At 41.1% G+C, this 56,660-nt stretch carries 63 protein-coding genes, 2 pseudogenes and 2 other annotated features (1 of these 67 running past the window's edge); of the genes and pseudogenes, 8 read left to right on the top strand and 57 right to left on the bottom strand.

Annotated features, from left to right (window positions below; translation table 11 throughout):
• The 19 genes and pseudogenes from rsmB to K1I67_RS02660 all read right to left on the bottom strand — a co-directional run.
• Nucleotides 1-959, bottom strand: partial view of a 16S rRNA (cytosine(967)-C(5))-methyltransferase RsmB gene (gene rsmB / locus K1I67_RS02750; protein WP_223338658.1) — the 5' portion only. 355 nt of this gene lie to the left of the window's left edge; 959 of the gene's 1,314 nt are visible here — the first part of the coding sequence; the start codon lies at nt 957-959; the stop codon falls past the left edge of the window.
• Nucleotides 952-1,887, bottom strand: a complete 936-nt coding sequence (gene fmt / locus K1I67_RS02745) for a methionyl-tRNA formyltransferase (protein WP_223338657.1) — start codon at nt 1,885-1,887, stop codon at nt 952-954. The genes rsmB and fmt overlap by 8 nt, the downstream gene beginning before the upstream one ends.
• A 12-nt stretch (nt 1,888-1,899) precedes the next feature.
• Nucleotides 1,900-4,296: a primosomal protein N' gene (locus K1I67_RS02740; protein WP_223338656.1), complete on the bottom strand. Its 2,397-nt coding sequence runs from the start codon at nt 4,294-4,296 to the stop codon at nt 1,900-1,902.
• Nucleotides 4,297-4,380: 84 nt separating this feature from the next.
• Nucleotides 4,381-4,695 (bottom strand): DNA-directed RNA polymerase subunit omega, encoded by a 315-nt coding sequence (gene rpoZ, locus K1I67_RS02735; RefSeq protein ID WP_045763172.1) that lies wholly within the window; start codon nt 4,693-4,695, stop codon nt 4,381-4,383.
• Nucleotides 4,696-4,719: 24 nt separating this feature from the next.
• The gene (gmk, locus tag K1I67_RS02730) at nt 4,720-5,346 is read right to left on the bottom strand and encodes a guanylate kinase (RefSeq protein ID WP_223338655.1); all 627 of its coding nucleotides are present in this window, start codon (nt 5,344-5,346) and stop codon (nt 4,720-4,722) included.
• Nucleotides 5,347-5,482: 136 nt separating this feature from the next.
• Nucleotides 5,483-7,096: a ribonuclease Y gene (locus K1I67_RS02725; protein WP_223338654.1), complete on the bottom strand. Its 1,614-nt coding sequence runs from the start codon at nt 7,094-7,096 to the stop codon at nt 5,483-5,485.
• A gap of 215 nt (nt 7,097-7,311) precedes the next feature.
• Nucleotides 7,312-7,566, bottom strand: a complete 255-nt coding sequence (locus K1I67_RS02720; protein WP_223338653.1) for a Txe/YoeB family addiction module toxin — start codon at nt 7,564-7,566, stop codon at nt 7,312-7,314.
• A 3-nt stretch (nt 7,567-7,569) separates the two neighbouring features.
• Complete coding sequence (locus tag K1I67_RS02715) at nt 7,570-7,824, bottom strand: type II toxin-antitoxin system Phd/YefM family antitoxin (protein ID WP_186822552.1); 255 nt, start codon at nt 7,822-7,824, stop codon at nt 7,570-7,572.
• 132 nt (nt 7,825-7,956) lie between these two features.
• Entirely contained in the window at nt 7,957-9,054 is a 1,098-nt protein-coding gene (locus K1I67_RS02710) for a nucleotidyltransferase (RefSeq protein WP_223338652.1), read from the bottom strand.
• Nucleotides 9,055-9,063: 9 nt separating this feature from the next.
• Nucleotides 9,064-9,804, bottom strand: a complete 741-nt coding sequence (locus K1I67_RS02705) for a class I SAM-dependent DNA methyltransferase (RefSeq protein ID WP_317628365.1) — start codon at nt 9,802-9,804, stop codon at nt 9,064-9,066.
• Nucleotides 9,805-9,914: 110 nt separating this feature from the next.
• Complete coding sequence (rsfS, locus tag K1I67_RS02700) at nt 9,915-10,268, bottom strand: ribosome silencing factor (protein ID WP_223338650.1); 354 nt, start codon at nt 10,266-10,268, stop codon at nt 9,915-9,917.
• 12 nt (nt 10,269-10,280) lie between these two features.
• Nucleotides 10,281-10,781, bottom strand: a complete 501-nt coding sequence (locus K1I67_RS02695) for a cysteine hydrolase family protein (RefSeq protein WP_223338649.1) — start codon at nt 10,779-10,781, stop codon at nt 10,281-10,283.
• The gene (gene yqeK / locus K1I67_RS02690; protein WP_223338648.1) at nt 10,782-11,375 is read right to left on the bottom strand and encodes a bis(5'-nucleosyl)-tetraphosphatase (symmetrical) YqeK; all 594 of its coding nucleotides are present in this window, start codon (nt 11,373-11,375) and stop codon (nt 10,782-10,784) included.
• Nucleotides 11,375-12,004: a nicotinate-nucleotide adenylyltransferase gene (locus tag K1I67_RS02685; RefSeq protein ID WP_223338647.1), complete on the bottom strand. Its 630-nt coding sequence runs from the start codon at nt 12,002-12,004 to the stop codon at nt 11,375-11,377. The genes yqeK and K1I67_RS02685 overlap by 1 nt, the downstream gene beginning before the upstream one ends.
• A 51-nt stretch (nt 12,005-12,055) precedes the next feature.
• Nucleotides 12,056-12,367, bottom strand: a complete 312-nt coding sequence (yhbY, locus tag K1I67_RS02680; protein ID WP_223338646.1) for a ribosome assembly RNA-binding protein YhbY — start codon at nt 12,365-12,367, stop codon at nt 12,056-12,058.
• 211 nt (nt 12,368-12,578) lie between these two features.
• Nucleotides 12,579-13,685, bottom strand: a complete 1,107-nt coding sequence (gene yqeH, locus K1I67_RS02675; protein ID WP_223338645.1) for a ribosome biogenesis GTPase YqeH — start codon at nt 13,683-13,685, stop codon at nt 12,579-12,581.
• Nucleotides 13,686-13,687: 2 nt separating this feature from the next.
• Entirely contained in the window at nt 13,688-14,215 is a 528-nt protein-coding gene (locus tag K1I67_RS02670) for a YqeG family HAD IIIA-type phosphatase (protein ID WP_223338644.1), read from the bottom strand.
• Between the two features lie 14 nt (nt 14,216-14,229).
• A pseudogene (locus K1I67_RS02665) lies at nt 14,230-15,137 on the bottom strand (magnesium transporter CorA family protein).
• A 51-nt stretch (nt 15,138-15,188) separates the two neighbouring features.
• Nucleotides 15,189-15,755 carry a mechanosensitive ion channel family protein gene (locus K1I67_RS02660; protein WP_001154834.1) on the bottom strand — a complete coding sequence of 189 codons (567 nt, stop codon included), beginning with the start codon at nt 15,753-15,755 and terminating at the stop codon, nt 15,189-15,191.
• Nucleotides 15,756-15,904: 149 nt separating this feature from the next.
• Here K1I67_RS02660 and sstT point away from each other — a divergent pair, with 149 nt between their 5' ends.
• Both sstT and K1I67_RS02650 read left to right on the top strand, forming a co-directional pair.
• Nucleotides 15,905-17,110, top strand: coding sequence for a serine/threonine transporter SstT (gene sstT / locus K1I67_RS02655; RefSeq protein ID WP_223338643.1), 1,206 nt, complete (start codon nt 15,905-15,907; stop codon nt 17,108-17,110).
• Nucleotides 17,111-17,323: 213 nt separating this feature from the next.
• The gene (locus K1I67_RS02650) at nt 17,324-18,298 is read left to right on the top strand and encodes an aromatic acid exporter family protein (protein WP_223338642.1); all 975 of its coding nucleotides are present in this window, start codon (nt 17,324-17,326) and stop codon (nt 18,296-18,298) included.
• Between the two features lie 130 nt (nt 18,299-18,428).
• Here the strand turns inward: K1I67_RS02650 and K1I67_RS02645 are convergent, their stop codons facing one another.
• The 3 genes from K1I67_RS02645 to typA are packed head-to-tail and all read right to left on the bottom strand — an operon-like array spanning nt 18,429 to nt 20,891.
• Complete coding sequence (locus K1I67_RS02645) at nt 18,429-18,725, bottom strand: ZmpA/ZmpB/ZmpC family metallo-endopeptidase (RefSeq protein WP_223338641.1); 297 nt, start codon at nt 18,723-18,725, stop codon at nt 18,429-18,431.
• A 59-nt stretch (nt 18,726-18,784) separates the two neighbouring features.
• Nucleotides 18,785-19,030 carry a DUF3165 family protein gene (locus K1I67_RS02640; protein ID WP_223338640.1) on the bottom strand — a complete coding sequence of 82 codons (246 nt, stop codon included), beginning with the start codon at nt 19,028-19,030 and terminating at the stop codon, nt 18,785-18,787.
• Between the two features lie 19 nt (nt 19,031-19,049).
• Nucleotides 19,050-20,891, bottom strand: coding sequence for a translational GTPase TypA (gene typA, locus K1I67_RS02635; protein WP_223338639.1), 1,842 nt, complete (start codon nt 20,889-20,891; stop codon nt 19,050-19,052).
• Between the two features lie 161 nt (nt 20,892-21,052).
• On the opposite strand from typA, the gene K1I67_RS02630 reads away from it, so the two are divergent.
• Complete coding sequence (locus K1I67_RS02630) at nt 21,053-21,778, top strand: 16S rRNA pseudouridine(516) synthase (RefSeq protein WP_223338638.1); 726 nt, start codon at nt 21,053-21,055, stop codon at nt 21,776-21,778.
• Between the two features lie 34 nt (nt 21,779-21,812).
• Here K1I67_RS02630 and K1I67_RS02625 read toward each other — a convergent pair.
• The 8 genes and pseudogenes from K1I67_RS02625 to K1I67_RS02590 form a co-directional block, all read right to left on the bottom strand.
• A pseudogene (locus K1I67_RS02625) lies at nt 21,813-22,041 on the bottom strand (hypothetical protein).
• Nucleotides 22,042-22,154: 113 nt separating this feature from the next.
• Complete coding sequence (locus K1I67_RS02620) at nt 22,155-22,382, bottom strand: DUF4190 domain-containing protein (RefSeq protein ID WP_223338637.1); 228 nt, start codon at nt 22,380-22,382, stop codon at nt 22,155-22,157.
• Nucleotides 22,383-22,474: 92 nt separating this feature from the next.
• A complete protein-coding gene (locus tag K1I67_RS02615) occupies nt 22,475-22,855 on the bottom strand; it encodes a rhodanese-like domain-containing protein (RefSeq protein WP_223338636.1) in 381 nt (126 codons plus the stop codon).
• Nucleotides 22,856-22,860: 5 nt separating this feature from the next.
• Nucleotides 22,861-23,085: a YqgQ family protein gene (locus tag K1I67_RS02610; RefSeq protein ID WP_000646475.1), complete on the bottom strand. Its 225-nt coding sequence runs from the start codon at nt 23,083-23,085 to the stop codon at nt 22,861-22,863.
• A gap of 68 nt (nt 23,086-23,153) precedes the next feature.
• Nucleotides 23,154-23,615, bottom strand: coding sequence for an ECF transporter S component (locus K1I67_RS02605; RefSeq protein WP_223338635.1), 462 nt, complete (start codon nt 23,613-23,615; stop codon nt 23,154-23,156).
• Complete coding sequence (locus K1I67_RS02600; protein WP_223338634.1) at nt 23,593-24,366, bottom strand: bifunctional hydroxymethylpyrimidine kinase/phosphomethylpyrimidine kinase; 774 nt, start codon at nt 24,364-24,366, stop codon at nt 23,593-23,595. Before K1I67_RS02600 ends, K1I67_RS02605 begins: the two co-directional genes overlap by 23 nt.
• Nucleotides 24,356-25,105, bottom strand: a complete 750-nt coding sequence (gene truA, locus K1I67_RS02595) for a tRNA pseudouridine(38-40) synthase TruA (protein ID WP_223338633.1) — start codon at nt 25,103-25,105, stop codon at nt 24,356-24,358. Before truA ends, K1I67_RS02600 begins: the two co-directional genes overlap by 11 nt.
• An 85-nt stretch (nt 25,106-25,190) precedes the next feature.
• The gene (locus K1I67_RS02590; RefSeq protein ID WP_049528154.1) at nt 25,191-25,646 is read right to left on the bottom strand and encodes a GNAT family N-acetyltransferase; all 456 of its coding nucleotides are present in this window, start codon (nt 25,644-25,646) and stop codon (nt 25,191-25,193) included.
• A gap of 70 nt (nt 25,647-25,716) precedes the next feature.
• On the opposite strand from K1I67_RS02590, the gene K1I67_RS02585 reads away from it, so the two are divergent.
• Complete coding sequence (locus K1I67_RS02585) at nt 25,717-26,379, top strand: prepilin peptidase (protein ID WP_049528069.1); 663 nt, start codon at nt 25,717-25,719, stop codon at nt 26,377-26,379.
• Here K1I67_RS02585 and trpA read toward each other — a convergent pair.
• The 12 genes from trpA to K1I67_RS02525 all read right to left on the bottom strand — a co-directional run bounded on the left by trpA (nt 26,348) and on the right by K1I67_RS02525 (nt 39,981).
• Nucleotides 26,348-27,130 carry a tryptophan synthase subunit alpha gene (gene trpA, locus K1I67_RS02580; protein ID WP_049528072.1) on the bottom strand — a complete coding sequence of 261 codons (783 nt, stop codon included), beginning with the start codon at nt 27,128-27,130 and terminating at the stop codon, nt 26,348-26,350. The two genes, K1I67_RS02585 and trpA, sit on opposite strands and share 32 nt — an antisense overlap.
• Nucleotides 27,123-28,346: a tryptophan synthase subunit beta gene (gene trpB, locus K1I67_RS02575; protein WP_223338632.1), complete on the bottom strand. Its 1,224-nt coding sequence runs from the start codon at nt 28,344-28,346 to the stop codon at nt 27,123-27,125. The genes trpA and trpB (K1I67_RS02575) overlap by 8 nt, the downstream gene beginning before the upstream one ends.
• The gene (locus tag K1I67_RS02570; RefSeq protein ID WP_223338631.1) at nt 28,324-28,923 is read right to left on the bottom strand and encodes a phosphoribosylanthranilate isomerase; all 600 of its coding nucleotides are present in this window, start codon (nt 28,921-28,923) and stop codon (nt 28,324-28,326) included. Before K1I67_RS02570 ends, trpB (K1I67_RS02575) begins: the two co-directional genes overlap by 23 nt.
• Nucleotides 28,910-29,677, bottom strand: a complete 768-nt coding sequence (gene trpC / locus K1I67_RS02565) for an indole-3-glycerol phosphate synthase TrpC (RefSeq protein ID WP_223338630.1) — start codon at nt 29,675-29,677, stop codon at nt 28,910-28,912. The genes K1I67_RS02570 and trpC overlap by 14 nt, the downstream gene beginning before the upstream one ends.
• Nucleotides 29,674-30,678: an anthranilate phosphoribosyltransferase gene (gene trpD, locus K1I67_RS02560; RefSeq protein WP_223338629.1), complete on the bottom strand. Its 1,005-nt coding sequence runs from the start codon at nt 30,676-30,678 to the stop codon at nt 29,674-29,676. The genes trpC and trpD overlap by 4 nt, the downstream gene beginning before the upstream one ends.
• A gap of 10 nt (nt 30,679-30,688) precedes the next feature.
• Nucleotides 30,689-31,255: an aminodeoxychorismate/anthranilate synthase component II gene (locus tag K1I67_RS02555; protein ID WP_045615265.1), complete on the bottom strand. Its 567-nt coding sequence runs from the start codon at nt 31,253-31,255 to the stop codon at nt 30,689-30,691.
• Nucleotides 31,252-32,613, bottom strand: coding sequence for an anthranilate synthase component I (gene trpE, locus K1I67_RS02550; protein ID WP_223338628.1), 1,362 nt, complete (start codon nt 32,611-32,613; stop codon nt 31,252-31,254). Before trpE ends, K1I67_RS02555 begins: the two co-directional genes overlap by 4 nt.
• 71 nt (nt 32,614-32,684) lie before the next feature.
• Nucleotides 32,685-32,911, bottom strand: a binding site (T-box leader).
• Complete coding sequence (gene trpB, locus K1I67_RS02545) at nt 32,908-34,086, bottom strand: tryptophan synthase subunit beta (protein WP_223338627.1); 1,179 nt, start codon at nt 34,084-34,086, stop codon at nt 32,908-32,910. (Overlaps the previous feature by 4 nt.)
• Before the next feature lie 63 nt (nt 34,087-34,149).
• Nucleotides 34,150-34,374 (bottom strand) — a binding site (T-box leader).
• Between the two features lie 66 nt (nt 34,375-34,440).
• Nucleotides 34,441-35,667 (bottom strand): DegT/DnrJ/EryC1/StrS family aminotransferase, encoded by a 1,227-nt coding sequence (locus tag K1I67_RS02540; protein ID WP_223338626.1) that lies wholly within the window; start codon nt 35,665-35,667, stop codon nt 34,441-34,443.
• Between the two features lie 38 nt (nt 35,668-35,705).
• Nucleotides 35,706-36,398, bottom strand: a complete 693-nt coding sequence (locus K1I67_RS02535; protein ID WP_223338625.1) for a sugar transferase — start codon at nt 36,396-36,398, stop codon at nt 35,706-35,708.
• Between the two features lie 105 nt (nt 36,399-36,503).
• Nucleotides 36,504-38,246 carry an ABC transporter ATP-binding protein gene (locus tag K1I67_RS02530; protein WP_223338624.1) on the bottom strand — a complete coding sequence of 581 codons (1,743 nt, stop codon included), beginning with the start codon at nt 38,244-38,246 and terminating at the stop codon, nt 36,504-36,506.
• Entirely contained in the window at nt 38,236-39,981 is a 1,746-nt protein-coding gene (locus tag K1I67_RS02525) for an ABC transporter ATP-binding protein (RefSeq protein WP_223338623.1), read from the bottom strand. The genes K1I67_RS02530 and K1I67_RS02525 overlap by 11 nt, the downstream gene beginning before the upstream one ends.
• A 262-nt stretch (nt 39,982-40,243) precedes the next feature.
• Between K1I67_RS02525 and K1I67_RS02520 the strand changes: the two genes are divergently transcribed.
• A complete protein-coding gene (locus K1I67_RS02520; protein WP_223338622.1) occupies nt 40,244-41,071 on the top strand; it encodes an exodeoxyribonuclease III in 828 nt (275 codons plus the stop codon).
• 11 nt (nt 41,072-41,082) lie between these two features.
• Nucleotides 41,083-41,469: a bleomycin resistance protein gene (locus K1I67_RS02515; RefSeq protein WP_223338621.1), complete on the top strand. Its 387-nt coding sequence runs from the start codon at nt 41,083-41,085 to the stop codon at nt 41,467-41,469.
• A gap of 100 nt (nt 41,470-41,569) precedes the next feature.
• On the opposite strand, the gene K1I67_RS10145 is transcribed toward K1I67_RS02515, so the two are convergent.
• From K1I67_RS10145 to K1I67_RS02490, 6 genes are all read right to left on the bottom strand, one after another.
• Entirely contained in the window at nt 41,570-41,737 is a 168-nt protein-coding gene (locus K1I67_RS10145) for a DpnD/PcfM family protein (RefSeq protein ID WP_411575261.1), read from the bottom strand.
• Nucleotides 41,734-42,030, bottom strand: coding sequence for a hypothetical protein (locus K1I67_RS10140; protein ID WP_411575260.1), 297 nt, complete (start codon nt 42,028-42,030; stop codon nt 41,734-41,736). The genes K1I67_RS10145 and K1I67_RS10140 overlap by 4 nt, the downstream gene beginning before the upstream one ends.
• Nucleotides 42,027-42,791 (bottom strand): DpnI domain-containing protein, encoded by a 765-nt coding sequence (locus K1I67_RS02505; RefSeq protein ID WP_223338620.1) that lies wholly within the window; start codon nt 42,789-42,791, stop codon nt 42,027-42,029. The genes K1I67_RS10140 and K1I67_RS02505 overlap by 4 nt, the downstream gene beginning before the upstream one ends.
• A 178-nt stretch (nt 42,792-42,969) precedes the next feature.
• Nucleotides 42,970-43,374, bottom strand: coding sequence for a PaaI family thioesterase (locus K1I67_RS02500; protein ID WP_006152721.1), 405 nt, complete (start codon nt 43,372-43,374; stop codon nt 42,970-42,972).
• A gap of 69 nt (nt 43,375-43,443) precedes the next feature.
• Nucleotides 43,444-44,925 carry a UDP-glucose--hexose-1-phosphate uridylyltransferase gene (locus tag K1I67_RS02495; RefSeq protein WP_223338619.1) on the bottom strand — a complete coding sequence of 494 codons (1,482 nt, stop codon included), beginning with the start codon at nt 44,923-44,925 and terminating at the stop codon, nt 43,444-43,446.
• Between the two features lie 18 nt (nt 44,926-44,943).
• Nucleotides 44,944-46,122 (bottom strand): galactokinase, encoded by a 1,179-nt coding sequence (locus tag K1I67_RS02490; protein ID WP_223338618.1) that lies wholly within the window; start codon nt 46,120-46,122, stop codon nt 44,944-44,946.
• A 167-nt stretch (nt 46,123-46,289) separates the two neighbouring features.
• Between K1I67_RS02490 and K1I67_RS02485 the strand changes: the two genes are divergently transcribed.
• Nucleotides 46,290-47,291: a LacI family DNA-binding transcriptional regulator gene (locus K1I67_RS02485; RefSeq protein ID WP_223338617.1), complete on the top strand. Its 1,002-nt coding sequence runs from the start codon at nt 46,290-46,292 to the stop codon at nt 47,289-47,291.
• A 64-nt stretch (nt 47,292-47,355) separates the two neighbouring features.
• Here K1I67_RS02485 and K1I67_RS02480 read toward each other — a convergent pair whose 3' ends face one another.
• Nucleotides 47,356-48,393: a zinc-binding dehydrogenase gene (locus tag K1I67_RS02480; protein ID WP_223338616.1), complete on the bottom strand. Its 1,038-nt coding sequence runs from the start codon at nt 48,391-48,393 to the stop codon at nt 47,356-47,358.
• 79 nt (nt 48,394-48,472) lie between these two features.
• The gene (locus tag K1I67_RS02475; RefSeq protein WP_223338615.1) at nt 48,473-49,375 is read right to left on the bottom strand and encodes a cation diffusion facilitator family transporter; all 903 of its coding nucleotides are present in this window, start codon (nt 49,373-49,375) and stop codon (nt 48,473-48,475) included.
• 133 nt (nt 49,376-49,508) lie between these two features.
• Here K1I67_RS02475 and K1I67_RS02470 point away from each other — a divergent pair, with 133 nt between their 5' ends.
• Nucleotides 49,509-50,042 (top strand): TetR/AcrR family transcriptional regulator, encoded by a 534-nt coding sequence (locus tag K1I67_RS02470; RefSeq protein WP_223338614.1) that lies wholly within the window; start codon nt 49,509-49,511, stop codon nt 50,040-50,042.
• A gap of 185 nt (nt 50,043-50,227) precedes the next feature.
• On the opposite strand, the gene K1I67_RS02465 is transcribed toward K1I67_RS02470, so the two are convergent.
• The 7 genes from K1I67_RS02465 to K1I67_RS02435 form a co-directional block, all read right to left on the bottom strand.
• Complete coding sequence (locus K1I67_RS02465; protein ID WP_223338613.1) at nt 50,228-50,851, bottom strand: endonuclease III domain-containing protein; 624 nt, start codon at nt 50,849-50,851, stop codon at nt 50,228-50,230.
• On the bottom strand, nt 50,848-52,368 hold the full coding sequence (locus tag K1I67_RS02460; RefSeq protein ID WP_223338612.1) for an ABC transporter permease/substrate-binding protein: 1,521 nt from the start codon (nt 52,366-52,368) through the stop codon (nt 50,848-50,850). The genes K1I67_RS02465 and K1I67_RS02460 overlap by 4 nt, the downstream gene beginning before the upstream one ends.
• Nucleotides 52,361-53,089 carry an ATP-binding cassette domain-containing protein gene (locus K1I67_RS02455; RefSeq protein ID WP_223338611.1) on the bottom strand — a complete coding sequence of 243 codons (729 nt, stop codon included), beginning with the start codon at nt 53,087-53,089 and terminating at the stop codon, nt 52,361-52,363. Before K1I67_RS02455 ends, K1I67_RS02460 begins: the two co-directional genes overlap by 8 nt.
• 12 nt (nt 53,090-53,101) lie before the next feature.
• On the bottom strand, nt 53,102-53,866 hold the full coding sequence (locus tag K1I67_RS02450) for a nuclear transport factor 2 family protein (RefSeq protein WP_223338610.1): 765 nt from the start codon (nt 53,864-53,866) through the stop codon (nt 53,102-53,104).
• 3 nt (nt 53,867-53,869) lie between these two features.
• Complete coding sequence (locus tag K1I67_RS02445; protein ID WP_223338609.1) at nt 53,870-54,319, bottom strand: MarR family winged helix-turn-helix transcriptional regulator; 450 nt, start codon at nt 54,317-54,319, stop codon at nt 53,870-53,872.
• A 423-nt stretch (nt 54,320-54,742) separates the two neighbouring features.
• A complete protein-coding gene (locus tag K1I67_RS02440) occupies nt 54,743-55,156 on the bottom strand; it encodes a hypothetical protein (protein ID WP_223338608.1) in 414 nt (137 codons plus the stop codon).
• A gap of 148 nt (nt 55,157-55,304) precedes the next feature.
• Entirely contained in the window at nt 55,305-56,453 is a 1,149-nt protein-coding gene (locus K1I67_RS02435) for a DUF4767 domain-containing protein (RefSeq protein WP_223338607.1), read from the bottom strand.
• Nucleotides 56,454-56,660 lie beyond the last annotated feature (207 nt).

The raw sequence follows: 56,660 nt of genomic DNA, 5'->3' as shown, positions 1-56,660 counted from the left end.
ATCTTATCAAATTGATCCTTACCAAAAAATTCATGCACTTTTCGAGCATCCAGTTTTTGCGTTTGGATACGGTCCGCTACACCTAGTCGCTCTGCATTCTCTTGAATCAAAGTGAGTTTATGATCGTAGAGATCTAGAGCCGTTACCTGACCTGTCGTCAAATAGGATGCCATATGGGCGGTCTTTCCACCAGGGGCCGCACAAGCATCTAAAACCTGCTCATCTCCTTGTAACTCTAGTGTCGGTGCAACCAACTGACTAGACTCATCCTGGATAGTAATAGTCCCTTCAGCAAACAAATCATGGCCTGCAAAGTGCCCCTGTTCCTTAACCAGACCAGCAGGAGATAAAAGAGAATCACTTGCACCAAGCAAAGCTTTGATTTCCTCTTTTCGGCTCAAATCGGTCACACGGATACTGGCTTTATTCCGTTGCAATAGACTTTCAAAAATAGCTTGAGCTCGCTCTTCTCCATACTCTTCCTTGAGTTTCGAAATCAACCAAACTGGTAAAGAGTAGGCAATGGAATCACGCTTATTTTTACGTTTGATACTGGCAATAGCTGGCAAGCCCTCACGCAAAATACGACGAAGAACAGCATTGACCAGTTTTTCACTACCCTTCTTACGAGCTTTTGCAATTTCTACCGCTTCATTGACCACTGCATGATCAGGAAGCTTATCCAAGTATTGGAGTTGATAGACGCTCATGAGAAGCAGAACATAGAGCCAGCTATCTAGCTTATCTCTATCCTCAATAAAGTGAGAAATGTACCACTCCAATGTAAGTTTTCGAGCTACAGTACCATACACAAGCTCTGTCACCAAACCCTTATCTGCAGCTGATAGTTGACTTCCCTTGAGATGTTTATTTAAGGCGATATTGGAGTAAGCTTGTTGGATAAAGACATCCTCCAATACCTCTAGGGCTAAACTTCTAGCCGTTTCTACTTTAGTCACCAAATCGTTCTCCTACTGCCAAAGTTCGTCCCACACCGTTGAGGAAGGAAGCAATATCCATCTTAGGTTTTCCTGCTGGCTGAACCTGTTTAAGAGACAAAGCTCCTTCTGCTGTTGCGACGATCAATTCTTTCTTGCCGATGGAGAGTATCTCACCTGGAATCCCTTGACCATCTACTGGTAGAGCTTCATAGATTTTGAAGCGTTCGCCCTTGAGGAAGGTATGAGCAACTGGCCATGGATTCATCCCACGTATTTGGTTGAAGAGTTGACGATTGGTCTTGTTCCAGTCCAATTTTTCTTCCTCAGGTTTGATATTTGGCGAAAATGTAACCTGGCTTAGGTCCTGTGGTTCTGGTTGAATCTCGCCAGCAATGTATGCAGGCAACGTATCCAAAAGCAGATCACGACCAACAATTGCCAATTTTTCAAATAAGGTTCCAACATTGTCCTCATCTGTAATTGGAATGCTACGACGAGAAATCATGTCTCCTGCATCCATTTCCTTGACCATTTCCATAATGGTTACTCCTGCCTCCTCATCACCCTGAATCAAGGCATAATGAATGGGTGCACCACCACGGTGTTTAGGAAGGAGGGAAGCATGAACATTGACTGCAAAATCCATGCTATCAAGGAGTTTACTTGGGAGAAATTGCCCAAAGGCGGCTGTTACAATCCCATCAGCGCCCAAGTTCATGATAGCTTCCATTTCTGGACTACCTGATAATTTTTCAGGTTGATAGATAGGAAGTCCTGCCTCTTTGGCAGCTTGTTTCACTGGGGTTTCTTGGATAACTTTTTTACGTCCGACAGCACGGTCTGGCTGAGTTACAACTGCTAGAATCTCATAGCGATCGTCTGACAAAAGTCCCTTCAAAACGGTTGCTGAAAAGTCGGGTGTCCCCATAAAGATTAATTTTGTCATATCTTCTCCTTCTTATAAAAATTGCTGTGGCTCATGGTCAATGCTGAGACGGAGCTCACTATTTTCCCGTTCTTGAGTCAAGGCTAAGACCTGGTTGAGGGTTGGCCCTAGCTCATCTTCTAAACGGTATTTAATTAAAATCTGGTAATGATAGAGGTTGTGGGTACGAGCGATAGGTTTTGGCGTTGGGCCAAGGATGATACTAGCATCTGACAAACCTGACCGCAATATTTCCATGACTCCATAAGCTCTTCTAAGAACCTCTTCTTCTTTCTTATGAGACAAGGTAATTCCAATTGTGAAATAATAAGGTGGATAACCCAACTGACGTCTGATACCCATTTCATAGGCATAAAAACCTTCGTAATCCTGATCCTTGGCAAAGCGAATAGCATAGTGCTGAGGATTGTAAGACTGGATCAAGACCTGCCCAGCTTTTTCAGCTCTTCCTGCTCGTCCTGCCACCTGGGTCAAGAGTTGAAAGGTTCTCTCAGAAGAACGGAAATCAGGCAGGTTCAAGGCTGTGTCCGCATTGAGAACTCCGACAAGGGTCACATTTGGAAAATCCAAGCCCTTGGCAATCATCTGGGTTCCCAGAAGAATATCCGCTTCACCCTTGCCAAACTGCTCAAGTAAAGCTTGGTGACTGCCTTTTTTACGAGTTGTATCCACATCCATGCGTAGAATGCGTGCCTCTGGAAAGAGTTCCGCTAGCTCATCGTAGGCTTTCTGAGTTCCTGTTCCATAGTAACGAATACTGCGACTTTGACAGTTTGGACAGACATGAGGAATTTCCTTAGAAAAACCACAATAATGACAATTCATAGTCTTGGTATCCATGTGAAGCGTCAGGGAAATGTCACAGTTGGGACAAGTATCTACCGTCCCACATTCCCGACACATGACAAAGCTAGAATAACCACGACGATTGAGCATGAGAACCACTTGCTCTTTTTTATCCAGTCGATCTTGTATTGCCTCAATCAGAGGTGGTGTAAAGTTTGACGTTTCATTTTGCCCAATATAATCACGGAAGTCAATCAGTTGAACTTCAGGAATACTTGCTAAAGGATTGGCCCGTTGCATCAGACGTAGATGTTGATAAACACCCTTACCAGCACGCGCACGACTTTCTAAACTCGGTGTTGCAGAACCAAGGACTAGGGCAGCTTGATTGTACTGAGCTCGTAAAATGGCCACATCTCTAGCATGATAACGAGGATTACTGTCTTGCTTGTAGCTGGCCTCGTGCTCCTCATCGATAATGATTACCCCTAGATTTTTCAAAGGTGCAAAAATGGCAGACCTAGCACCAACAACTACCTGGGCTTCTCCTCGCTCCACCTTGCGCCATTCATCGTACTTCTCACCATTGGACAAGCCAGAGTGGAGAATGGCAACTTTCTCACCAAAACGAGCAATAAATCGCTCGGTCATTTGAGGTGTCAGAGAGATTTCTGGGACTAGAACAATCGCTGTTTTTCCCAAATCCAAAGCCCCTTGGATAATCTGCAAGTAAACCTCCGTTTTCCCACTTCCAGTGATTCCTTGTAAAAGAAAGGGAGGGTGTTTCTTCCCAATCGCTCCAACAACCGCCTCACAGGCTTCTTTTTGTTCTGGATTTAACTCTAAAGATTGGCTAGATTCAATACCTTCAAAATAAGCCGCTGAACGTTGCACTTCTTTTTGCACTATGGTGATAGCACCATGTTCCACAAAGAAATTAACTTGTTCACGTGAGTAATGTTCTAACAAATCAGCCAAAGGAACTGTTTCAGGATGTACTAATAAGTATTCTCGCAGTTCCAATTTCTTCTTGGCACGATTTGAAATTTCTAGCTTTTCTAACTGTTCAAGATGAACTTCAACCCAAGACTGCGTCTTAACCTTCTTCTGATCCACAGCCTGGTACTCTAGTTTTAAAAGCCCTTTTCGAGTCAATCGCATCATCTCAGCTTGCTTTTCTAGGTCGAGAGATGAAAATGCTAGAGACTCCTGTGAACCAAATAAGCGTTCTCTATCTTCTTGACTTAAGCCTTCCAGAGGATAGAGGAACTTATCATAGCTAGAATTCAAAAATCCCGGAAGCATAGCTTTTAGAATGGAAATTTTGTAGGAGAAGACTGATTTACGTAACTCCTCTGCTAGCCAGAGTTGTTCCTCTGTTAAAACAGGAGAAAAGTCCAGCACCTCAGCAATCTCTTTCAAGTCCTCGTCTGCCACATCTGCATCAGATTGAGACTCCATTCCAAGAACAATTCCCTGAATCAAGCGATTTGCCTTCCCAAAAGGTACATGAACCCGCATGCCAACTTCCAGTATCTCTTCAAATTCCTCAGGAATCTTGTAGCTATAGGGCTGGTCTGTCTGCATCAAGGGAACATCCACAATGATTTTTGCAATAGCCATATCCTCACCTCCTTCTCTTCTTAAATCGTTTCATTTGAGTGAGTATTCTTGCAATAGAAAAAATAAGATTGAGTCCCCCCAACCTTAAATTTTTTCACCTTCTTCTTTTTCTTTCGCGATTTGCTCTTTGATTTTCTTTTCTTCTTCTTCTTTCAATCGTCTTTCTTCTTCGATACGACGACGAACAGCTTCGCGTTTTCCTTCTGGATCTGGGTGGATGGTTACATTCCCTGATTCAATTTCTTCTAAAGCACGAAGAGTTGATTTTTCAGATTTAAATTCTTGAGTTGGAGGTGCTCCAGCTTCTAATTCGTGAGCACGTTTTGCTTCCAAGATTACGAGTGAATATTTTGATGGTACCTTATCAAGCAAGGTATCGATAGAGGGTTTAAGCATCATTTGTTTGTACCTGTTTTCTATAGTTTATCGAATAGTCGGAGACTTTGGTAGCATATCCTGATAATGACCAATCACGCGGTCTACACGGAAATGTTCTGCTTCAATCACACGTTTTACACGTTCTGCGGCAAGAGGAACATGGTCATTTACAATAGCGTAGTCATACTCACGCATCAAAGCAATTTCTTCCTTGGCTTTTTCGATACGCTGAGCAATTACTTCTGCACTATCGGTACCACGGCCTACGAGACGGTCTTGCAATTCTTCCAAATCTGGTGGTGTCAAAAAGATAAAGACAGCATCTGGAACTTTTTTCTTGACCTGAAGAGCTCCCTGTACTTCAATTTCTAGGAAGACGTCAATTCCTTTATCAAGCGTTTCATTGACATAGGTCAGAGGAGTTCCGTAGTAGTTGCCTACATACTCTGCATACTCTAACATTTGCCCTTGACGGATCAATTCTTCAAATTCCTCCCTTGTACGGAAGAAATAATCAACACCATCTACTTCACCTGGACGTTGTGCCCGTGTCGTCATAGATACAGAATATTGAAATTGATTTTCAGAATTCTCAAAAATTTCTCGTCTAACCGTTCCTTTTCCAACTCCTGAAGGACCTGAAAAAACGATTAGTAAGCCTCGGTCTGCCATTATATCTCCTTTGGATAGTTTGTGAAATGACTTGAAAATTTCTGTAAGATTATATATCTAAAGCCATTTCTGCTCGCTACAATCTTTCTATCTAGTGTAACAAAAAAGCAGTAATTTTTCAACTGCTCTTTCTTATTTATTTTGCATAATCAACTGCACGAAATTCACGAATCACGGTTACCTTGATATTTCCTGGGTAATCGAGATTGTTTTCGATTTTCTCACGAACTTTATGAGCCAAGATTGTGACCTTGTCATCTTTGATTTGACCTGGATTTACCATAATGCGGATTTCGCGACCAGCTTGAAGGGCAAAGCTATTTTGAACACCTTCAAAGCTATTAGCGATTTCCTCTAAATCATGGAGACGTTTGATGTAGCTTTCAAGTGATTCGCTACGAGCTCCTGGACGGGCAGCACTCAAGGCATCCGCCGCGGCAACGATAACTGCAATCACACTCTCAGGTTCTACATCACCGTGGTGACTAGCGATGGTATTGATCACAACTGGGTGTTCCTTGTACTTGCGCGCTAATTCAGTACCAATCTCAACGTGGCTACCCTCTACCTCACGGTCAATGGCTTTACCAATATCGTGAAGGAATCCCGCGCGACGAGCAAGGGTAGCATTTTCACCAAGTTCGCTAGCCATGATACCAGCCAACTCAGCCACTTCAATCGAATGACGCAAGACATTTTGTCCGTATGACGTACGGAACTGCAAGCGACCCATGATCTTCATCAAGTCTGGGTGAAGGTTCGGTGCACCAATTTCATAGGCTGCAGCTTCACCATATTCACGAATCTTGTTATCGATCTCTTGACGATTTTTCTCAACCAACTCTTCGATACGAGCCGGGTGAATACGACCATCCTTAAGCAAGGTTTCCATCGTCATACGGGCAATCTCGCGACGGATAGGATCAAAACCTGACAAGGTTACCACTTCGGGCGTATCATCAATGATAACATCAACCCCTGTCAAACTTTCAAAAGTACGGATATTACGTCCTTCACGACCAATGATACGACCTTTCATGGTATCATCAGGCAGATGAACTGTAGAATTGGTAGACTCAGCTACATACTCACCAGCAATTCTCTGCATGGCTTGAGACAAGATATCCTTAGCCAATTTGTCTGAACGTTCCTTAACTTCTTGCTCAGCCTCACGAATGCGACTAGCAATTTCCTTAGTCAAGTTGTCCTCTGTCTGAGCCAAGATAATGTCTTTTGCTTCCGACTGAGTCAGAGTTCCGATACGCTCTAGTTCAGCTTGCTTTTGTTTCTCAATTTCTTCTAGTTGTTCTTCACGTACATCAAGGTTTTTTGCTCTATCAGAAATACTTTGTTCTTTTTGTTCAAGTGTTTTTTCTTTGTTCGTTAAATTATCATCTTTACGATCAAGACTGCTAGCACGTTCGGTCAAACGACTTTCGATTTGCTTGAGTTCTTGACGTTCTGACTTAAATTCAGCGTCCACTTCTTCACGGTATTTTCTGGCTTCCTCTTTAGCCTCCAATAGTGCTTCTTTTTTAAGAGACTTGCTTTCGCTCTTAGCTTCATTGAGTAATAAATCCGCTTCGCGCTCTGCTTGTCCTCGTAAATTAGTTGCTTCTTGTTCAGCATTTAAAAGCATCAACTCCGCAGCCTCTTGTGATGATTTCATCTTGACTGAGATGCTGACATATCCAATGACTAAACCAATGATGACGGCAAAAACAACGATAACAATCGCCATAATTTCCATGTTTTTACCTCAATTTATTTGTTTATCCGAATGATATGCATTCTTATACATTCTACCATAAAAAATCATTTTTAACAAACCTTAATTTGAAGTTGTTTTGGTCATTTCAAGGCTAAAAATCCTTATTTTTCCTAATAAACTAGGGTATTGTTACTAATTAAATTTTTAAAGATTTTTTTACACACAAATTAGAAAAAGTCCACCTCTCAGTGGACTTAGTAGTGATCTTTAAAGGACAAGAAAGCGACGCTATCACCATCCATCATATAGATGATGCGATTTTCTGCATCAATACGACGTGACCACGCTCCTTGGTAATCGTATTTGAGTGGCTCTGGTTTCCCTATGCCTGTGAAAGGATCGCGTTGAATATCCTTAATTAGTTTGTTGATTCTTTTTAGCATTTTCTTGTCTTGAGTTTGCCAGTAGCAATAATCCGCCCAGGCATCTTCTGTAAACTTGAGTAGCATCCATCACTCCTCTATCACATGCACCTGAGTATGTCCTGCACGAACTTGGGACATTCCTCGCAAGACCTTGTCAGAAAGCTCCTTATTCTGAGCAATTCTCAAGGTTTCTTGAATACTATCCCACTCACTCTTTGAAAGGACGACAATGTCTTCGTCAGGATTTTTGTTGACCACAGTCAAAGGTTCAAACTCATCGTTTACCTTCTTCATATAGTCCTTCAAATGATTTCGGAATGTTGAGTAAAGAACTGCTTCCATAACCATACCTCGTTTTACCTCTATTCCATTATTATACACGAAAAGAATAAAATTGTCAGGAACTTGTACAAGATTTTTCTTTTTCTATCTATTTATTCGAAATAAACTAAAAAAGCCTACCTCAAAGTAGACTCAGTTTGATTCGATTTTAATTGGCACTCGACCAAAATTTTGTTCTGCGATACTTGGGTCTCCCAGTTGATAAATTTGGTCTGCCTTTTGAGTCATGGCATCCCAGGGCTCTTTACCGATTCGGCTAACTAGATTAACCTGCTCTTTCAGAGACTTGAGATGTTGCCTGCCTTTTTCGGTAAATCCAAGGATATGAATAGCTTCTGGCAAGGCACATTCTCTGGCTTGTACCAAGATATAAGTCAATAAACGACGTACACGCGCCTTGGTGTACCGCTTGGTGGCAACCGCTTCGACCAATTCGTCAACAGACCGGGCTGTCTTGATGGCATCCTTGATGCGTACAGCCATTTCTTGATTGACCTGATAGATGGTGGTTAGGTCGGAATTTGACAAGATTTGATATCGGAGCAAAGGAAAATAGTCATCCCAGCTCACCTTACTGACCTGCTCAAAAAGGTTAACAGAAGGCATAAAGCGTTCTAAGAAATCTTTATCACTTTGGTGCTGACGGAGAGCTGTGGCCGAGGCAAAGTCTACATCTTTGTTCACAGAATGATAGCCGGCTCCTTGACGCTGAATCGGATGAAGTCTGATGTTTCGTCCTGCAACCGCCTTGGCATAAGCGAGAGCAAGGACATGATTAGGCGTATTGCCTGAAAAATCAAGACCTGCAAATTCCTTCCACATAGCTTGCGTTTTCTGAGGGTAAGAAAGAGAATCAGATAAGTTATCCACAAATTTCTCCATCTCAGCACCTTTCTCTGTGTATAAGTCAGCAATTTTCTGGTAATCCAGAACTTCCTCTGTCCCAAAAGCTAGGCTATCAATCCCCAACCGTGCCAAAATATCTACTGCTCCTTGTCCAAAGAAGTCCGCTGCTTGGACACTGACTAAAAAGGGCAATTCTACCACTAAGTCCGCCCCATTTTCCAGCGCCATCTGAGCCCGTGTCCACTTATCCACGATAGCAGGCTCCCCACGCTGCATGAAATTCCCAGACATGGCAACGATTTTCAGTCCCTCTGCCTGTTCCAGTAGGTATTTGTGGCCATTATGAAAGGGATTGAACTCCGCGATGATACCTGTAATGGTCATGGAAATCTCCTACTTCTGAGCGACGAAAAACCAACGGGTACTGGTTTCTGTTGGTTCCTTGTCTTCAAAGTCCGCAAAGAGTTTGAAGGACTTAAAACCAGCTTGTTCTAACAAAATATCATAGGTCAAGACTTCGTAGGTTCGCTCCTCATGTACCTCATCATGACGGCTAAAGGAACTATCTGCCTCCTTGACAAAGAAGGTCAGTTCATGCACGATGGAGTGAGGGGCTTCATCTTCATAGGTATCCCAGAGCATGGCAAAGTCTTCGGCGTTTTCATGGTAGGAATAACCTGGGAAGACCTCATCTGTCTGGTAAGTCGAATGCACATCAAAGATAAAAACACCATCTTCATTGAGGGCATTATAGACTTCTTTAAAAACGTCCCCAACTTCCACTTCATCCTGCATGTAACAGATTGAGTCCGAGTAACACGTGACAAAGTCGTATTGACCAGCCTTGGATAAATCCAGCATATTGCCTTCAATGAAATCAATCTTTTGCTTGGCTGAAGCCGCTCTCTTTTCGGCAATCTTCAACATATCCGCACTCAAATCAAGTCCAGTCACATCAAAACCAGCCTGAGAGAAGCGCACTGATTGAATTCCTGTTCCACAAGCAAGCTCCAATAGTTTCTTTCTGTCCTTGGTTTTAGGTAAATGACGCAGAGAAAAGTCCGTCCATTTGTCGTATAAACTATCATCCATAACCGCATCATAGACCGCCGCAAAAGTTTCATAAGTTGCCATAATCATGATACCAAGAGCCCCATGGTAAACACCACTAGCCCTTACCTTTCTAACAATTTTCTTCTAACATAAGCAAATAAAACCCAGTTGATTACAACTGAGTTCATCTTCTATGCTAAGGCTTCTGAAATGTCTACAGAATTAGCCTCATGCCATAGCTTTTCTAGGTTATAGTGGGCACGCATTTCTTCTGAAAAGATATGCACAACGACACTGCCGAGGTCTAGCAAGACCCAGCCTCCAGCTGCATCACCTTCGACATGGCTGCCTTTAAAGCCTGCTTCCGCTACTTTTTCACGAATATTGTCAGCGATAGCATCCAACTGACGACTGTTCATTGAGCTAGTGATAACAAAGTAGTCTGTCACACTGGTTAATTCTTGTACATCAAGTGCAAGGATATCCTCAGCACGTTTCTCATCAGCCGCTTTCACGACTAGTTCTAGTAATTCTTTTTCGTTCATTTAATCCTCTTTCTAGAAAATATGTTTGTAATCTAGGACATCTGCAAAGCGCCCCTCCCAAATGCCCTCATAAAATTCATTTATCGTTTCTGCTGGAATGTCATCGCCATCAAACGTTGTGCAAGTTCCTTCTGGAATAATAAGCTGATAGCCATATTCAAAGGCAACCTTGACAGAGGTATCCACACAATATTCTGTCTGCATACCACATAAAACTAATTTTTCAATCCCCTGTTTATCCAAGTATTCTTTTAAACCAGTTTCTTTGATAATACTGTTATACTTCTTCTGAAAGACCTTTTCATTAGGTTTTCGACTTAAAAACTCAGATAACTGCCAATCTTCTGATGTTTGGGCTTCAGGGCTCTCAATATGTTGAACATAGATAATTTCGATATTCTTGCTTCTAGCCTGGTTTTGTAAATAAGAAATTTTTTCCAATAGACTTTTTGTCTGAAACCCAGTTTCCACTAAAATATTCTGAACATCAATGATTATAAAAGCCGTCTTCATTTAGTCCTCTTTCAAATAGTGCACATAGGCGTTATAGGTTTCAAGGGTTTGGGGATAGATGGGAAATCCTTGGTGAGCCAAATGCTCCACCGTATGAGCTGTTTCATAAGCTATTGCCTTATTGAGTGACAAACTTGCAATCTCACGCGCCTGATCCACACCTGGAAAGGCACGATTGTGCTCGATATAGTCTGCGACGTAGATAACCTTGTCAAGGTCCGTCATCTGACTCGCTCCGACTGTATGAATTTCAATAGCTCGTAGGATTTCAGAATCTTGTAAATCCAAATCTTCCTGAATCTTGTAGATACCAACCATGCCATGCCAGACATTATTGCCCCAGTTTTTGAGGTCAGGATCTAGCTGATAACGGTCGATCAAGTCTAGAAACTCTTGATCTGATAGCTTTTTAGCATAATCATGTAAGAGACCTGCCAAACCTGCTTTATCGGTATCCACTCCATATCGTTCTGCAAGTTCAATGGCTGCGCGCTCTACACCCAAACAATGGGTCAAACGTTTCTCGGGTAGAAGCTCTGCCATTTTTTTCAATAATTCCTCACGGGAACAGTTGATATAGTCCTGGTATGCCATCAATAAAGTCCTTCTTTCTCGATATAGTCTAGCACTGGCTTTGGCAAGAGAAAGTTAGGTTTTCGTCCTTGAGCGATAAAGTCACGCACCATACTAGATGAAATATCCATGAGAGGCACATCCACCCAAATGACTGGATAAGAAGTCCCAGCCTTGTAGCGTGGTCGTTGAACTCCTACAAACTGAACGAGGTCGACCAATTCGTCAATTCTATACCATTTGGGTAAATAGTCTACCATATCGGCACCGATGATAAAGTAATAATCTGTATCTGGATTCTTCTCTGTCAAAATCTTCATGGTGTCGTAGGTGTAGGAAATCCCCTTACGCTCTAGCTCAATGGTCTCAATAGCTAAACCTTCGATTCCGTCAATTGCCAATTCAAGCATCTTGAGGCGGTGGTGTTCAGAAATGGTTTCCTTTTTGTCTACGTGAGGCGGTTGATATTCAGGCATGAGCAGAACTTGATCCAATCCCAACTGCTGGCGCACTTGGTCCGCCACGATAAGATGGGCGTTGTGAACAGGGTTAAAATTTCCACCCAAAATACCGACTTGTTTGCGTTTTTTATCCTTGATTTCTGGCTCTAACTCCACTTTGGTAAAGGGAGTTAATAATTCGATTGCCATAGGTTAATCTCCTTTACTTTTCTGTAAAAACAGCTTTTGGGAGTATCGTTCTTAGATTTCTTTAACTTTTTTAGAAATCTTGCGATTTTCTTTCTTGCTTGATTGTTTATACAAAATCAAGATGCGTCCGATTTTTTGAACTGTGTCCACACCGATTTCTTCTTCCAAGATTTCGGCTACTTCATAGATATTCTCATCTGTGTTTTGCAAGAGAGTAACCTTGATCAATTCACGCGCGTCAAGAGCTTGGCGAACGCTAGTTTTGATTTGGTCGTTGAGACCATTTTTCCCGATTTGGATGATGGGTTTGAGGGTGTGTGCCTGGCTGTTGAGGAAGGCACGTTGTTTTGATGTTAATGACATATTCTTTCTTCCTTTTTTGATAGTTATTTTAGGTGGTGAGGGACGGTCGGAACTAATTTTCCAAAGAATGCATCTTTGAAAAATGGATTTCCTGACCTCACAATTGAGCCTAGGTCTCAATTGTGCCCCTTGCCAATCTATGGATTGGCAATCACACCACGGCAATAACTATCTTTTTATGAGCTCACTTTGTTCGCTCAGTGATTTTATTTTAAATAATGGCCTTTCGTGTGACGACGGCTACGCCTTCTGGTGCCCAGACGGCGACTTTGGCGGTGCCTGTCACTCGAATCCAACCTAGTCCTGAGATAACGAGGTCTGTCTTATCCTTGATAGTAAAGATATGTTGGACTAGTTTTGGAAAGTCTTCTTTTTCCTTGCTATTTGGTGGTGTAAGGAGGGTTCCAAGGTGCTTGTCGTAAAAGACACTAGCTCCCTCTAGCTTGGTACGATGAAGCTTGAGTTCATTGTCAAAGAAGGCTGTAAAACCTTGCTTTTCTCCTGCAATAAAGTCAAAGCGTCCCAATCCACCTAAAAATAGGGTTTGTTCAGGGTTTAGCTGATAGGTTTTTGGCTTGATTTCCTTTTTAGGACTGACATACTTGAGGTTTTTAGCAGTCAAGTAGTGGGCCATCTGATGACGATGGATAATTCCCGGTGTATCATAGATATAAGAACCATCATCAAGTGGAATTTCAATCTTATCTAAGGTTGTCCCTGGGAAACGTGAGGTTGTGATGACGTTCTGGTCACCCGTAATTTCCTGGATAATAGCATTAATAAGGGTTGATTTTCCAACGTTGGTCACGCCAACCACATAGACGTCACGTCCTTTACGGTAGTGCTCAATTTTTTCAATGACTTCCTTGATGGCATGCTTGTTTTGTGCCGAAGTTAAGACAACATCGACTGGACGAAGTCCTTCTTCATGGGCACGTTCCATCAGCCATTGGCTAATCTTACCTGGTTTCACTGACTTAGGAAGGATGTCTTTTTTATTTCCAACCAAGAGCACATCATTACCTGACACAAAGCGGGGCAAACCTGGGATAACAGAGCCATTGAAATCAAAAATATCAATGACATTGACCACCAAGGCATCGCTATCTCCAACCTCGTGCAAGAGTTTGAGGAAATCATCATCCGTCAACTGCACATCTGTGATTTCATTATAATGACGAAGACGGAAACAACGCTGGCAATAAACTTCTCCAGTTTCCAAACCTTTTTCAAGTGCTGACTGAGGTGTAAAACCTAAACCAGTCTTATCTTCCGTCTGAATGGTTGCTCCACAACCAATACAGAGAATTTCTTCCATAATTAGATTCCTTTTTTATAAGTAATAGGGCCGTACTTTTCAGCGATTTTTCTCATCATACGACGCTCACGCGCTCGGTTAATCTGAGTCTTAATAGAGTCGTGCTGGACCAAGGGTTTAACCAAAATCGAGCGAATGCCTGCTCGGTGGGCTGCTCGAATATCCGTCATGAGCTGATCGCCAACCATGACCACTTGGTCTTTTTCATAGTGGAAATGTTTCATGGCACGTTTAATTCCTAGAGTAAAGGGCTTCAGTGCCCAGTAAACATAATCAATGTCAAATTTTTCAACTGCTCGTTTGACACGTTTGGGTGTGTTATTGGATACTACAATGATACGAATCCCAGCATCACGAAGGTCATGTAACCATTGCTTCATCTCTGCTGTTCCATCTGGATTATTCCAAGCAATCAGGGTATTATCCAAATCAACCAAAACAGCCTTGATTCCCTGTTCCTGCAGGCTTTGAACTGTCAGATCATAAACTGCTTCCACAGCAAAATCTGGCATATAATTTTCAATCGCCATTCTGGCTCCTTTTCTTAACTTATTTTCGCAATTCGTTTGAGAAACTGGGCTAGGACAATCCATAAAAGAGCACTAGCCAAGGTGATATAGATCCAAGCATGCTTGTCCTCCATAAAAGGAAGAGGGACGTTCATCCCGAAAAATCCTGTGATGACAGCTAGGACAGCCAATAAAACTGAAATGATGGTCAAGGTTGTCAAATTATCATTCAGGTTGTTATTTAGGATGTTGTTGTAGGACCCTGACAGTTGTTGGAGAACTTGAGAAATCAAGTCTGTCATGGATACCAGCTGATGAGCCTCAATCATGGCATCATCAAACTGCTCTTTTCAATTTCATCCAAACGACGATAGAGGGCATGACCTTGGATATGTTCAAGCAAGATACGGTTTTGCTTGGCAGCTGCCGTTAGATAAACCATACCTGTCTCCAAGTCGGAGAGGGCAAAGAGATTTTTCTTGGTTGTTCTCTGACGAAGTAAGCTGTTGACTTCATCTTTACTCTTATCCATCTTTTCAATGATTGGATAATAGGCATTGCTAATCATTTCAAGACTGGCAAAGAGAAATTTGTAAATAGAAAGCGACTCATGGCTATCCAGATAAGCTAACATCTGATCAATGACATAAGCATTCTTATGGTTACTGATGGTAATCATTCGTTGTCTTTCAACGATAAAAGTCATAGGAAGGGCTTCATAGTATTCCTTGTCCCTTTCTAAGTCAAGAACGTTATAGATAAAGGTGACCGTCCCATTTTCACGGTTATAATCCATGTGGGCTCGTTCGTTTCTATCCAGCGCATACTCGATGGTTTCTTTATCCAATCCATAGATTTCTGATAAATCTTCAAGATTTTTGATGATTTCCACATCTAGATTAATCCAGGTACAACCATTCCCTAACTGCTTATCTAAAAACATCGTTTCTCCTTTACCAAACTCTTTCTATTGTACCATAAATCAAGTAAAATTTCAGTTCTCTTCCTTCCTTGAAAAATTACTCACAACGGTAATATTGCGGTTAGGAACAAAGTGAAGGGCTTGGTCATCACTTCTCAATTGAGTCGTTCGAATTCCGACACTAACTACTTTTCCCGATACAGTAATAGGACCATTGGTCAAAACAACCTCATCTCCCACATCCAATTGACGTTCGAAGAGAATAAAGAAGCCGTTGATGACGTCTGATAGAAAGCCTTGTGCTCCCATACCGATAGCCACCCCAGCAATCCCCGCACCTGCAAGCAAGCTAGAGACAGGTAAACCTAGAATGGATAAAATACAATAAATCAAAAAGAAATAAAGTGTGTAGTTAAAAATGTTTTCAAGCAAACGAGAAATGGTCTTTTGTCTACCTGCATCTCGATTTGAAAACTTAAGTGAAGGTTTAACAATCTTTCCTACAGCAACATGGAGGAACTTTTTAGCTATGTAAAATAGAAGAATGAGAAGTAAAAGAGAAATCACCTTGGTCAAGAGATTCTCTAAAACAGTTGTTAGATCTAATTTATCCAGATATCGTTGAAAAAATTCTTGCATACAAAACTCCTTTTCTTTTCATTATACCACAAATCTATCAAGCTATTATTTTCATAAATATTCATTCATTTTATGTAAATTTACAACCAACTTGCTTTTCAAGCATATTTATACTATAATCATAAACAATACACAGTAAGGAGACCTCTATGAAAAGAATCATTCGTGCTTGGAATAAAACAAATCTTATCAAAAGAATAGGGATCGGAATGACTATCGGAGCTATCCTCGGCCTATTCGTTCCCAATGTCTCCGAAATCGGTTTACTTGGAGATTTATTTGTAGGAGGCCTTAAGGCTATTGCTCCTATCCTGGTTTTTGCTTTAGTCGCTAATGCCCTTTCCCAACACCAGAAAGGCCAAGATAGCAATATGAAAAAAGTCATTTTCCTCTATTTGCTGGGGACTTTTGCTGCGGCTCTTGTAGCAGTTTTGGCTAGCTTTCTCTTCCCTGTTCAGATGGTCTTGAGTAGCGCTAGCACAGAAGTTACTCCGCCAGACGGCATCGGACAAGTACTCAGTAATCTCCTACTGAAAATAGTGGACAATCCTGTCAACGCCATCATCGAAGCTAACTATATCGGAATTTTATCTTGGGCTATCGTCTTTGGAGTTGCCATGCGTGAAGCTAGCAAAAATAGCAAGGAACTACTCAAAACAATGGCCAGTGTGACTTCAAAAATCGTCGAATGGATCATTAACCTTGCGCCATTTGGTATCCTCGGATTAGTCTTCAAAACCATCTCAGACCAAGGTATCGCTAGTTTAGCAAATTACGGAATCCTACTCGGACTTTTGATTGCCACTATGGTTTTCGTTGCCCTAGTGATCAATCCTCTGATTGCTTTTCTATTTATCAAGAGAAATCCTTATCCTCTAGTCTGGAAATGCTTGCGTATCAGTGGTGTCACCGCCTTTTTCACACGTAGCTCTGCAGCCAACATCCCAGTCAATATGAAACTCTGTAAAGATCTTGGACTCAATCCTGATACTTACTCTGTCTCAATCCCACTTGGATCAACCATCAATATGGCTGGCGCTGCTATTACTATCAACATCTTAACTCTCGCAGCAGTCAATACACTTGGAATCTCTGTTGATTTTGCAACTGCCTTTGTGCTCAGTATCGTTGCAGCTATCTCAGCCTGTGGGGCTTCTGGTATTGCTGGAGGCTCACTCCTTCTCATCCCTGTTGCATGTAGTCTCTTTGGGATTACCAATGATATCGCTATGCAGGTTGTGGGGGTCGGATTTGTCATCGGTGTTATCCAAGACTCTTGCGAAACAGCTCTCAACTCTTCAACCGATGTGCTCTTTACAGCAGTTGCCGAATTTGCTTCTGCTCGCAAAAAATAATCAAGGGCGGTGGGACAGAAATCGATAGACAAAGTCTCGATTTCGTAGTCCCAGCCCCGCGAGGATGATTAGGAGCTTTTTGGAGTCTAAAAGACGAACAAAAAGTTCAATCAGCTACCGCGTCAAAGTTTGATTGCTAATAAAAAGTGAGGTCGGGATCTTTTGTTCCAACCTCTTTGTCTGGTTTCTATCATTCAGTTTAGGAAATGTCTCATGTCTATCACCCAACGTACTTTTAAACTTGTTCTAGCTACTTGTCTAGCCTGTGTTCTAGCCTACTTTCTTGATTTATCTTCGGCTGTTTCTGCTGGTATCATCGCCCTTTTGAGTTTATCAGATACCCGTAGAAGCACGATAAAACTAGCTAAAAACCGCTTATTCTCAACCCTGCTGGCTCTGTCTATCGGCGTCTTGGCCTTTCAACTAACTGGCTACCATATTTGGAGTTTTGGTCTCTATCTCGCCCTCTATGTCCCTCTTGCCTACAAATTCGGATGGGAAATTGGCATTACCCCTAGTAGTGTCTTGGTCAGTCATCTCTTAGTTCAAGAGTCTACATCACCAGAACTACTAGCGAATGAACTCCTCCTATTTCTCATCGGTACTAGCTTTGCCTTGACTGTAAATCTTTACATGCCTTCTCGACAAGAAGAAATCCATCTCTACCATCTCAAGGTAGAAGAAAAACTCAAACACATCCTACAACGTTTTGAATATTATCTTGGAAAGGGCGACGGTCGTAACCGTGCCCAACTTGTTGAAGAACTGGATCAACTCCTCGAAGAAGCACTCAAACTGGTCTATCTTGATCACTCTGACCACCTCTTCCACCAAACCGATTACCATATCCACTATTTTGAAATGAGACAGAGACAGAGTCGCATTCTTCGTAATATGGCCCAGCAAATCAACACCTGTAATCTAGCCGCAAGCGAAAGCCTAATCCTTTCCCAGCTATTCGCTAAAATTGCAGATCAACTCAGCCAGACCAATCCCGCCAACGATTTATTAAATGATATTGAAAGCTACCTGCAGGTATTTCGCAATCGCAATCTCCCTAAAACAAGAGAAGAATTTGAAACGCGCGCAACCTTGCTCCAACTCCTACGCGAATTGGAAAACTTTATCCAACTGAAAGTTGACTTCTATCAACGCTATTCTGAAGAAAAAAGCAATCTATCATCATAAACAAAACACCTTTTGAACTGCGAAAACTTGCAATTCAAAAGGTGTTTTTCTGTCTCGAACCTAGCTAACTATTTAATCTTACCGAGTAGCAAAATTGCTATGAATTCCTAATGATAGACTTATCTTTCCCTTAAGAAGTATAGATGGAATTTCTAAACTCATTTGATTCCTTGAGATATGCTTTGTATATAGCTTTTTTCAACGTCTGAACAGGAGTTTCAATAAAACGGTATTGTTTTTGGCTGATATTTCCTGCTTTGATTTGAGCAAGTTCTTCTTTTACCGCTTCATCCATCAATTGCTTCATTCGTTCAGGACTGGAAATCACTTCCTGCTTACCTTTGTAGTCAATATCAAGAAAATTAAATATGATTTCTTTGTTACAGAGCAAAAAAACCACAAGTGAAATCAGTTTTTCTGACTTCACTTGTGGTATGTTTTATAAATAGCTTTACTGAATTCTAGCAGATCTCCAAAGCCATTTTCCTATCTCTTTTTCACCGACATTAAGGATATGTCTCGCAAACTAAAGAAAGTGAGAGCAAGCATAGCTACTGTGATAAAGAATTCTGTTGGCAGTTGGAAGATTTGTAAGATTGACAACATCAATAGAATCAATAGGGCAACAAAAGCAAATACTAGAATAACAATGTTGACCGTTCCCTTGATACTTTGAGGTGTCGCAAATACATAGAGTAAGAGTAATAAAATCCCTATGATTAAATAGACCATTTTCTGCTCTTTCTAGCTCTTATTCAGCTGATTTTTTCTTTTTGTTTGCTTTCTCACGCTCCGCCTTGTTAAGGATTTGTTTACGCAAACGGATAGATTCAGGAGTTACTTCCATGTACTCATCGTCGTTCAAGAACTCAAGTGATTCTTCAAGAGTCAAGATACGAGGAGTCTTGATAACTGCTGTTTGGTCCTTAGTAGCTGAACGAACGTTGGTCATTTGTTTCGCTTTTGTGATGTTAACAGTCAAGTCGTTTTCACGAGAGTTTTCACCGATGATCATTCCTTCGTATACTTCAGTTCCTGGGTTAACGAAGATAGTTCCACGTTCTTCGATAGACATAATTGAGTAAGTTGTTGCCTTACCAGTATCGATAGAAACAAGGGCACCACGGTGACGTCCACCAATTTCACCTGGAATCAATGGTAAGTATTGATCGAATGTATGGTTCATAATCCCGTAACCACGAGTCATTGACAAGAATTCGGTTGAGTATCCAATCAAACCACGCGCAGGAACAAGGAAGACCAAACGAGTTTGACCATTACCAGTTGAGACCATATCCAACATTTCACCCTTACGTTCAGAGAGACTTTGGATAACAGATCCTTGGTATTCTTCTGGTGTGTCGATTTGCACGCGCTCGAACGGCTCACATTTGACACCGTCAATCTCTTTTACGATAACTTCTGGACGAGATACTTGAAGCTCATAGCCCTCACGACGCATGGTTTCAATCAGGATTGACAAGTGCAATTCCCCACGTCCTGAAACAGTCCATTTATCTGGCGAGTCAGTTGGTTCTACACGAAGAGAAACGTCTGTTTGCAATTCTGCTTGCAAACGTTCTTCAACCTTACGAGAAGTTACCCACTTACCTTCACGACCAGCAAATGGTGAGTTGTTGACCAAGAAGGTCATTTGAAGAGTTGGCTCATCAATGTGAAGAACTGGCAATGCCTCAACTGCATCTGTTGGAGTAATGGTTTCACCGACAAAGATATCTTCCATACCTGATACAGCAATCAAATCACCAGCTTTGGCTTCTTGGATTTCACGACGTTCCAAACCAAAGAAACCAAAAAGTTTTGTAACACGGAAGTTCTTGGTTGTACCGTCCAATTTAGAAAGGGTAACTTGGTCCCCAACCTTTACACTACCACGGAAGACACGTCCGATACCGATACGGCCTACAAAGTCGTTGTAGTCAAGAAGTGACACTTGGAATTGAAGGGGTTCATCTGAGTTATCAACTGGAGCCGGAATGTGGTCGATAATGGTATCAAAAATTGGCGCCATAGTCTTTTCTTGATCTGCTGGATCATCTGATAATGAAGATGTTCCGTTGATAGCTGACGCATAAACGACTGGGAAGTCAAGCTGGTCATCATCCGCACCAAGCTCGATGAAAAGTTCCAAGACTTCATCTACTACTTCTGCTGGACGAGCTGACGGTTTATCGATCTTGTTGACCACAACGATTGGCACAAGGTCTTGCTCCAAGGCTTTTTTCAATACGAAACGAGTCTGTGGCATAGTTCCTTCGTAAGCATCTACGACCAAAACAACACCATCAACCATTTTCATGATACGCTCAACTTCTCCACCGAAGTCCGCGTGTCCTGGCGTGTCCATGATATTGATACGAGTTCCGTTGTAGGCAACTGCTGTATTTTTCGCAAGGATTGTAATTCCACGCTCTTTTTCAATATCGTTTGAGTCCATAGCACGCTCTGCCAACTCTGTACGTGCGTCAAGAGTTTCAGATTGTTTCAACAATTCGTCAACGAGGGTTGTTTTCCCGTGGTCGACGTGGGCGATAATCGCGATATTACGGATATCTTCTCTTAATTTTGTCATGATTTCCTCTATTGTATTCAAAAATTTATTTTCTAACTGAACGATTATACCACAATTTTAAGCAAATGGCATAACTCAAGTAAGTGTAAATGTTTTCAAAAGAAAATTCATGACTTCTCTTTTCTTTTCAAAAATCCCAACTTGTGATAAGATAAGCTGGTATGCGTTTAGATAATTTATTGGCCCAGGAAAAAATCAGCCGTAAGAGCATGAAACAAGCTCTTCTGAAAAAAGAAATCTTAGTTGATGGACTCCCTGCTACTTCCCTTGCACAAAATACTGATACAGGGTTGCAAGAACTGATTTTCCAAGGCAGAAGAATTCAAGGATATGAACACACCTACCTCATGCTCCATAAGCCAAATGGAGTCGTGACTGCAAGCAAGGATAAGAAACTCCCAACGGTCATGGACCTCCTTCCTCAGCACCTCCAGTCTAACCAACTCTATGCCATCGGTCGTCTAGATCGAGATACAACAGGGCTCCTCCTCTTAACGGATAATGGCCCCCTAGGCTTTCAGCTCCTCCACCCTCAATATCATGTGGATAAAACTTACCATGTTGAGGTCAATGGAGCACTGACTCCTAATCATATCCTAGAATTTAAGGATGGAATTGTATTTTTAGACGGAACTACCTGTAAACCTGCTCAACTTGAGATTCTGTCTTCAAGTCCTAGTTTCAGCCAAGCCTCCATTACAATATCAGAAGGAAAATTTCATCAGGTCAAAAAAATGTTCCTTTCAGTTGGTGTCAAGGTCACAGCTCTAAAACGAGTTCAGTTCGGGGATTTCATTTTAGACCCAAACCTAACAGAGGGTCAATACCGGTCCTTGAACCAAGAGGAATTGAAAATCATTAAAAAATACTTAGAGAAAAGTGGATAAAACAAAAAAGCTTTAAAACTAAAGCTTTTTTGTTTTAATGAATTCCCGAAAGTTGCGAGATAACTAGGATACAGAAAAGTACAGAGAGAACAATCCCTAAAATAGAGAGAATTTTTTCTGTCTTATAGTCCAGACTCTTTTTGATGTGAATTAGCCAAGACCAAACCAAAAACACCAAAAATAATACTGAACACTGGAAATCCAAAGGCAAATATGATAGATAGGATCCCTAAAACAAGTGACGTTTTTTTCTTTTCTTGCATATCCTATAAACTCCTTAAACTCATACAAATGAATAATACTATAAAAATTAACTTTATCAATTGGATAAAACAAAAAAGCTTTAAAAATAAAGCTTTTTTTGTTAGAATCCTGATTAGTGCATCATCAAAACGACTCCTGCAATCCAGTTAAGGACTGAAATGACAATCCCTACGATATTAAGAATTCGTTCTGTTTTATAATCAAGTTCAGATTCTTTTTGATGTGAATTAGCCAAGACTAGACCAATGATCCCCAAAACGAGACCTACGATTGGAGATAACAAACCAAGGACGATAGATAGGATACCTAAAACAAGTGATGGTTTTTTCTTTTCTTTCATCTTCAAAAAACTCCTTAAATTTTATACTAACAATTATACCATAAAAAGCCAAGACTTTATATTAAACATATGTGACAACTTTTTTCACATTGTTAATTAGATTTCACCTTCCCTGTCCAAGAATCCAATCCGTAAGAGAGAATATAGATTTCTGAGAAACCTTGTTTTTTCAAAAACAGTGCTGCGTTTGTGACACGTTGCGCACGTTGGTTTTCATAGAGAAGGACAGGTTTATCCTTGCGAAGAGCTGCAAGACTCGTCTTCAATTGATTTGAAGGGATATTACGAGCTCCGAGGATATGTTTTCTATGAAAATCAGCTGGATCACGCAAATCAATCAACTGACCTGTACAAATCAAAGACTCAAACTCTGCATTGTCTACAATTTTCGCTGCACGGCGAATACGAAGATAGTTGTATCCCATCCAAGCCAACATCGCTATAATAAGTCCCCATAATACCCAAGTTACCATATTACCTAATCTCCATTTTTTTCTAAATAGTCTAATTCTAGTTTGTGCTCTCTGCGAAGAACAGCTTCTGCTTCAAGATAATCCAGCTTGTCCATCAAGCCTGCATCATAGATTCGAGATAGCTCGATCTTCATCAGTTCAATGTCATAGAGACGTTTTCCCATATAGACAATGATACCAAACTGTTTGAGAAATTGTTGCACATCGTAGAGTGTTTTCATAGCTTTCATTTTAGCAAATAATCAGAGTTTTTTCAATAGTTCCCTAATAGTTCGGGGTTGGTTTCCTTATTTTACTATTATCTGAATTTCTTTACACTATGACAAAGAAGAAATCCTAAAGTCATTCCAACGATATTTTGCATGAGATTTGGAATGATTTCTGGAATAGCTGCACCCCAACCATTCATCCAAGCTGATGCCAAGGCATAACCAGCTACCATGAATAAAGTCGCTAAGACTAAGCCTAGCCATTGCCATTTCCCTTTAAAGCCTGCTAAATAACCTTGGAAACCATGGTTAATTAAGCTAAAAATCATCCACTGAGGGTAGCCTGAAATGAGGTCAATAAGAAATCCTGCTAAACCTCCAACAACGGCCCCTTCACGACTGCCAAAGTAAAAGGCTGTGAAGAAGACTCCAACGTCCAAAAGTGTTAGAAATCCAGTTGGTGTCGGGATTTTAATAAAATACCCCAATACGACAGAACTAGCTGCCAAGATAGATACTAGGGCGATTTTAGTTGTTTTGGTTTGCTTCATACTGTCTCACTCCATATTGATCTGCTTGTGCAATGGCACGGTAAACAAAGGCTTTGGAACTTTCAATTGCTGGTAATAGTTCCTCTCCCTTGACTAACTGACTAGCAATACTTGATGCAAAGGTACATCCTGCACCAGCATTTTGTCCTTGGATGACTGGATTTTCAAGAATAGTGAAATTCTCCCCATCATAAAAGACATCCACAGCCTTATCCTGACTGAGGCGATTTCCACCCTTGATAATCACTGCTGGTGCACCCAAGTCATGTAATTTCTGCGCTGCAGCCTTCATATCTTCCAGACTTTCAATCTTTTGGTCTGAAAGCAACTCTGCCTCAGGAAGATTCGGAGTAATCACTGATACATAAGGGAAAAAGCGAATCAACTCTTGACAGAGCTCACTAACTGCAACGTCGTGCGTTTCCTTACAAACCAATACAGGGTCCAAGACTACTGGAACTCCTAATCTTTCCTTAATGAAATTCAATGCTTTTTCAGCAATACCGACTGTCGGCAAGAGACCAATCTTAATCCCTCCAAAGTCTACACTTTTCAGGCTATCCAACTGTTGTTGGAAAATAGTCTCCTCCGTCGGGAAGACCTCAAAACCATTTTCCGTCAAAGCAGTTAAACAAGTCATGGCTACAAATCCATGCAGACCATTCAAAGTATAGGTGGCAAGGTCAGCCGCCAATCCACCACCACTAAAAATATCATTTCCTGAAAGTGCTAAAATACGATTATTCTTCATAATGAATCTCCTTCAAATACAAACCATTAGGCGCTGCAGTTGGACCTGCCAACTGTCTGTCTTTTTTCTCCAAGATGAGGTCAATCTGTTCAATCGGCATACGGTTGTTACCAATTTTCAGCAAGGTTCCAACCATATTTCGAATCTGCTTATAGAGGAAGCCATTGCCTGAGAATGTAAAGGTCAAAAACTGTCCTGTTTCATCAACTCTAAGGCTAGCTTCCGTGATCGTCCGAACCTTATCCTCCACGCTAGTTCCTGAGGCTGTAAAACCAGTAAAGTCATGTGTTCCCTCTAGTTTTTTTACAGCAAGCTGCATCCGCTCCACATCTAGTGGATAAGGATAATGAGTCGCATAATGACGACGCATAGGATTTTTAGGACGTCCTCTATCTACGATAAACTCGTAGGTCTTGCTATGCTTGGCATAACGGCAATGAAAATCGTCAACCACTATCTCAATCGAAATCACATCGATATCTTCAGGACTTTGGGTATCGAGAGCAAAACGAAGTTTCTCCTCATCCATCTGATAGGGAAGGTCAAAATGGATGACCTGACCTAAAGCATGAACGCCACTGTCCGTTCGCCCAGCGCCATGAATGGTAATAGCTTGTCCCTTATTTAATTTGGTTAAAGTTTTTTCAATTTCCTCTTGGACACTACGCGCGTGAGGTTGCCGCTGGAAGCCAGCAAAAGCGTAGCCATCATAGGAAATTATAGCTTTATATCTAGTCATGTATCTATTTTATCAAGAAAATTTCTCTGCAACAAGTTTGAAAACCAAAAATTGTACGGGTACAGTTTCTAGTGTAATTTAGTTCTTATCTAGATTTTTTCATTATGTATTTTCGTTCAGGAACTTCAATGGTTTGAACAATTTCAAATCCCTCTTTGTGGTAGAGGTCTCTAGCTATTTGATTTGACTCAAAAACCGTTAGGGAAATACTTTCTATTTCTTCATTTTCAAACATTTCTTGAAGAAAGTATTGAAAAGCTTTTCTACCTAATCCTTTCCCCTGCTTATGTGGAGCTATGAGAAATCTTCCAATATGAAGATTTTTATCTTCTAGTTTGATTTTCTGGATGATGCCTACAAACTCTTCTCCAACAAAAATGGAAAAAATCCCTTCAAACTTTTGTAAGGTTTGGGCATTCAAGGGATAAGAAATTTTGGGACCCATCCATTGCTTCTGGAAACTTTTTCCCAAAGCATTAGACCACTGGCTAATGAGTCGGGCATTTTCTAACTGTAGTCCTTTTTCAAAGTGAATTTTCATATTTGCTCCTGAAACTTCTCCTATATCCAACTATTATACTCTTTCTCTTATTTTTTCCGAATAAATAAGTATGATTCATCTTTATTTTTTTCTTGTTGGAACGATTCTTGCTTCCTTTCTAGGCTTAGTCATCGATCGCTTCCCTGAACAATCCATCGTCTTTCCTGCAAGTCACTGTGATTCTTGTCAGACTCGCTTGAGACCACTAGATTTGATTCCGATTGTGTCCCAGATATTCAATCGCTTTCTCTGTCGCTATTGCAAGGCTCGCTATCCTGTTTGGTATGCCCTTTTGGAGTTGGGGTTAGGACTTGTCTTTCTAGCTTTTTCTTGCAGTTTTTTAACGTTGGGGCAAATCATATTGATCACCTCTGGCTTGACTTTAAGCATCTATGACCTTCGTCATCAAGAATATCCCTTGATCGTCTGGCTAATTTTTCACTTAATCCTCATGGCTTGCTGTAATTGGAATCTGGCCATGGCTTTCTTCTTGATTCTTGGAATCATTGCTCATTTCATCGATATTCGCATAGGAGCAGGTGATTTTCTCTTTCTAGCCTCTTGTGCACTCGTCTTTACACTTGCAGAAATTCTGATTTTAATTCAATTTGCTTCCACAACTGGCATTCTATCCTTTCTCCTACTAAAGCAAAAGGAAAGGCTTCCTTTCGTGCCTTTCCTCTTGCTGGCTGCTTGTGTGATTATTTTTGGTAAGCTACTGCTTCTAGGATAAAGTCGGCGATTTCTGCTACTTGTCCTTCATGTAGAGCCTTAACAATCTTGGAACCGACGATAACACCGTCTGATACAGCATTGAAGCGTTCCACATCAGCCTGAGTGGATACACCAAATCCTGTCAAAACTGGAATGTCAGCCACTTGATGAAGTTGAGCCAAGTGCTTGTCCAAATCATCTCGGTAATTCCCTGATTTTCCTGTCACTCCATTGATAGCAACGGCATAGACAAATCCTTCTGCCCCTTCAATGAGTTCCTTTTGACGGTCAATTCCTGTCGTCAAGCTGACAAGTGGAATCAAAGCAATATCTGTATCCGCCAAATATGGCTCTACAAAATTAGCATGTTCATGAGGGAGGTCTGGAATAATCAAACCCTTGACTGCTGTATCAGCAAGATCTTTAACAAATTTCTCCACACCGTACTGAAAGAGGGGGTTAAAGTAGGTCATGATGACAAGCGGAATTTCTGTTTCAATGGTTTTCAAGGTTTCAACCAAAGCCTGGGTAGAGGTTCCGCGAGCTAGACTGCGCAAGCCTGCTTCTTCGATAACAGGACCATCTGCAACCGGATCCGAGAAGGGAACTCCCACTTCAATGGCAGAAACACCCAAATCTTCTAAAAAGTGAATTGTTTCACCGAGACCAGACAAACCTTTTTCATGGTCTCCAGCCATAATATAAGGGACAAAAATTCCCTTTCCAGTTGCTTTGATAGCGTTCAGTTTTTCTGTTAGCGTCTTAGGCATGAGCTTCTCCCTTCTTTGCTGCGTCTGCTTCCAAACGGTCTTTGACTTGAACTACATCCTTGTCCCCGCGACCTGATAGACAGACAATCATAGACTTGTCTGGGCCAAGTTCTTTGGCCAATTTCACCGCAAAGGCGATAGCGTGACTAGATTCCAAAGCTGGGATAATCCCTTCCACACGTGACAAGAGTTGGAAACCTTCCAAGGCTTCCTCATCTGTCACAGGAACATAGGTCGCACGCTTGATATCGTGGTAATGAGAATGTTCTGGACCGATACCTGGGTAGTCTAAACCTGCCGAGATAGAAAAGGCTTCTAAGATTTGTCCATGAGCATCTTGGAGCACATCCATGAGCGAACCGTGGAGAACACCTGGTCTACCCTTGGTCAAGGTTGCTGCATGATGCTCTGTATCCACACCTAGTCCTGCTGCTTCAGCTCCATACATAGCCACTGACTCATCTTCCACAAATGGATGGAAAAGCCCGATAGCATTCGAACCACCACCAACACAGGCAACTAGCGCATCTGGTAGATTTTCGCCTGTCAAATCACGGTACTGTTGTTTGGCTTCGCGTCCGATAACACTTTGGAAATCACGAACAATTTCTGGGAAAGGATGAGGTCCCAAGGCAGAACCAAGAATATAGTGAGTGTCATCGATATTTGCCACCCAAAAACGAAGGGCTGCATTGACTGCATCTTTGAGCACGCGCGAACCATCTGTTACAGCTTCTACCTTGGCTCCCAAAAGTTCCATACGGAAGACATTGAGGGCTTGGCGTTTAACATCTTCCTCACCCATAAAGATAGTACATTCCATGTTGAAAAGTGCTGCAGCAGTTGCAGTTGCTACACCGTGCTGACCGGCACCAGTTTCAGCGATAATTTTCTTTTTGCCCATGCGTTTAGCGAGAAGAACTTGTCCCAAGGCATTGTTAATCTTGTGTGCACCTGTATGGTTGAGGTCTTCACGTTTGAGGTAAATCTTGGCTCCGCCGATATGCTGGGTCAAGTTTTTTGCGTAGTAAAGAGGTGTTTCACGTCCTACATACTGGCGCAAAAGTTGGTTTAACTCTTCTTGGAAACTTGGATCTGCCTGACTTTCACGATAAGCCTCTTCCAATTCCAATACTGCTGTCATCAATGTTTCTGGGACAAAACGTCCACCGAATTTCCCGTAAAATCCATCTTTATTTGGTTCTTGATATGCCATGTTTTACCCTCTCTATAAATCTTCTAATCTTTTCATGATCTTTTTGTCCGTTTGATTCTACTCCACTTGATACATCTACTGCATAGGGAGTAAAGTGTTGAATTGCTTCTTCTACATTATCCTCATTGAGCCCGCCTGCGATGAAGAAAACCTGAGGTAGTTCTGTCGTATCCAGTTGCCCCCAATCAAAGGTTTGACCACTTCCTGCGACAGGTGCATCAAAGAGTAGATAATCTGCCTGAGAATTGGGTACATGCCCATCCCCATCTACTTGAACAGCCTGAATACTGGCACAAGGCAAATCCTCAAATAAATCATCCACCACCTGACCATGAATTTGAACCAAGTCCAAGCCAACTTTTTCAATCGCTTCTAGTAGTTCTGATTGACTAGGCGAAACAAATACCCCAACTTTTTGAATATGGCTAGGAATCAGTGTTGCCAGCTCCGCAGACTGGTCCAAGGTCACTTGTCTTTTGCTAGGAGCGAAGACAAAACCAATATAGTCGGCCCCTGATGACACAGCTGTTTCTACCGCCCCTTTGGTCGATAGTCCACAAATCTTAACCTTTGTCAATCTGCAACTCCTTGATTCTCTGGGCGACATCTTCCGCTTGCATGAGGGCTGTTCCTACCAAAATTCCGTTAAAGTAGGGTGCAACTCGTTTTGCATCCTCCTTTGTAAAAATAGCAGATTCGGAAATGTAGAAGCAATCATCCTTAAAGTATTTGGCCAAGTCCACGCTGGTCTGCAAGTCAACTTCAAAGGTTGTTAAATTGCGATTGTTGACACCAATAATTTGAGCTCCAAGTCTATGAGCCACTTCCAGTTCAGCCAGATTATGAGTTTCCACCAACACTTCTAAACCAAGCTCTGTCGCGTAGTCGTAAAGCTCCTTCAGTCGTTTTTCAGATAAGGCCGCTACGATGAGCAAGATGACGGTTGCACCTGCATTGCGAGCACGGATGATTTGCTTTTCATCGATAATAAAATCCTTATTCAGTGTCGGAATCTGTACCTGACTAGAAATCTCTCGCAGATAATCCAAATGACCTTTAAAGAAAACCTCATCTGTCAGAACAGAAATCATAACCGCGCCGTTAGCCTCGTAAGTCTGGGCCTGTTGTACGATATCCACATCAATATTGATATCACCTAGACTTGGGCTTGCCTTTTTGACCTCAGCAATGATTTGCAAGCGGTCTTGGTGATTCTTCAAAAATTCTGCCAAACGATAGGTCTGGCGCAAGGGCTGAACTTCCTCTCGCTCCATCTTTTCAACTTCGCGCGCCTTTTGCTCTAGGATACGTGATAAAAATTCCTGACTCATCTTTGATACTCCTGTAATAGTCTGAGTTTTTCAAGGGCCTTACCACTGGCAATCACTTGACGTGCCAATTCAACTCCGTCCTTGATACTGTCTGCTTTACCATTGGCGTAGAATCCGAGACCAGCATTTAAGACTGTAGTTTCCAAGAATGGACTTGGTTCGTTATTAAGAACACTGACAAGAATTGCTGCATTCTCATGAGCATTTCCTCCACGAATGTCTTCAATAGCAATGCGTTCCATTCCCAAATCTTCTGGAGTAAAGGTTGATAAAGTAATTTCACCATTTTCAAGAAGGGCAATGCTGGTAGTTCCATTCAAACCAGCTTCATCCAACCCTTCTGGACCAGCTACTACAATGGCACGTTTGCGACCCATGTTTTTCAAAACCTGAGCAGTACTTTCCAGAAGTTCCGGACGACTAATTCCTAGAAGCTGTGTTTCCAAAACCATTGGGTGAATGAGCGGACCTGTCAAATTCATGATAGTTGGAATTCCCAACTCCAAACGAGCTGGCATAATGTATTTCATGGCTGGGTGCATGTTTTTGGCAAATAGAAAGACGATTCCTGTCTGGTCAAATACCTTACCCAGTTGTGATGGTTTGAGATCAATATTGATTCCCAAAGCTTGCAAGACATCTGCCGAACCAGATTTTGAGGAAATTGAACGATTTCCATGTTTGGCCATGTGGATTCCTCCACCTGCCAAGACAAAGGCTGCAGTTGTAGAAATGTTGAAGCTAAATGACTTATCTCCACCTGTACCACAATTATCCATAGCATCTTGAATGTTGGTTGGAATGTGTTGAGCATGTCCTCTCATGACTTGAGCGAGGGCTGTTCTTTCTTCAGGTGTTTCTCCCTTCATTTTAAGAGCTAACAGTAGTGAAGCGATTTGTGCTTCTGTCACTCGCCCTGTTACGATGCGTTCGATCACATCTGTCATTTCAACACCTGATAGATCTTCAAAGTTCGCTAATTTTTCAATAATTTCTTTCATTTTATTTTCCTCACTTTACAACTTTCTCGATAAAATTCTGAATCGAAGATAGGCCATCTGGTGTTCCAATACTTTCTGGATGATACTGCAAGCCATAAATCGGCAATGTTTTGTGTTGAATCCCCATAATAGCTTGGTCATCTGTTGAACGAGCTGTCACTTCAAACTCTTCAGGCATCTCTTCAATTAAAATACTGTGGTAACGCATGACTGGACGATTATCCTCGATTCCTTGATAGAGAACTGAAGGAGTCTCAAATCGAATCTGGCTTTGTTTACCGTGCATAACTTTAGGAGCCAAACCCAACTTACCACCGAAGACTTCTGCAATGGCTTGGTGCCCCAAACAAATCCCTAGAATAGGTTTCTTACCTGCAAAATCACGAATCATTTCTTCCATTTTCCCAGCATCAGCTGGCCAACCTGGACCAGGAGAAAAGACCAGTCCATCTGCCTTTTCAGCATGTTCATAAAGATGTGGATCATCATTTCTCAAAACCTGAACTTCTGCGAAATTCCCTATATATTGAGCCAGGTTATAAGTAAATGAATCATAATTGTCAATCAATAAAATCATGGTCTTAGTTCTCCCATTCTAGTCATAGATTTAGCTTTGTTAATGGTTTCTTGGTATTCGTTTTGGGCGATAGAGTCGTAGACGATCCCTGCCCCAGCCTGCACATAGGCTGTTTGATTTTTGAGAATCATAGTTCGGATGGCGATGGCGAAATCCATATCACCCGTCGCAGACAAGTAGCCGATTGCTCCTGCGTATACGCCACGTTTTTCTGTTTCTAGTTCATAGATGCGTTTCATGGCCCGAATCTTTGGTGCTCCTGAAACTGTTCCAGCAGGAAGTGTTGCTTTCAAGGCATCCATGGCAGTGAGTTCTGGAAGCAAACGCCCCTTAACCACGCTGGTCAAATGCATGACATAACGGAAAAGTTCGACTTCCATATACTTGGTTACTTGGACACTTGCTGTTTCAGAGATGCGACCAATATCATTACGTCCCAAGTCTACTAACATCCGATGCTCTGCTGTTTCCTTCTCATCCGAAAGCAGGTCTGTCGCCAAATCCTTGTCTTCTTCATCCGTAGCGCCTCTTGGTCGCGTACCTGCAATTGGATTGGTTGTCACGATACCATTCTTGACGGAAACCAAGCTCTCAGGACTGGCACCGATAATTTGGTAATTTCCAAAGTCATAAAAGTAGAGGTAATTTGATGGATTGGTCACTCGAAGATTTCTGTAGAAGTCAAAAGGATTTCCAGTTACCTCTGCGGAGAAGCGCTGACTGAGTACACATTGGAACATATCTCCATTGCGAATCAAGTCGCGAGCTGTTTCTACCATTTCTTCAAATTTCTGAGGTGCAATATGTGGTCTAAACTGAAGCGGTGAAACGTCCAAATCTTCAAATTCATTTGGAGCAGGGATTTTCAACTCCTCTAAAACTTGATCCAAAGCTGCTTCTAGTTCTTCATTGCTTCGATCACTGTAAAGAGTATCCTCGATGATATGAATTTTTTCTTTCTTGTGGTCAAATACCATATAACTCTCGTAAACAAAGAAATGCATATCTGGTGTCCCAATCGTATCCTCAGGAAGCTGACCAATTTCTTCATAAAGAGAAATCATATCATAACCAACAAAGCCGATGGCCCCACCACCAAAAGGTAGGTCTGAATGGTGATGGCTCTTATGAGTCACCTCATAGAGGAAATCCAAGGGATCACGATCAATCACTTGGCCATTTTGATATAGGACTCCATTCTCGAACTTAATTTCAAAAACTGGGTTATAGGCTAAGATAGAAAATCGAGCATTTTCCTTTTCTCTTGGGATACTTTCAAGGATGACCTTGTGTTGTCCGTTCAAACGCATATAAGCCAAGATTGGTGATAAAACATCTCCATGAATGATTCGTTCCATTGTAATTTCCCTTTCAGTTCTTCTTAAATTCCGTGTTGATTCTACAAAAAATCCCCACGCAAAATAACTTGCGTGAGGACGAAATTCGCGGTGCCACCTCAATTATAGGATTTCTCCTATCTCTCATTCCTGTCTCAGAATCTTCCTGTAACAGGCTGTGCGATAAAGGGCACTCCCTTGAGAATTATGTTTTCTTCTCTCATTTTCAGATAGACCCAATCTTACAGTTTTCTCTGCTTGTTTTCAGCATCCACAAGCTCTCTGTGAGAGAAATCTCTGTAACTTTTCCATCTTTTATTTTTTAGCTTCAAGGTAGTCTGCAATGGCAGCTACGTCCTTGTCTCCACGACCAGAGACATTGATGATGATAATCTCATCTTTACTTAGTTTTGGTGCGCGTTTGACTGCTTCAGCGATAGCATGTGAGCTTTCAATTGCTGGGATGATTCCTTCTGTTTTGCTTAATAAAAGCAAGGCTTGGACAGCTTCTTCGTCTGTCGCTGCTACATACTCTACACGACCAGAGTCTTTAAAGAAGGCATGTTCTGGACCAACCCCTGGATAGTCCAAACCTGCTGAGATAGAGTAAACTGGTGCAACATTTCCGTCTTCACCAAAGACTGCATAGGTCTTCATTCCATCGACAATTCCGACACTACCCTTAGTCATAGTTGCTGCGTGTTTATCAGTATCTAGACCATGACCAGCAGCCTCTACCCCGACCAATTTCACTTCTTCATCAGCTACATATTGTGAAAAGGCTCCGATGGCATTGGAACCACCACCTACACAGGCAATAACGTAATCTGGCAGACGTCCTTCTTTTTCCAAGATTTGACGGCGAGATTCTTCACTGATGACTTTCTGGAACTCATGGACAATGGTTGGATAAGGGTGAGGACCTACAGCAGAACCCAGAACATAGAAGGCTTCAAGGTCATTCATCCATGCTCCAAAAGCTGCATCAACCGCATCCTTCAGAGTACGTGTTCCTGTTTCAACTGCGTGAACAGTTGCTCCCATCATCTCCATGCGGAAGACGTTGAGACGTTGGCGTTCCACATCTTCTGCCCCCATGTAGACATCACAGGCCATACCAAACTTGGCTGCAGCAGCCGCAGTCGCAACACCGTGTTGACCAGCTCCTGTTTCAGCAATGACACGTTTTTTACCCATGCGTTTAGCAAGAAGAATTTGTCCCAAAACGTTATTGAGTTTATGTGAACCAAGGTGGTTAAGGTCTTCACGTTTGAGATAAATCTTAGCTCCACCTAGGTGCTCTGTCAAGCTCTCTGCATAGTATAGCGGTGTTTCACGACCTGAATAATCCTTCAAGTAATGGCGAAACTCAGCTAAAAATTCTGGATCATCTTTGTATTTTTCAAATGTCACTTCCAATTCATCTAGCAAAGCCTGAATTGGTTCTGGTACAAAACTACCACCAAATTGTCCAAAATATCCTTTTGTTGTCATAAAATTTTCCTCTTTTCCATTGTTCCAAAATATGAAAAAACCCACACATGGAATCTACTTCCATGTGAGGGCGTTTGTAACGCGGTACCACCTCAATTGTAAAGAGACTATCCCCTTTACATCTCTGCCTTGTCTAACAACAAGTTGCACTGTAAGGTGTGCCTACCGAATTTTCATTGTTTCAAATTCACTTTTAAAATCAGCCCAATTTCACTACTTTCAACCACCTGTTCACAGTAACCACAGGCTCCCTGAAGATCAAAAATAACTACTTTTCTGATTTGTTGAGTTAATTATATGTTATTGCCTTTTCTTTGTCAACCGTTTTCATTCATTTTTTACTAATTTTTTTAATTAGTTTTTTGAAGAAGCAAGAACTTCTTCAGAAACTCTGACAAAAGTCTCAATGATATAATCTACTTCTTCATCTGTTAATTTGGTATGAAGTGGTAGTGTAATCTCGTTTACAAAGAAGGCATAAGCCTTTGGATAATCTGCCATATCGAAACCAAGATTCTTATAGGCTGTCAAAAGCGGAAGCGGTTTGTAGTGAACGTTACTTGCGATTCCTGCCTTGGCCAATTCTTGAATGATTTGGTTGCGTTGTTCGAGACTAGCTCCTTCCACATGGGTGATGTAAAGGTGACGACAAGACTCAACAGTATCTGTCTCATGAGCCAATGGGTGAATCCGAGTTCCTGCAAATCCACGGTCATAGCGATCCACAATATCCTTACGACGTTGTAGTAAAGCAGGATAACGATCTAGCTGAACCAAACCAAGTGAAGCCATGATGTCTGTCATGTTGCACTTGTAGGCTGGTGTTACGATATCGTATTCCCATGAACCTAGTTGCATCTTAGCAAGCGCATCTTTGGTTTGACCATGAAGAGATAGGATTTGGAATTCCTTGTACATTTCTTCATCGTCAATTGCTGGATTTGCCTTCCAAGTTGCACTTCCTCCTTCTGCAGTTGTAAAATTCTTAACTGCGTGGAAAGAGAATGATGTGAAGTCAGCGATTGAACCAGCTGGTTGTCCCTTGTAGCTTGACCCCAAAGCATGGGCACTATCAGAGACAATCACGATACGGTTAAAGGCTTTTTGCCACTTACTAGCAGCTGTAAATAGGTCACGTTTCTTTTCTACAACTTGGAACAAACGGTCATAGTCACAGATAATCCCTGCTAGTTCTACCGGGATGATAACCTTAGTCTTCTCAGTAATAGCTTGCTCTAGTTGGTCATAATCCATCTCAAAAGTATCTTCTTGGATATCAACCATAACTGGTGTAGCACCTACGTGAGTAATGACACTACATGATGCTGTATAAGTCATAGTTGGAACGATAACTTCATCGCCAGGACCCACTTCCAGCACACGCAAGATCAATTCAAGAGCTGCTGTTGCAGAGTTGAGGCAGACCGTCTTAGGTGTCTGTGTGTAAAGAGACAAACGACGTTCCAATTCTTTTGTCTTTGGACCTGTTGTGATCCAACCAGAACGAAGGGTATCAGCTACCTCAGCAATTTCAGCTTCGGTAATATCAGGTGGTGAAAATGGAATATTATACTTGGTCATTGATTTACTCCTTTTACTGTATTCACTCTTGTGACTACTTATTTTAAAACTTCAAATACAGTCTGGAACATGATTTTGATATCTCCGAAGAAATTAAAATCACGTAGGTAGGCTAGGTTAAAGTGCATTTTTTCTGGAAGGACTCTTTCCACATAAGCCTGGTCAACAGTCATGCCTTTTGCAGTCATTTGACTGATGATGGCATCCTCATCCTTATAGTTAATGCTGGCAAGGGACGTAATCCCTGCAGGTAAGAGCAAGGTAGCCATCATTTCAGGGCTATACTGCTCTGTGTAGCGTGGTACTTCTGGACGAGTTCCCACAAAGGACATCTCACCTTTGAGAACATTAACCAATTGCGGCAATTCATCCAAACGCACACGGCGAATGAAATTTCCAACCTTTGTGATGCGACTGTCATTGGCAGAAGTTACCAGACTTCCTTTCTTGTCCGCATCCGTTACCATGGTCCGGAATTTCCAAATCTTGAAATGTCGGTTGTACTGGGTTACCCGCACTTGCTTGTAAATAACTGGGCCCTTGCTATCTAGCTTGATCCAAATGCTTAGAATCAGAAATACGGGTGAAGTCAAGATTAACAAGACCAAGGCTAGAAACAAGTCTAGACAACGCTTGAGAATCAGAGAGCCTTTCCTTTTAGAAACAAGCTGGTAGTATGGTTTTACCTCACTTAATTGCATTTCTTGAGGTAGTTCATCCCATTTCAGCATGCACATTCTCCTCTGTTTTTTAATATGTAATCTTTAAACATTCTACATTATACCACAAAATGAAAGAGGCAGTGCAAGAAATCTGTGATTTAAAGGAATTCTTCCTTAGGAAAGAGCTCCTGCCTGCAAACTATACATCTTGTGATAGGTTCCACCCAAAGCCAAAAGCTCCTCGTGTGTTCCACTCTCAATAATACATCCCTTATCAAGGACATAGATACAGTTGGCATCTTGGATAGTAGAGAGACGATGGGCGATGGCGATGGTTGTCCGACCTTGTCTCATCTTAGCTAGGGAATTTTGGACCAGAGCTTCTGTTTCAGAGTCGATATTGGCTGTTGCTTCATCCAAAATCAGGATTTTAGGTTGACTGGCAACAGTTCTAGCAAAGGCAAGAAGCTGACGTTGACCAGTTGAAAAACTCGAACCACGCTCTGACACAGGAGCATCATAGCCTAATGGAAGGTCCTGAATGAAAGAATCTGCATCGACAAATTCTGCCGCAGCCTTAACCTGGTCATCGCTGATATCTTGGTACATGGCGATATTGGACTTAATGGTCCCATGATAGAGGAAGGGGTCCTGTAGAACCAAACCGATATTTTTTCTCAGCTCCTCTTGGCTATATTTTCGAATATTCACATTATCTAAAAGCACTCGACCTGACTGAAATTCATAAAAGCGCATGAGAACATTGATGATAGAAGATTTTCCCGATCCTGTATGTCCGACAAAGGCAATGGTTTCCCCTCTATTGACAGTAAAAGAAATATCATCTAGAATTTGGTGTTTTCCATCATAAGAGAAGGACACATGCTCAAAGCGGATATTTCCTTCTTGAATCTCGGCTTGGCCATTTTCTTGGACCGGTTCATAGTTGGATTCATCGATGAGTGCAAAAACACGACCTGCTGACACCATGGATGTCTGAAGAGTAGAAAAGTTTTGCGTTACCTCGATGAGGGGATCAAAGAGACGGTTGATGTACTGGATAAAGGCATACATGGTTCCTGCCGTTATTCCTAGATAAAGTCCGCGATAGCCAAAATAAGCCATCAAAACTGCATAGCCCAACAGCTTCAATAAACTCATAGCTGGACGTAAAAAGAGAGAATCCAAGGCTACTGAACGGTTAGCGTAGACTAGGTGTTCCTGGTTTATCTCATCAAACTCTTCTTGCAGGCGTTTTTCTTGGTTAAAGGCTTGAATAATACGAATTCCTTCAATATTTTCTGCCAGCTTACAGTTAATATCAGACAGTAGACTTCTGGTTTTTTCAATGACCTTGACAGATTTTTTACGGTAGAGATTGACCAAAAGGAAAATCAAAGGTAGGAAGAGCAATACTAAAGCAGTCAGACGATAGTCCAAAACTAACATGGTATAAAGGGTCGTCACGAATATAAAAACTGCCGAGATAAAGCTAGATAAGATACCCGAAAACATATCACTGATGGTCTCAGTGTCATTGGTCAAGCGAGAAACGATGGAACCTGCAGGTGTTTTATCAAAATAAGACATGCCTAGTTTTTCCATATTGGCAAAGGCATCACGTCGAATATCTCTAACGATGCTGTAGGACACGCGCGCAAAAAGGAGATTCCCCACATATTGGACAATGGTTTGAAGAATGTAAAGCCCATAGTAAACTAGCAAAACTGTAACAGCAAGTTGATTGAGATTGTTTAGATACTGGTCGATAAAGTGGGAAGCTACTAGGGGAATTACGCTTTTAATAACAGTCGTCGCAAGGAGAAAAGCAAGGGCTAAAAAGGTGAGGAGGCCATAAGGCTTGAGATAGGACAACAAGCGTTTCAATACAGCCCATTGTTCTTGTTTATTCCGCATCTTCTTCTCCTTTCATTTCTAACTGTTGAGACTGGTAGGTTTGGGCGTACCAACCATCCAAGGCTAGTAAGTCCTCATGAGTCCCACGTTCGATAATCTGTCCATTTTGCATAACCAAGATCAAATCAGCATGAACAACTGCACTGAGACGATGGGCAGTGATGATGGTCGTTTTATCTTTACGAGTTTCCTTGAGATTATCGATGATTGCGAACTCTGTCTTAGCATCCACAGCTGACAAGGAATCATCTAAAATCAAGATATCAGGATTTAAAATCATAGCCCGACTCATAGCCAGACGTTGCTTTTGTCCACCAGATAGACTAACACCTTTTTCCCCGATAACTGTATCAAATCCCTCAGGCATGGCTTGAATGTCTTGATAGACTTGAGCCAACTGAGTCGCTTCTTCTACTGCTGAGAAAGGTAGGTCGGGATTTCCAAAGCGGATATTATCTTTGATAGAACTGGCAAAAAGAAATTGGTCCTGTGGGACGTATCCCATCAAACTTCGTAAGTCAGCTAGTCGATAGGCACGAATATCGTGACCATTTAGATAAATAGCTCCTTGGTCAACGTCATACTCACGTAGGAGCAATTTAATCAAAGCTGTTTTCCCTGAACCAGTCTGTCCAACCAAGCCCAAGGTTTGCCCTTTTTCGAGACTAAAATGTATATCTCTCAGCGTCTCCTCGTCTTCAAAGGCAAAACGATCAATGGCATAGTCTAAGCGCCCGTTTTCAATTCCGTCAAGTGGAGATTCTGGGTCTTTGACAGGTGATTTTTGAGACAAGAGACTCTCAATCCGTTGGTAGGAAACTTTTCCTCTCTGAGTGATATTAAAGAGGAAACCAATGGCCATCAAGGGCCAGACCAGCATATCCAAGTAAGAGATAAAGGTAACCAGATTTCCGACGGTTACCTGTCCTGCTTGCACCATAAAGGCACCGACTAAGAGAGTTAAGGCATAAGAAGAACCAACAAAGAGCAAAACCATAGGATCAAAGAGACTATCATATTTCATGGTTTGCAGATTCTTTTGGAAGGTCAAATCATTGACTTCTTGGAAAGATGCCAATTCATCAGCCTGATAGCCAAAGGACTTGGTTACCTTGATACCTGATACAGACTCCTGAACCTTATTGTTGAGTTCAGAAAAGGCTGCTTGCGATTCCCCAAAAGCTTTATGGGTCTTTCTCCCCAGACGACTAGTCGCATAGGCCATAAATGGCAAAGGAAGAATGGCAACCAAGGTCATCTGCCAAGAAATACTAAAGAGCATGGTTAGTAAAGTCACCAAGGTTGTGATGGAAGCATCCACCGCCGACATGACACCACCACCTGCTAGACGAGTCAGAGCATTGATATCATTGGTTGCGTGAGCCATCAAATCCCCAGTCCGATAATTCTGATAAAAAGCAGGCGACATTTTTGTAAAGTGCTCAAATAGTCTTGAACGCATGATTTGCCCAAGTCGGTAGGAGGTTCCTAGGATATACATGCGCCAAACATAACGCAGATAGTACATCCCGAAAGCAGCCAGCAGGAGATAAAAGAGATGAAGCAGGAGCTCGTCCTGTGTTAATCGTCCTGAAGTAATGGCATCGATTACGCGCCCCATAACCATAGGTGGGATGAGGTTTAGTACAGAAACCAAAACCAAAGCTACAATTCCAACGAGATAACGGCGTTTTTCTAACTTAAAAAACCACCAAAGTTTTTGGATGATGGACATAGTATTCCTTTCTAATAACAAATGGAAACCTGAGGCATGAACCCCAGGTTTTTCTTATTCATAGGTGACGACACTCACTTGAACTTTGTCATACTCAGTGATAAAGATATTCATAGGAGTAACATTTCATTTATTTTCAATCTTTTACATAAATCATTCTTTATTATATAGGAATGACCTTGATTTTTCAAACTATACGCTGGGGAAATACTTCTTTTTCTGGTATAATATTGTCTATAATCTGAATGAAAAGGTACACACTATGAAACTAATCTCATGGAACATTGACTCCCTCAATGCAGCATTGACAAGCGACTCTGCGCGTGCGAAACTGTCACAAGATGTCCTACAAACCTTGGTAGCCGAAGATGCTGATATCATCGCTATCCAGGAAACCAAGCTTTCAGCTAAAGGCCCTACAAAAAAACACCTTGAGGTACTGGAAGAACTCTTCCCAGGTTACGAAAACACCTGGCGTTCCTCTCAAGAGCCTGCCCGTAAAGGCTATGCTGGAACCATGTTCCTCTATAAGAAAGAACTCACTCCAACTATCAGCTTCCCAGAGATTGGCGCCCCTTCTACTATGGACTTGGAAGGACGCATCATTACTCTTGAATTTGATAAATTTTTCGTAACTCAAGTCTACACACCAAACGCTGGAGACGGACTCAAACGCTTAGAAGAACGTCAAGTCTGGGACGTCAAATATGCGGAATACTTGGCTGAACTAGACAAGCAAAAACCTGTCCTAGCAACTGGAGACTATAACGTTGCTCACAAGGAAATTGACCTTGCTAACCCGGCTAGCAACCGTCGTTCACCAGGATTTACAGACGAAGAACGTGAAGGATTTACAAGTCTTTTGGCTAAAGGATTTACAGACACCTTCCGCCATATCCATGGCGATGTGCCAGAACGCTATACTTGGTGGGCACAACGCAGCAAGACTTCAAAAATCAACAACACAGGCTGGAGAATCGACTACTGGCTCACAAGTAACCGTGTGGCAGACAAGGTTACCAAGTCAGATATGATTGACTCAGGCGCACGCCAAGACCATACACCGATTGTCTTGGAGATTGAATTATAAGGATTTTCTATATGAACTACAATGCAGTTATTCCCGAGTTTATAGTCTCAAATTTAGAACAGTCTCGTTCCTTCTACTGTGATTTACTAGGTTTTACTATCGAATACGAGCGACCAGAAGAAAACTTCCTCTTCTTATCGCTTGAAGATTGCCAACTAATGCTAGAGGAGGGGAGTAAGGAGGAACTAGCTGAACTAAACTACCCATTTGGTCGTGGAGTCAATATCTCCTTCGGCATAGAGGATGTCCCTCGACTCTATCAGAAAGTAATCGAGTCTAACTATCCTATTCATCGTCCTTTGACCAAAAGAGAATTTCGTGTTGGTGAACAATATATCTATCCTCATGAATTTGCAGTTTTAGACCCAGATGGCTATTTTTTAAGATTTAGTGAATAGAATGATAGAGTATTACAGTGGAAACATAAATAAGAAAAAGAGGCATAGACCTCTTTTTTTTATTACTAAATCCTAATCTAGCTGTCTTCTATGCGATCACCTATTCACATATATGGATTTCATAGTCAACAAAATCATCAGCATCAAGAACTATTTCACAATTCTTATACTTTTCTCTCACAATGCGTTCTGCCTCATACTCAGTATCAGCTTCTACACTCACTATACGAGTTAGAGTTTCAGTAATTTCTATAGTATACTTTTTCATCTTAAGTTTCTCTCCAATAACTCACTAATTAGCAATAATCTATGTTTTGGACTTTCCAACCACTCTGGTAATTCATCTCCATATTCCCAGCAGTATTTTTTATTCAATAAAGAAAGTTGTTCCCTATCACCAAATTCTATATTTTCAGATAACCATCTTACACAATCAGGGTCTGATAAAGTATATACCATTATACTTAAGTTTTCATAATTACTCTCTGTTTCATAATCAGACCAGATGACTTTTAAGAAATCATATACCTCTTCAGGTGCAATACGTTGTTTCGTTTTCATAATTTCCGATACTTTCCTCTACCTTTAAATTCTATTATTTCTTTATCTCTTAGTATTTGAAGCTGTTGCCGAATTTTTTCTTTGATATGATTGTTCTTAACAAAGATATTTTTTAAGTCATCTTCAAAACGATACATATCTTCAAGAGTAAATTCTGAACCTTCTATCCTATCTATACAATTTAGAATTTCTATGGTCCAACCTCTTGATGAAAGAGAGTTTTTCCTTAAAAACAAACTTTGTTTAAATTCTTTTGTAACTGTTTCTGGGTCCCTAACTTGACCATTTTGCACAAGAAATATCCTACCTTTGGAAGGTACTTGTGACAAATCAATGTTACAACCAATCCAACCTGCTCGTCTAGCAGTGGGCGCAAGTGGTTTCCTTTTAATAATTGATTTCGGTGTAACAAATTGCTTCGGAAGGACAAGAAAATTATCCACCTCAAAATTTTTTGTGTAAGTTAAAAAAAAGAAGTTAGGATTATTATCTGCTTGAACACGCTCCATCATTGTTGTATAAGCACCATCATTGATTGTTGATGAGAAATTTCCTTTTTTACTTTTTAGCTCAAACTCCTCACTACAGTCATGACAGAAAAAATCTGCTACAGGCCGATTATTTTCAAAATGATTTAACGATTTCTTTCCACAATTGGGACAATAAGACTGACGATAAACCCAATCCTCTGTTAAGATACGAGCCTTTTGGCTATTACTTTTATAAGTTTCTACTAATTCTAAATTAAACTGTAAATTCATTAAAAAATTCCTCACACAAATGAGAATTCACTTGATATTAGCTATTAAAATAAACTAAGATTATTATACCACATATAAGTAACCATTAGCTTGGTATTTCACTGCTCTTATATATTTCTCGTAAACTTCTTTAACAAATTAAAATGAGTAGGATAATTTTTCCTACTCATTCTTTATGTTATATCCTCACCTGTCTATCTTCAGACCGTTGTCCTGTGACAAACATGGTGAAGGTTGCCTTGCAGACATTTCGGCCATCTTGGTTGATGATGTCAACATCGACGACACAAGTGGTACGTCCTTGATGGACACATTCTCCTTTGATAGTGAGAACATCTCCTAGATTTCCAGCTTTCAGATAGTTGATGGAAGACTGGAGTGTCACCCCGTCTAATCCTAGCGAAATCACCACAAGTCCACTGATTTGGTCACAAAGGGTAAAGAGATAGCCTCCATGAGCATTCCCATAGTAGTTAAGTGAGGAGTCCACTACTTTTGTCGTTACCACAACGTGACCGTCTCTCATTTTTTCAATTTCGTAGTTTTCAAAGGCAGATATAGCGTCAAAGTGAAAATCTTTCATACGTTCCTCCTGATATTTCAAACGACACTATGATACTACTTTTCAAGACTCTACGCAAGAGACAAGCACTTATTCGGGCAAAATACCAACCTGCTCCACAAAGCGCATAAAGGCTGCTTGTCCTTCTTCTGTTTGCTTGTAAACTCCTGCATCTTCCAAAACTCGAGCAAAGATTTTTCCAACAGATTCTTGGACGATATTAAGAGCTTGGTCTTTGTCAGTCAATCCAGGATTGGATTCTTTCAACTCATCTGCCCATTCTTGGTGATAATCTGCTACTGAAACATCCTCTCCGACTAGGTAAGCTGCTACTTGCTCCACTTCTTCCTTCAAGCGTGGTGGCAAGATTGCCAAGCCCATGACCTCTATCAAGCCGATATTTTCCTTCTTGATATGTTGGACATCCTTGTGGGGATGATAGATACCATCTGGATGCTCTGGAGATGTTTGATTGTCCCGCAAGACCAAATCCAACTCAAACTGCCCATCTCGCTTACGGGCTATCGGTGTGATAGTGTGATGCGGTGTTCCATTACTTTCTGCCAAGACCTGTACACTTGGATCTGAGTATTGACGCCAAGCCAGTAAGATTTTTTCCGCTAGTTCTGTCAAATCATCTGCTGAATCTGAAGTTAGTCGAATCACAGACATAGGCCACTGAACAATCCCTGCTTTGACAGTTTCAAAACCTGCAAAGGTAAAACTCTTCTGTAATGGCGCTACTTCCATTGGGAATACATGGCGCCCACCTTGGTAATGATCATGGGTCAGGATGGAGCCACCTACGATTGGCAAATCAGCATTCGAACCAGCAAAGTAGCCTGGAAATTGCTCCACAATTGCTAACAAACGTTCAAAACTTTGGCGACTAATGGCCATAGGACGATGCTTGCTATCTAGGAAAATACAGTGCTCATTAAAGTAAGCGTAAGGCGAATACTGGAAGCCCCACTCCTGCCCAGAAATATCAAAACGAATAATGCGATGGTTGCTTCTAGCTGGATGGTTGACACGACCATGGTAACCTTCATTTTCCATACAGAGCTGACATTGAGGATAGTTACTCGACTTAACCAACTTAGCTGCCGCTATCTCTTTTGGATCCTTTTCAGGCTTAGAGAGATTGATGGTAATCTCTAATTCACCGTAGTCAGACGGAACACGATAAGCAATATTCTTTGCGATAGCCTTTAGTTTGATGTAGTCATTCTTCTGACTGAGTTGGTAGAAGTTCGCAATCGCCTGCTCTGGTGACTGGGCATAGGTATCCCAAAAGTCACGATTAAGCTGACTTGGACAAGGGGTTACCAAGTCCATGAGGTCAGCGCCTAGTATCTCACGCGCAGTCTGGCTATCTTCAATGCTTGCTAGTCGAACAGCCTCCTCAACCAGTTGGTCTTTGAGTTCAATTAGGTCCGATTGGACTGTTTCAACTTCCAAGACAGCATCACCAACCAAAGCCAAGACACGATTAGTCAGATAAATCCGATCCAACTCTTCAAAGGTACTTTCTGCAATGACTTTGGTAACAAATGTTTCTACTAAGGTCACTAGAAAACCTCCTTCTGACTATTCAAGAACGCGAGTTCCACCTGCCACTTCAGCGATATAGAAACTTGGAGCGTAACCAACGATTTCTTCATAGTGCTTGCCTACAGCTTCTTTAAAGGACTCAACAGCATCCTTTTGAACCAAGGCAATCGCACAGCCACCAAAACCAGCTCCTGTCATACGAGCACCAAGAACACCTTCTTGAGCCCAAGCAGTGTGAACAAGGGTATCTAATTCCAAGCCAGTCACTTCATAATCGTGCTCAAGAGAAACGTGAGATGCATTCATCAAACGACCAAACTTGTCCAAATCTCCCGCTTGAAGAGCCGCTTGTGCTTTAAGGGTACGTTGGTTTTCAAGAACGGCATGACGCGCACGTTTCAAGCGATTTTCGTCTTTGATCAGGTAGCTATATTCATCAAAAGCCCACTCGTCCAATTCACCCAAGGTTTGAATATTTAAGGACACTTGGAGTTCTTCTACTGCTTTTTCACATTCAGCACGACGTTCATTGTACTTAGAATCCGCAAGTTCACGGCGTTTGTTAGTGTTCATGATAACAACAACATTGTCCTTCAAATCAAGGGGAACCAAGTCATATTCTAAACTATTTGTATCCAGATAAATGGCACGTTGATCTGCCCCCATACCGATAGCAAATTGGTCCATGATACCAGAGTTAACACCGATAAAATTATTCTCTGTCAATTTTCCGATTTTTACTAAATCTAAACGGTCCAATTTTAGATCAAAAAGGTATTCTGCCACGACACCAGTCAAAAGCTCCAAAGATGCAGAAGATGACAAACCTGCACCATTTGGGATATTTCCAAATACATAGAAATCAAAACCTTTATCAATCACATGGCCAGCTTCTTGCAAGAAATGAAGAACACCTTTTGGATAGTTAGTCCAGTTGTGCTCTTTCTCAAATTTAAGGTCAGCTAGAGGAACTTCGATAATTCCTTTATCCTCAAAGTTTGCTGAGTAAAAACGCAACACTTGGTCATCGCGCTTGCGTGCAGCTCCGTAAGTTCCTAATGAAATCGCTGCTGGGAAAACATGGCCACCGTTGTAGTCAGTATGTTCCCCAATCAAGTTGATACGGCCTGGTGAGAAGAAAGTTTGATCCGCTTCTTGACCAAAAACAGCAAGAAAGTCCTTGCGAAGTGCATCAGCAGTAAGATGTTGTGTCATATGAATTCTCCTTTGACAATTGTTAGGTAAAAAAACTTAACCTGTAATCGTTTTCTTCTATTGTACCCAAGGGTTTTGCTTTGGTCAACATTTTTACCTATATTTTACTAAACTATAGGTAAAAAGCAACAAAAATATGCTATAATAACCTAAAAAGGAGGGGAATTATGGCTACACTCAAAGATATCGCTCAGCTAGCCTCTGTCTCGATCGCAACTGTATCCCGCGTTCTCAATCGCGATCAGAGCCTATCTGTTACAGAAGAAACTCGACATCGTATCTTAACCGTCGCAGAAGAACTAGGGTATACAAAACATCTCAAAACAGGCGAAAGTCATAAACTCAAACAAAAAATTGCTATCATCCAGTGGGTGAGCGAACAAGGAGAATTAGAAGATCTCTACTACTACCAGATCCGTCTTGGAATTGAAAAGAGAGCTCAAGAGTTAGACTATGACATTTTGCGCTATTTTAACGACCAACCTTTCACGCTTAGTGAGGAAGTGATTGGTATCCTCTGTATTGGTAAATTTAGTCGAGCACAGATTGCTTCATTTGAAGAATATCAAAAACCTCTAGTATTTTTAGATAGTGACACTCTAGCTTTAGGGCATACTTGTGTTATCACTGATTTTTCAAATGCTGTCAAACAAGTCTTGGATTATTTTATCAATCAAGGCATGCACAGGATTGGAATTCTGACTGGACTCGAGATTACGACTGATCAAGAGGAACAAATCCATGACAAACGACTTGAAGCCTTTATCAGCTACACACAGGAACTGGGAATCTATCATGAGGAACTGATTTTCCAAGGAGAGTTTACTGCCCAATCTGGATACGACTTGATGAAAGAGGCTATCGAAAAATTAGGAGATAACCTTCCACAAGCCTTTTTTGCAGCTAGTGATAGTTTGGCAATCGGTGCTCTTCGCGCTCTTCAAGAAGCCAGCATCAGCATACCAGAGCGCGTCAGCATTATTTCCTTTAACGATACTATTCTAACCAAGCAAGTGTTCCCACCACTTTCCAGTATTACAGTCTACACCGAGGAAATGGGACGAACAGGAATGGATATTTTGAACAGAGAAGTCCTTCACGGCCGTAAAATTCCAAGCCTTACTATGCTAGGAACTAAACTAACCTTAAGAGAAAGTACCTTGCATTAAGCACAACAACTGAACATAAAAAATCCTAATAGAGATTTCAGTGCTCTATTAGGATTTTCTTTTTTTAATCCATCACAATCATAGACTTGATAGTCTTGCGTTCATCCATAGCCTTATAAGCTTGGTCGATATCTTTCAGTTTATAGCTTGAAGTAAAGACACGACCCGGATTAATATCACCGTCAAGAACAGCTTTGAGCAAGAATTGCTTATCGTATGTTGTTGCAGAAGCTGCTCCACCCGCAACAGAAATATTCTGAGCAAAGGTCGAACCAAGGGCACGGTTATTATAGTGAGGCACACCAACAATTCCCATACGACCGCCATTATGAAGGACACCCAGTGCTTGCTCAACAGCCGCCTCAGTACCAACACACTCAAGTGCTGCATCTGCTCCTCCTCCGAGGATTTCACGCACCTTGGCAATGCCTTCTTCACCACGTTCGGCCACAACAGCTGTCGCTCCTGACTCCAAGGCCATTTGTTGTCGATCTTCGTGACGACTCATAAGGATAATTTGTGAAGCTCCACGCATCTTAGCAGCAATGACAGCACATTGGCCAACAGCCCCATCCCCAATAACGACAACCTTGTCGCCTTTTTGCACATTAGCCACACGCGCTGCATGGTAACCGGTCGGCATGACATCAGCAAGTGTTAAAAGTGACTTGAGCATGCCTTCGCTATAATCTGAAGGTTGACCTGGAATTTTCACAAGTGCCCAATTGGCAAAATGGAAACGGATATACTCAGCCTGGACACCACCTGACCAGTTGGTTCCAATATGGCGGTCACAAGTCCCATCATAACCAGCACGACAGGCATCACACTGACCACAACCATGAGTGAAAGGCGCGATGATAAAGTCACCTGGTTTTACAGTAGTGATAGCCTCACCAACTTCTTCAACGATTCCAATTGCTTCGTGTCCACTATTTTTGTGACCCGCTTTAATATCTGGATTTCGGTAACTCCATAGGTCTGAACCACATACGCAAGCACGAACCACACGGATAATAACATCATCCGCCTCTTGAATGCTTGGACGTTTGATTTCCTCAATACCTACCTGACCTGCCTTGGTATAAACTGCTGATTTCATAAACATTTACCTCTCTGTATCTAACTTATTTCAAGTATACACTATTTATGAAGCTTTCGCTCACTTATACTATAGCTCATTAATGATAATGTTCATATCCATGGCTTTGGACTGCTTCTATCTCCTCCATATTGCGCTTATGGGCTTGGTGAGTTACTAGGTCAGCATCAACTTCAATGGTGATGTTTTGAAAGCCATAATCTTTGAGCATGGCACGGATTGCTTCTTTACAGACTTCCATGTGCTCCACTTTTTTGAGACAAACATGGACAATGGCATTTTTTTCCAAACCATCCATGGTCCAGAGATTGAGCTGATTGATACTAGAGACATGGTCTAACTCTGCCAAATCCGTCTTAATCTTCTGGATATCCACTCCTTCCGGTACAGCATCTAAGAAAATCTTAAGCGTAGACCAAAAACGTGGAATAGCTTTTGAGAGAATAAAGAAAGAAATGACCAGAGACAAGAGAGGATCTAGAATATACCAGTCGGTAAATCGCAGAACAATGGCCATTAGGATAACAGCCACCCAACCCAGAGTATCTTCCAGAAAATGCAGGCTCAAAATAGACTCATTCTTAGTTTTTCCCTTACGAACTACTAGACTTGCCAATACATTGATACTGACCGCTATGATTCCTAGCCAGAGGATTCCCTCATCATTGACCGGCTGTGGATGAAAGATTTTTGTTATATTTTCCAAGATAACCAGAACAGACCCTGTCATCAGAATCACTGCCGTTACCATAGCCCCTAAAAGGCTAAAGCGCTTGTAACCCAAGGTATAGTGGCTGTCTTCTTCACGATTGGAAATTGTTTCTAGAAAGGCTGATATCCCAATTGCGATTGCATCTCCAAGATCATGGACAGAGTCAGCAAGGACCGCACTAGAACCAAAAATCCCTCCTGCGATAAACTCAACAATGGCATAACTCAAATTTAAGAAAAAAGCTAGCCAAACCGCACCTTTCGTTGTCATTTTTTCATCCTCCTTTGGTATAATAGTAGTATAAATATTCCCTTTACTAGTATTATCTCTTACTCCGAAAAGAAAGGATAGGGGCAAACTGTTCTCTTTGTAAGTTACTGAACAATTTGTTCAAATTGTCCATATGGTTGCTCAAGATCGCCGCATTACCAAGACACGAAAAGCTATCTATACTGCTTTTTTACAATTACTAAATCAAAAAAATTTTGAATCCATCACTGTTCAGGAGATTATTGACCTAGCAGACGTTGGTCGTTCCACCTTTTACAGCCACTATGAGAGTAAGGAATTACTCCTAAGTGAGCTCTGCCGTTATCTCTTTCATCATCTTTTTGAACGCGAGGAAAATATATCTACAGAAGCTTATTTGTCCCATATCTTTTCGCATTTTAAGAAAAACCAGGACCACGTCACCAATCTTCTTTTCTCTAAAAACGACTACTTCCTCCGTCAATTACAGAAAGAGCTAGAACATCATGTTTACCCCATGGTAGCAAAGGACTTGCAAGTTTCCTATCCTAATATTCCTACTTCTTATCTCAAGCATTTTGTCGTAACTAACTTTATCGAAACATTGACCTGGTGGCTGAAAAAGGGGAAATCTTACACGGAGGATCAAGTAGTGAGATTTTACTTAGACGTCATGGAGATGAAGTAGCAAACACAACTATAGATTTCATATCCACTCAAAAGAAAAATACCTGTCAACATTCTATCATTCAAATATTCCATTCACCATGAATATTTTGCCTCTACTTTCTATTTATTAATCTGATCAAACTATGATTTTTTAAGCAAGTACATTAACTAAAAAAATTCTAAGACAAGAAGTCTTAGAATTTTTTATCGTAACCAACTTTCGTCTAACTGGCCTTTACTTTTGCTAAAAACTTTCCCATGTTCATCAATAACGGCATGAATCTCTTGGCATTGTTTGAGGGTGAGTCCTTCCAATACGTTACAATAAACAGCATGCATTTCATTATAGGTATCAAAATTTCCAAATCCTAATCGTCGAAAAAGTCTTCTAGCATATTCATCCGAAATAAAAACTGAACGATCAAAAAGATATAGTAAAAGTGCATCTGCAGTCTCTGGTCCAATCCCTTTTAACTCCAAAAGTTGCTTCCGTAAATCTTCTGTTCCAATCCTAGCAAGAACCTCAAAACCACCATTTTCTCTTAACCAGATTAGAAGTCCCCTAATCGTTTGAGACTTTTGCTTAAAAAATCCAGCAGGTCGAATACGTTCCTGTAAATCTTCTAGCGATAATCCTAGGATACCCTCTACTGTCATGACATCCATAAGACCAGCTAAAGCCAACTTAGCATTTTTCTCAGATGTTCGCTGGATAAGAATAGTCGATACCAGATCTTCAAGCTTGTTATCCGATTGCCACCAATTTTGTTCTCCATAGTGCTTACAGAGTCGCAAAAGAGTCTCTTGTATTTCTTCTTGCCTCATCATTTCTTCAATAATCCCTGTTCCACCAAGAAATCATGTGCAACAGTATGAGCATCCTTACCATCAATACCAACCTGATAGTTCATCTGACTCATCTGGCTTTCAGTGATTTTACCAGCTAGCTTATTAAGAACAGCTTCCAACTCCGGATGTTTTTCGATTAACTCAGCTTTCATGAGTGGCGCCCCTTGATAAGGCGGGAAGAGGTGCTGATCATCTTCTAAAATTTGAAGTTGGTAACGCTCGATTTCTGGATCTGTCGAGTAAACTTCCATAATCTGTATATCACCAGCCTTGATTGCATCATAGCGAAGGGCTGGCTCCATTGTTGCCACATTAAGATTTAGTCCATAAAGAGACTGTAACCCCTTGTTTCCATCCTCACGGTCATTAAACTCCAGAGTGAATCCTGCCTTCAGTTTATCTTGAACTCCCTTTAGATCAGAAATAGTCTTCAAATGATATTCTTTAGCTATACTTTTTGAAACTGCAATAGCAAAGGTGTTTTGATAAGCCATGTGATTCAGCAAGACTAGATTATCCTGCTTCTTAATGCCATCACGCGCTACTTCATAAACTTCTTCAGAGTCATTGCTCACTTTAGGAGTTGGCTGCAAGAGAGAGCCTGTAATAGTACCTGTAAATTCTGGATAGATATCAATATCTCCTTTTTTCAGTGCTTGGTAAAGGAAATCTGTCTTCCCAAAGTTAGGCTTGACCGTCACCGTCATATCCGTATTTTCCTCGATGAGAAGTTTATACATATTCATGAGAATCTCAGGTTCAGGTCCTAACTTCCCAGCAATGACGAGATTGTCTTTCTCATTATGTGGGATGATGCTTGGAACATAACTAACTCCCAAACCAAGGATCATGACAGCAAAGGCCGAAACAATCGTACGCAACTTTGCCTTTTCCAACCATTTGAGAATGACATTAAAGAGAATGGCCAAGATGGCTGATGAGATTGCTCCGATTAAAATGAGACTAGCATTCCGACGATCAATTCCCAAAAGGATAAAGGATCCCAATCCTCCAGCTCCAACAAGAGCGGCTAAAGTCGCTGTCCCAATGATCATAACGGTTGCTGTACGAACCCCCGATACAATGACGGGCATGGCCAGTGGAATTTCAAACTTCTTGAGTCGCTCCCACTTGGTCATTCCAAAAGCAATCCCTGCCTCCTCAAGGCTAGGATCAATGCCGTTCAAGGCTGTGATTGTATTTTCTAAAATCGGGAAAATAGCGTAGATGACAAGGGCTGTAAGGGCTGGTAAGGTTCCAATCCCCATGAAAGGAATAAAGAGCCCCAACAAGGCCATTGAAGGAATGGTCTGGAAGATACCCGCAACTTGTAGCACCCAGTTCGCTACTTTTTTGTGACCATTTAGATAAACCGCAAGTGGGATGGTCAGAAAAATAGCAACCAATAAGGTCAAAAGCGATAATTGTAAGTGTTGACCAAGAGCGGTTAACCATTCCCCAAAACGCTCTTGAAAGGTTGAAATCAAATTAGACATGAAGGCTACCTCCAAACAAGTTCGCTACAAATTCTGTCGCAGGCGCTTGTAAAATTGTTTCAGGTTCTGCGACCTGGCGAATTTCTCCATCTTGTAAAACAGCAATTCGATCGCCTAATTTCAAGGCCTCGTCCGTATCATGAGTAACGAAGATGGTAGTCATGCCGAATTCTTTGTGCAAATCTTTGGTAAGAGCCTGCAACTGCTTGCGAGAAATGGCATCGAGAGCAGAGAAAGGCTCATCCATCAGCAAGATTTTTGGTTCCCCAATGATAGCCCGCACAATCCCAATCCGCTGTTGCTCCCCACCAGATAACTCGCTTGGTAAACGATGAGCATAATCTGCAGCAGGTAGGCCAACCTTGTTCAAGAGTTCTTCTGTTTTAGAGGTTATTTGTTCCTTTCTCCAACCCTTCATCTCAGGAATCAATGCTATATTTTCAGCAACTGTTAAATTTGGAAAAAGGGCAATGGCCTGAAGGACATAGCCGGTACTGAGACGTAACTCCCGTTCATCATAGTCCTTGATGCGTTTCCCATCCATATAAATATTGCCATCTGTCGGCTCCAAGAGACGGTTCACCATCTTGATCATGGTGGTCTTTCCAGATCCTGAAGGACCCACTAACACCATGAATTCTCCATTTTCAATGCGGAGATTGACATCTTTTAAAATGTCCTTATCCGTGTAGCGCAAGGCTACATGTTTGTATTCAATCATGTTCTTCCTCTTTTAAAACTTCCCTCTATTGGTCAAGTCTTCTACCTTAGGCATAACTTCCTTATTATCCCAATGTTCCACAATTTTCCCATTTTCTAAACGGAAGATATCGTATTGAGCATAGGCAACGTCATCAATCAATACCTGACCATAGCTAACTGCAAAATTCCCTTGCGTCAAGAGTTGGAAAACAAAGTCATAGGTCACATCATGCTCACGTACGTAATCCTTATAAACTTGGCTTCCTTGCCCAATCTCATGATTGTGCTGGATCAGATCCTCTGCAACAAAGTCTTCCCATTGGTCGAACTCCTTGTTTTGGAAAATTTCTGTCAAGAAACGACGAACCAGCTTTTTATTGTCCGCTGTCTTATCCAAATCCGTGATTTCAAAGTCTCCAAAGATTTGATCTAGTTGGCCATTTTCAGGTGTGCGATAGTAGTCAATAACGTCCCAATGCTCAACGATGCGTCCATTCTCATCTGCACGGAAAGTATCTGTCGTCACCCATTGGGCTTCCCCTCCATTAAGGTACTGGTGGACATGGACAAAGACAAGATTGCCATCTTCAATGGTACGAACAATCTTGATTTCACGTTCTGGATGACGCTTGATAAAATCTGCAAAAAAAGTAGCGAATCCTTCTTTCCCATCCGGCACTCCTGTCGAGTGTTGGATATAGGTATCCCCTACTGAACTTGCTTGCGCTTCTACTACACGTCCATCTTGAATAGCACGAATATATAGATTTTGTGCATTTTGTGCTTGAATGGACATGATTTATTCCTCGTTTTCTTTTTTCTTTAAATTAGTGATAATACGCTCTTGATAAGCTTCAAATTCCTGAATTTCTTGATTCGAAAATCCTTGGTAGAAAATTTCACCTAACTCTTTACTGACACGGTCTCCAATTTCTTTTTGCGCCCAACCGAGATCTGTCAAAGAGATATATTTTTTTCTTTTATCCTGTGTACAAGGCTTAATCGCAACCAAACCCTGTTCTTCTAATTTCTTAACCATACTGGTCAGCGTATTGTTTGCAAGACCTGTCGCAAGAGCAATATCAGTTGCGGTAGCACAACCCAACTCTTGCTTCCACAAGATTGTTAAAATTTTTCCCTGCTCACTTCTGTATTGGGCATCTGGTTCCTTGCTCAAGAGTTTTTGAAAGATACGCCCATTCAACAATCGAATCTGTAGAGCTTGGTAGCCCCCTAACATCTTGTCCATTTTGTTTTCTTTACTTCTATATCGAACTTTCTGAATTTATTGTAATACTTTCCGTTACATCTGTCAACTGTTTCGATATAGAAATAATAAAAAACTTCCTACCCAAAAGTAGAAAGTCACCATTTTTATAAAATTAAACATGAATCACATCTGAAGCATTTCTCTTAAATAAACTACTATGGACCAGATAAGGACCATACTTAGAATTTTGACTAGAAACCAAGCATAAAGGAATGATAAAATTTTTTATAAAGTAGAGTAAGCAAAAAAGTAAAAAATAACTAAAACTAAGAGTTTTTAAATCAAGAAAGTAAAGATAACAGACAATTGATGTATTCAATAGAATATTAAATCCCGTAGCAAAACCAGCTGATATGATATTCGTCTTGATCTGAGAATTAAAGAGTTTGACAAGAAACAAGGCTAAAAAGAAGTGTTATAGATACAAATCGGTTTATTATTATTACGATAGAAAACTAAACATTTATTGTTATAAAAAACAAGCCCTCTGCTAAAATTACTCGCTTTGTTAATCCAAACATGGGAAACTCCACTAATATCACTCCAAGGAACAAATAAATCTAACCTTCTAATGTATATCCCATCCTGAGTAATATAAAATTTCCAAGGAAAAAGAAAATTAATACCAATGCCAACTAAAATTAATAAAAGAAGGAAATACCCTAACTGTGTTTGATGAAAGTTGAAGACGTAATCAAAGATAGTAACTGTTTGAATACCTCGCCCAGCAATTTGATGAACACCCAAAAAATATAAAATAATTATAAATAGAACAAATCTATAATAAATACTATGAAACTTCACACTTTTTGGCATATATTCTCCTTACTGATAAAATCATCATCGAATGACACTTTTCTATCTAACTTAACACAAGTATAACATTAAACACTCAAAAAGCATAAAAATGGAAGAAAGAGATTTTTATAAAAAGAGATTGACCAAGACCAAACTCTTCATTTTTCTAGTCTTCCTCAACTAAGCGTTTAAACTCTGCTTGGATCTCTGTATTCTCTGTCGGTTTTAGGTACATAACCCCACCATTTGTTGTTGGAGAATGAAAAACAATCGCTTCCCCAGTATCAGTTATCGCAAAAAAGTAGCTATGCACGTCCGGGTATTTATTCCAGTTACTATAGCGTTCCACAATACGGTACTTAGCAGTTCCTAAACCTGTATCCGTGTATTCGGCATTCATTTTTTCGCTTGGTCCATCTCCAAAGGTATAGAGATTATCTGCACCAACATCCCCTCCTGATATTCCCTTTTCGTAATTAGGTTGACCAAGTCTTTCACCCCACCCTTTTATGAACTCTTCTAATTTAGCAGATTTCCTAGCATTCCAAGGGGCCCTTTGCTTATCTCCCGAGATAGCCGAGTTACTAGAATCTTCAAATTTCTGCCAATCTAGTTGCTTGAAATTCATTAATTCTGCCTCTGTCTTACCAAAATCAGAATGCAAACTTTTGTTACCAGGAACACGAATGTCCTGTTCCTGAACTTTACTTGCTGCTTGTTGGCTCGAATTCAGATGATAAAGTACTCCCCTACCTTCACCTGTACCAGATGACCAGCTTAATTCTAAGATGTCTCCACCCTTATAGATATTCATAGAATTTCTAGCACCACCATGGCCGGCTACAAAACCTTCTGCTAAAAGGACCGGTTTCTCATTTACAAGATAATAAAGACCCGAAATAAAATAATCACCATTAGATTGCTCAACTCCTATTAGCAATTCCCCTACACCATCTTTATTAAGATCTGCATAGGCATAACTCATTTTATCTGATTGAAAAACCACATTTTCAACTGACCAACTATTGATAGGGCGTTCAGTTGCATTCAATTTTTGATAAAGATTTGCAATTGCACTTGAATCTTTAGAAGAAGAAAATATCTTTTTGTAATCCTCAAAAACTGGCTTGTATAAATCTTTGCAATCTTTCTTAGACTCCCCAGACTTAATCTCGTTACTAGTAGTTGACTGACTAGTTGTAGTAGGTAAACTAGAATCATTACTAGAAACATCCGAATTTTGATTACTACAACCAACTATCAAAAAACTAAATATAAGAATAAACAGATTTCCTACTATACTTCTATTACCCATAAAAATCTCCTCTTAAAATGAATGGTGACCATAGCTCTGCCTACATTATATCAAATATTTTAGAGTTTCGGTAAAATAAAAAAAAACTTATATATACAAATACTAAGTAAATAAGTTCTATAATTCTTATAAGCCCTGTTGTAAAATGAAGTGCAACACAAAAGACATGTTCATCTGATATACTAGAGTTGCAAAAAACAGTATAGA

It is taken from the genome of Streptococcus infantis, assembly GCF_019929575.1.
Taxonomy (GTDB): Bacteria; Bacillota; Bacilli; order Lactobacillales; family Streptococcaceae; genus Streptococcus; species Streptococcus infantis_L.
This window is presented reverse-complemented; position numbering and strand designations above follow the sequence as displayed.

Coding starts and splice junctions, on each gene's coding strand:
- K1I67_RS02515 (WP_223338621.1), top strand. CDS start 41,083: ATGAACTACAATGCAGTTATTCCCGAGTTTATAGTCTCAAATTTAGAA.
- K1I67_RS02640 (WP_223338640.1), bottom strand. CDS start 19,030: ATGGTCTATTTAATCATAGGGATTTTATTACTCTTACTCTATGTATTT.
- typA (WP_223338639.1), bottom strand. CDS start 20,891: ATGACAAAATTAAGAGAAGATATCCGTAATATCGCGATTATCGCCCAC.
- trpC (WP_223338630.1), bottom strand. CDS start 29,677: ATGAGTCAGGAATTTTTATCACGTATCCTAGAGCAAAAGGCGCGCGAA.
- trpA (WP_049528072.1), bottom strand. CDS start 27,130: ATGCCTAAGACGCTAACAGAAAAACTGAACGCTATCAAAGCAACTGGA.
- K1I67_RS02465 (WP_223338613.1), bottom strand. CDS start 50,851: ATGATGAGGCAAGAAGAAATACAAGAGACTCTTTTGCGACTCTGTAAG.
- K1I67_RS02470 (WP_223338614.1), top strand. CDS start 49,509: ATGGTTGCTCAAGATCGCCGCATTACCAAGACACGAAAAGCTATCTAT.
- K1I67_RS02600 (WP_223338634.1), bottom strand. CDS start 24,366: ATGAAGAATAATCGTATTTTAGCACTTTCAGGAAATGATATTTTTAGT.
- K1I67_RS02650 (WP_223338642.1), top strand. CDS start 17,324: ATGTCTATCACCCAACGTACTTTTAAACTTGTTCTAGCTACTTGTCTA.
- K1I67_RS02525 (WP_223338623.1), bottom strand. CDS start 39,981: ATGTCCATCATCCAAAAACTTTGGTGGTTTTTTAAGTTAGAAAAACGC.
- K1I67_RS02505 (WP_223338620.1), bottom strand. CDS start 42,791: ATGAATTTACAGTTTAATTTAGAATTAGTAGAAACTTATAAAAGTAAT.
- K1I67_RS02485 (WP_223338617.1), top strand. CDS start 46,290: ATGGCTACACTCAAAGATATCGCTCAGCTAGCCTCTGTCTCGATCGCA.
- K1I67_RS02585 (WP_049528069.1), top strand. CDS start 25,717: ATGATTCATCTTTATTTTTTTCTTGTTGGAACGATTCTTGCTTCCTTT.
- K1I67_RS02715 (WP_186822552.1), bottom strand. CDS start 7,824: ATGGAAGCAGTTCTTTACTCAACATTCCGAAATCATTTGAAGGACTAT.
- K1I67_RS10145 (WP_411575261.1), bottom strand. CDS start 41,737: ATGAAAAAGTATACTATAGAAATTACTGAAACTCTAACTCGTATAGTG.
- rsfS (WP_223338650.1), bottom strand. CDS start 10,268: ATGAACGAAAAAGAATTACTAGAACTAGTCGTGAAAGCGGCTGATGAG.
- K1I67_RS02435 (WP_223338607.1), bottom strand. CDS start 56,453: ATGGGTAATAGAAGTATAGTAGGAAATCTGTTTATTCTTATATTTAGT.
- K1I67_RS02500 (WP_006152721.1), bottom strand. CDS start 43,374: ATGAAAGATTTTCACTTTGACGCTATATCTGCCTTTGAAAACTACGAA.
- K1I67_RS02660 (WP_001154834.1), bottom strand. CDS start 15,755: ATGCAAGAATTTTTTCAACGATATCTGGATAAATTAGATCTAACAACT.
- K1I67_RS02710 (WP_223338652.1), bottom strand. CDS start 9,054: ATGACCATTACAGGTATCATCGCGGAGTTCAATCCCTTTCATAATGGC.
- fmt (WP_223338657.1), bottom strand. CDS start 1,887: ATGACAAAATTAATCTTTATGGGGACACCCGACTTTTCAGCAACCGTT.
- K1I67_RS10140 (WP_411575260.1), bottom strand. CDS start 42,030: ATGAAAACGAAACAACGTATTGCACCTGAAGAGGTATATGATTTCTTA.
- K1I67_RS02455 (WP_223338611.1), bottom strand. CDS start 53,089: ATGATTGAATACAAACATGTAGCCTTGCGCTACACGGATAAGGACATT.
- gmk (WP_223338655.1), bottom strand. CDS start 5,346: ATGGCAGACCGAGGCTTACTAATCGTTTTTTCAGGTCCTTCAGGAGTT.
- K1I67_RS02670 (WP_223338644.1), bottom strand. CDS start 14,215: ATGGCGATTGAAAATTATATGCCAGATTTTGCTGTGGAAGCAGTTTAT.
- K1I67_RS02605 (WP_223338635.1), bottom strand. CDS start 23,615: ATGAAGCAAACCAAAACAACTAAAATCGCCCTAGTATCTATCTTGGCA.
- truA (WP_223338633.1), bottom strand. CDS start 25,105: ATGACTAGATATAAAGCTATAATTTCCTATGATGGCTACGCTTTTGCT.
- trpD (WP_223338629.1), bottom strand. CDS start 30,678: ATGAAAGAAATTATTGAAAAATTAGCGAACTTTGAAGATCTATCAGGT.
- K1I67_RS02475 (WP_223338615.1), bottom strand. CDS start 49,375: ATGACAACGAAAGGTGCGGTTTGGCTAGCTTTTTTCTTAAATTTGAGT.
- yqeK (WP_223338648.1), bottom strand. CDS start 11,375: ATGGCATACCAGGACTATATCAACTGTTCCCGTGAGGAATTATTGAAA.
- K1I67_RS02445 (WP_223338609.1), bottom strand. CDS start 54,319: ATGGACAAGATGTTAGGGGGCTACCAAGCTCTACAGATTCGATTGTTG.
- K1I67_RS02450 (WP_223338610.1), bottom strand. CDS start 53,866: ATGTCCATTCAAGCACAAAATGCACAAAATCTATATATTCGTGCTATT.
- K1I67_RS02610 (WP_000646475.1), bottom strand. CDS start 23,085: ATGAAAGCTATGAAAACACTCTACGATGTGCAACAATTTCTCAAACAG.
- rpoZ (WP_045763172.1), bottom strand. CDS start 4,695: ATGATGCTTAAACCCTCTATCGATACCTTGCTTGATAAGGTACCATCA.
- K1I67_RS02720 (WP_223338653.1), bottom strand. CDS start 7,566: ATGCTACTCAAGTTTACAGAAGATGCCTGGGCGGATTATTGCTACTGG.
- K1I67_RS02520 (WP_223338622.1), top strand. CDS start 40,244: ATGAAACTAATCTCATGGAACATTGACTCCCTCAATGCAGCATTGACA.
- K1I67_RS02695 (WP_223338649.1), bottom strand. CDS start 10,781: ATGAAGACGGCTTTTATAATCATTGATGTTCAGAATATTTTAGTGGAA.
- K1I67_RS02685 (WP_223338647.1), bottom strand. CDS start 12,004: ATGGCAATCGAATTATTAACTCCCTTTACCAAAGTGGAGTTAGAGCCA.
- K1I67_RS02480 (WP_223338616.1), bottom strand. CDS start 48,393: ATGAAATCAGCAGTTTATACCAAGGCAGGTCAGGTAGGTATTGAGGAA.
- K1I67_RS02590 (WP_049528154.1), bottom strand. CDS start 25,646: ATGAAAATTCACTTTGAAAAAGGACTACAGTTAGAAAATGCCCGACTC.
- trpB (WP_223338632.1), bottom strand. CDS start 28,346: ATGGCATATCAAGAACCAAATAAAGATGGATTTTACGGGAAATTCGGT.
- yhbY (WP_223338646.1), bottom strand. CDS start 12,367: ATGTCATTAACATCAAAACAACGTGCCTTCCTCAACAGCCAGGCACAC.
- K1I67_RS02705 (WP_317628365.1), bottom strand. CDS start 9,804: ATGGCAACTTATGAAACTTTTGCGGCGGTCTATGATGCGGTTATGGAT.
- K1I67_RS02530 (WP_223338624.1), bottom strand. CDS start 38,246: ATGCGGAATAAACAAGAACAATGGGCTGTATTGAAACGCTTGTTGTCC.
- trpB (WP_223338627.1), bottom strand. CDS start 34,086: ATGACAACAAAAGGATATTTTGGACAATTTGGTGGTAGTTTTGTACCA.
- K1I67_RS02440 (WP_223338608.1), bottom strand. CDS start 55,156: ATGCCAAAAAGTGTGAAGTTTCATAGTATTTATTATAGATTTGTTCTA.
- K1I67_RS02460 (WP_223338612.1), bottom strand. CDS start 52,368: ATGTCTAATTTGATTTCAACCTTTCAAGAGCGTTTTGGGGAATGGTTA.
- K1I67_RS02540 (WP_223338626.1), bottom strand. CDS start 35,667: ATGACCAAGTATAATATTCCATTTTCACCACCTGATATTACCGAAGCT.
- K1I67_RS02630 (WP_223338638.1), top strand. CDS start 21,053: ATGCGTTTAGATAATTTATTGGCCCAGGAAAAAATCAGCCGTAAGAGC.
- K1I67_RS02555 (WP_045615265.1), bottom strand. CDS start 31,255: ATGATTTTATTGATTGACAATTATGATTCATTTACTTATAACCTGGCT.
- K1I67_RS02615 (WP_223338636.1), bottom strand. CDS start 22,855: ATGGTAACTTGGGTATTATGGGGACTTATTATAGCGATGTTGGCTTGG.
- K1I67_RS02535 (WP_223338625.1), bottom strand. CDS start 36,398: ATGCTGAAATGGGATGAACTACCTCAAGAAATGCAATTAAGTGAGGTA.
- K1I67_RS02490 (WP_223338618.1), bottom strand. CDS start 46,122: ATGACACAACATCTTACTGCTGATGCACTTCGCAAGGACTTTCTTGCT.
- trpE (WP_223338628.1), bottom strand. CDS start 32,613: ATGGAACGAATCATTCATGGAGATGTTTTATCACCAATCTTGGCTTAT.
- yqeH (WP_223338645.1), bottom strand. CDS start 13,685: ATGGAAGAAATTCTCTGTATTGGTTGTGGAGCAACCATTCAGACGGAA.
- K1I67_RS02740 (WP_223338656.1), bottom strand. CDS start 4,296: ATGGCTATTGCAAAAATCATTGTGGATGTTCCCTTGATGCAGACAGAC.
- K1I67_RS02725 (WP_223338654.1), bottom strand. CDS start 7,096: ATGGAAATTATGGCGATTGTTATCGTTGTTTTTGCCGTCATCATTGGT.
- K1I67_RS02620 (WP_223338637.1), bottom strand. CDS start 22,382: ATGAAAGAAAAGAAAAAACCATCACTTGTTTTAGGTATCCTATCTATC.
- sstT (WP_223338643.1), top strand. CDS start 15,905: ATGAAAAGAATCATTCGTGCTTGGAATAAAACAAATCTTATCAAAAGA.